General features: G+C 49.5%; 48 protein-coding genes and 4 pseudogenes (2 of these 52 cut by a window edge). 24 read left to right on the top strand and 28 right to left on the bottom strand.

Annotated features, from left to right (window positions below):
- The 4 genes from BM200_RS25080 to BM200_RS25065 form a co-directional block, all read left to right on the top strand.
- Positions 1-795, top strand: the 3' portion of a protein-coding gene (locus BM200_RS25080; RefSeq protein WP_091189425.1) for a UDP-glucose dehydrogenase family protein. The gene continues 501 nt to the left of window position 1, outside the view; only the last 795 of its 1,296 coding nucleotides appear in the window; the start codon falls outside the window, past its left edge; the stop codon is at positions 793-795.
- Between the two features lie 212 nt (positions 796-1,007).
- Positions 1,008-2,528: an MDR family MFS transporter gene (locus tag BM200_RS25075; protein WP_091189423.1), complete on the top strand. Its 1,521-nt coding sequence runs from the start codon at positions 1,008-1,010 to the stop codon at positions 2,526-2,528.
- Between the two features lie 46 nt (positions 2,529-2,574).
- Positions 2,575-3,537, top strand: coding sequence for a helix-turn-helix transcriptional regulator (locus BM200_RS25070; protein ID WP_091189422.1), 963 nt, complete (start codon positions 2,575-2,577; stop codon positions 3,535-3,537).
- A gap of 22 nt (positions 3,538-3,559) precedes the next feature.
- Positions 3,560-4,312, top strand: coding sequence for an SDR family NAD(P)-dependent oxidoreductase (locus BM200_RS25065; RefSeq protein WP_091189420.1), 753 nt, complete (start codon positions 3,560-3,562; stop codon positions 4,310-4,312).
- An 83-nt stretch (positions 4,313-4,395) separates the two neighbouring features.
- Here the strand turns inward: BM200_RS25065 and BM200_RS25060 are convergent, their stop codons facing one another.
- From BM200_RS25060 to BM200_RS25035, 6 genes and pseudogenes are all read right to left on the bottom strand, one after another.
- On the bottom strand, positions 4,396-4,833 hold the full coding sequence (locus tag BM200_RS25060) for a hotdog fold thioesterase (protein ID WP_245773147.1): 438 nt from the start codon (positions 4,831-4,833) through the stop codon (positions 4,396-4,398).
- A gap of 31 nt (positions 4,834-4,864) precedes the next feature.
- Positions 4,865-5,581 (bottom strand): annotated as a pseudogene (locus BM200_RS25055) (AraC family transcriptional regulator); the annotation flags it as partial.
- 96 nt (positions 5,582-5,677) lie between these two features.
- Positions 5,678-6,139 carry a phage tail protein gene (locus BM200_RS25050; RefSeq protein WP_091189417.1) on the bottom strand — a complete coding sequence of 154 codons (462 nt, stop codon included), beginning with the start codon at positions 6,137-6,139 and terminating at the stop codon, positions 5,678-5,680.
- Between the two features lie 163 nt (positions 6,140-6,302).
- Complete coding sequence (araA, locus tag BM200_RS25045; protein ID WP_091189415.1) at positions 6,303-7,727, bottom strand: L-arabinose isomerase; 1,425 nt, start codon at positions 7,725-7,727, stop codon at positions 6,303-6,305.
- A 26-nt stretch (positions 7,728-7,753) separates the two neighbouring features.
- Positions 7,754-8,449 carry an L-ribulose-5-phosphate 4-epimerase gene (locus tag BM200_RS25040; protein WP_091189414.1) on the bottom strand — a complete coding sequence of 232 codons (696 nt, stop codon included), beginning with the start codon at positions 8,447-8,449 and terminating at the stop codon, positions 7,754-7,756.
- A gap of 2 nt (positions 8,450-8,451) precedes the next feature.
- The gene (locus BM200_RS25035) at positions 8,452-10,068 is read right to left on the bottom strand and encodes a xylulokinase (RefSeq protein WP_091190087.1); all 1,617 of its coding nucleotides are present in this window, start codon (positions 10,066-10,068) and stop codon (positions 8,452-8,454) included.
- 292 nt (positions 10,069-10,360) lie between these two features.
- On the opposite strand from BM200_RS25035, the gene BM200_RS25030 reads away from it, so the two are divergent.
- The gene (locus BM200_RS25030; protein ID WP_091190085.1) at positions 10,361-11,452 is read left to right on the top strand and encodes a GntR family transcriptional regulator; all 1,092 of its coding nucleotides are present in this window, start codon (positions 10,361-10,363) and stop codon (positions 11,450-11,452) included.
- Positions 11,453-11,555: 103 nt separating this feature from the next.
- Here BM200_RS25030 and BM200_RS25025 read toward each other — a convergent pair whose 3' ends face one another.
- Positions 11,556-12,980: an MDR family MFS transporter gene (locus BM200_RS25025; protein ID WP_091189412.1), complete on the bottom strand. Its 1,425-nt coding sequence runs from the start codon at positions 12,978-12,980 to the stop codon at positions 11,556-11,558.
- A gap of 137 nt (positions 12,981-13,117) precedes the next feature.
- Between BM200_RS25025 and BM200_RS25020 the strand changes: the two genes are divergently transcribed.
- Positions 13,118-13,759 carry a TetR/AcrR family transcriptional regulator gene (locus BM200_RS25020; protein ID WP_091189411.1) on the top strand — a complete coding sequence of 214 codons (642 nt, stop codon included), beginning with the start codon at positions 13,118-13,120 and terminating at the stop codon, positions 13,757-13,759.
- Between the two features lie 91 nt (positions 13,760-13,850).
- Here the strand turns inward: BM200_RS25020 and BM200_RS25015 are convergent, their stop codons facing one another.
- From BM200_RS25015 to BM200_RS25005, 3 genes are all read right to left on the bottom strand, one after another.
- Positions 13,851-15,104, bottom strand: a complete 1,254-nt coding sequence (locus BM200_RS25015) for an ATP-binding protein (RefSeq protein WP_245773146.1) — start codon at positions 15,102-15,104, stop codon at positions 13,851-13,853.
- A 179-nt stretch (positions 15,105-15,283) separates the two neighbouring features.
- The gene (locus tag BM200_RS25010) at positions 15,284-15,886 is read right to left on the bottom strand and encodes a class I SAM-dependent methyltransferase (protein ID WP_091189409.1); all 603 of its coding nucleotides are present in this window, start codon (positions 15,884-15,886) and stop codon (positions 15,284-15,286) included.
- A 94-nt stretch (positions 15,887-15,980) separates the two neighbouring features.
- On the bottom strand, positions 15,981-16,562 hold the full coding sequence (locus BM200_RS25005) for a TetR/AcrR family transcriptional regulator (RefSeq protein WP_091189407.1): 582 nt from the start codon (positions 16,560-16,562) through the stop codon (positions 15,981-15,983).
- A 206-nt stretch (positions 16,563-16,768) separates the two neighbouring features.
- Here BM200_RS25005 and BM200_RS25000 point away from each other — a divergent pair, with 206 nt between their 5' ends.
- From BM200_RS25000 to BM200_RS24980, 5 genes are all read left to right on the top strand, one after another.
- A complete protein-coding gene (locus tag BM200_RS25000; RefSeq protein ID WP_425434620.1) occupies positions 16,769-17,989 on the top strand; it encodes an MFS transporter in 1,221 nt (406 codons plus the stop codon).
- A 124-nt stretch (positions 17,990-18,113) separates the two neighbouring features.
- Complete coding sequence (locus BM200_RS24995; protein ID WP_091189406.1) at positions 18,114-20,120, top strand: catalase; 2,007 nt, start codon at positions 18,114-18,116, stop codon at positions 20,118-20,120.
- Between the two features lie 297 nt (positions 20,121-20,417).
- Entirely contained in the window at positions 20,418-21,386 is a 969-nt protein-coding gene (locus BM200_RS24990) for an ABC transporter permease (protein WP_091189405.1), read from the top strand.
- 18 nt (positions 21,387-21,404) lie between these two features.
- Positions 21,405-22,313, top strand: coding sequence for a carbohydrate ABC transporter permease (locus BM200_RS24985; protein WP_091189404.1), 909 nt, complete (start codon positions 21,405-21,407; stop codon positions 22,311-22,313).
- 47 nt (positions 22,314-22,360) lie between these two features.
- Positions 22,361-23,983, top strand: a complete 1,623-nt coding sequence (locus BM200_RS24980) for a type 2 periplasmic-binding domain-containing protein (protein ID WP_091189402.1) — start codon at positions 22,361-22,363, stop codon at positions 23,981-23,983.
- A gap of 69 nt (positions 23,984-24,052) precedes the next feature.
- On the opposite strand, the gene BM200_RS24975 is transcribed toward BM200_RS24980, so the two are convergent.
- Positions 24,053-26,338, bottom strand: coding sequence for a helix-turn-helix domain-containing protein (locus BM200_RS24975; RefSeq protein ID WP_091189400.1), 2,286 nt, complete (start codon positions 26,336-26,338; stop codon positions 24,053-24,055).
- Positions 26,339-26,450: 112 nt separating this feature from the next.
- Here BM200_RS24975 and BM200_RS24970 point away from each other — a divergent pair, with 112 nt between their 5' ends.
- The 4 genes from BM200_RS24970 to BM200_RS24955 all read left to right on the top strand — a co-directional run bounded on the left by BM200_RS24970 (position 26,451) and on the right by BM200_RS24955 (position 32,089).
- Positions 26,451-27,476, top strand: coding sequence for a carbohydrate-binding family 9-like protein (locus BM200_RS24970; RefSeq protein ID WP_091189398.1), 1,026 nt, complete (start codon positions 26,451-26,453; stop codon positions 27,474-27,476).
- Positions 27,477-27,481: 5 nt separating this feature from the next.
- Complete coding sequence (locus BM200_RS24965) at positions 27,482-30,112, top strand: transglutaminase domain-containing protein (protein ID WP_091189396.1); 2,631 nt, start codon at positions 27,482-27,484, stop codon at positions 30,110-30,112.
- A gap of 23 nt (positions 30,113-30,135) precedes the next feature.
- Positions 30,136-31,170: a glycoside hydrolase family 18 protein gene (locus BM200_RS24960; RefSeq protein WP_091189394.1), complete on the top strand. Its 1,035-nt coding sequence runs from the start codon at positions 30,136-30,138 to the stop codon at positions 31,168-31,170.
- A 79-nt stretch (positions 31,171-31,249) separates the two neighbouring features.
- Positions 31,250-32,089: a DUF2935 domain-containing protein gene (locus BM200_RS24955; RefSeq protein WP_091189393.1), complete on the top strand. Its 840-nt coding sequence runs from the start codon at positions 31,250-31,252 to the stop codon at positions 32,087-32,089.
- Between the two features lie 15 nt (positions 32,090-32,104).
- Here the strand turns inward: BM200_RS24955 and BM200_RS24950 are convergent, their stop codons facing one another.
- The 8 genes from BM200_RS24950 to BM200_RS24915 form a co-directional block, all read right to left on the bottom strand.
- On the bottom strand, positions 32,105-33,208 hold the full coding sequence (locus BM200_RS24950) for a Ger(x)C family spore germination protein (protein ID WP_175533012.1): 1,104 nt from the start codon (positions 33,206-33,208) through the stop codon (positions 32,105-32,107).
- Positions 33,205-34,314, bottom strand: a complete 1,110-nt coding sequence (locus tag BM200_RS24945; RefSeq protein WP_091189390.1) for a GerAB/ArcD/ProY family transporter — start codon at positions 34,312-34,314, stop codon at positions 33,205-33,207. The genes BM200_RS24950 and BM200_RS24945 overlap by 4 nt, the downstream gene beginning before the upstream one ends.
- Positions 34,311-35,786: a spore germination protein gene (locus BM200_RS24940; protein WP_091189388.1), complete on the bottom strand. Its 1,476-nt coding sequence runs from the start codon at positions 35,784-35,786 to the stop codon at positions 34,311-34,313. The genes BM200_RS24945 and BM200_RS24940 overlap by 4 nt, the downstream gene beginning before the upstream one ends.
- Positions 35,787-35,966: 180 nt before the next feature.
- Positions 35,967-36,476 carry a hypothetical protein gene (locus BM200_RS24935; RefSeq protein ID WP_091189387.1) on the bottom strand — a complete coding sequence of 170 codons (510 nt, stop codon included), beginning with the start codon at positions 36,474-36,476 and terminating at the stop codon, positions 35,967-35,969.
- Positions 36,477-36,561: 85 nt separating this feature from the next.
- Positions 36,562-37,947, bottom strand: coding sequence for a sensor histidine kinase (locus tag BM200_RS24930; protein WP_091189385.1), 1,386 nt, complete (start codon positions 37,945-37,947; stop codon positions 36,562-36,564).
- A 2-nt stretch (positions 37,948-37,949) separates the two neighbouring features.
- The gene (locus BM200_RS24925) at positions 37,950-38,603 is read right to left on the bottom strand and encodes a response regulator transcription factor (protein WP_091189384.1); all 654 of its coding nucleotides are present in this window, start codon (positions 38,601-38,603) and stop codon (positions 37,950-37,952) included.
- A gap of 201 nt (positions 38,604-38,804) precedes the next feature.
- A complete protein-coding gene (locus tag BM200_RS24920; protein WP_091189382.1) occupies positions 38,805-40,196 on the bottom strand; it encodes an MATE family efflux transporter in 1,392 nt (463 codons plus the stop codon).
- Positions 40,197-40,332: 136 nt separating this feature from the next.
- The gene (locus BM200_RS24915) at positions 40,333-41,055 is read right to left on the bottom strand and encodes a YceI family protein (protein WP_342716550.1); all 723 of its coding nucleotides are present in this window, start codon (positions 41,053-41,055) and stop codon (positions 40,333-40,335) included.
- 189 nt (positions 41,056-41,244) lie between these two features.
- Here BM200_RS24915 and BM200_RS24910 point away from each other — a divergent pair, with 189 nt between their 5' ends.
- Both BM200_RS24910 and BM200_RS24905 read left to right on the top strand, forming a co-directional pair.
- Positions 41,245-41,928: a response regulator transcription factor gene (locus BM200_RS24910; protein ID WP_091189379.1), complete on the top strand. Its 684-nt coding sequence runs from the start codon at positions 41,245-41,247 to the stop codon at positions 41,926-41,928.
- On the top strand, positions 41,913-43,316 hold the full coding sequence (locus tag BM200_RS24905) for a HAMP domain-containing sensor histidine kinase (protein ID WP_091189378.1): 1,404 nt from the start codon (positions 41,913-41,915) through the stop codon (positions 43,314-43,316). Before BM200_RS24910 ends, BM200_RS24905 begins: the two co-directional genes overlap by 16 nt.
- Positions 43,317-43,537: 221 nt before the next feature.
- Here the strand turns inward: BM200_RS24905 and BM200_RS24900 are convergent, their stop codons facing one another.
- The 3 genes from BM200_RS24900 to BM200_RS24890 all read right to left on the bottom strand — a co-directional run bounded on the left by BM200_RS24900 (position 43,538) and on the right by BM200_RS24890 (position 46,066).
- Positions 43,538-43,885 (bottom strand): hypothetical protein, encoded by a 348-nt coding sequence (locus tag BM200_RS24900; RefSeq protein WP_091190080.1) that lies wholly within the window; start codon positions 43,883-43,885, stop codon positions 43,538-43,540.
- Between the two features lie 26 nt (positions 43,886-43,911).
- A complete protein-coding gene (locus BM200_RS24895) occupies positions 43,912-45,108 on the bottom strand; it encodes a ParM/StbA family protein (protein ID WP_091189376.1) in 1,197 nt (398 codons plus the stop codon).
- 355 nt (positions 45,109-45,463) lie between these two features.
- Entirely contained in the window at positions 45,464-46,066 is a 603-nt protein-coding gene (locus BM200_RS24890; RefSeq protein ID WP_175533011.1) for a TetR/AcrR family transcriptional regulator, read from the bottom strand.
- Positions 46,067-46,246: 180 nt separating this feature from the next.
- On the opposite strand from BM200_RS24890, the gene BM200_RS24885 reads away from it, so the two are divergent.
- Entirely contained in the window at positions 46,247-47,191 is a 945-nt protein-coding gene (locus BM200_RS24885; RefSeq protein WP_217649586.1) for an NADP-dependent oxidoreductase, read from the top strand.
- Positions 47,192-47,523: 332 nt separating this feature from the next.
- Here BM200_RS24885 and BM200_RS24880 read toward each other — a convergent pair whose 3' ends face one another.
- Positions 47,524-48,570, bottom strand: a complete 1,047-nt coding sequence (locus tag BM200_RS24880; protein WP_091189372.1) for an SDR family oxidoreductase — start codon at positions 48,568-48,570, stop codon at positions 47,524-47,526.
- 115 nt (positions 48,571-48,685) lie between these two features.
- Between BM200_RS24880 and BM200_RS24875 the strand changes: the two genes are divergently transcribed.
- Positions 48,686-49,219: a TetR/AcrR family transcriptional regulator gene (locus BM200_RS24875; protein ID WP_091189371.1), complete on the top strand. Its 534-nt coding sequence runs from the start codon at positions 48,686-48,688 to the stop codon at positions 49,217-49,219.
- A gap of 147 nt (positions 49,220-49,366) precedes the next feature.
- Here the strand turns inward: BM200_RS24875 and BM200_RS24870 are convergent.
- Positions 49,367-49,553: pseudogene (locus BM200_RS24870) on the bottom strand (BBE domain-containing protein); the annotation flags it as partial.
- A gap of 299 nt (positions 49,554-49,852) precedes the next feature.
- Positions 49,853-50,731 (bottom strand): annotated as a pseudogene (locus tag BM200_RS24865) (helix-turn-helix transcriptional regulator).
- A 203-nt stretch (positions 50,732-50,934) separates the two neighbouring features.
- On the opposite strand from BM200_RS24865, the pseudogene BM200_RS24855 reads away from it, so the two are divergent.
- Positions 50,935-51,045 (top strand): annotated as a pseudogene (locus BM200_RS24855) (SDR family oxidoreductase); the annotation flags it as partial.
- A 199-nt stretch (positions 51,046-51,244) separates the two neighbouring features.
- Here BM200_RS24855 and BM200_RS24850 read toward each other — a convergent pair.
- The gene (locus BM200_RS24850; protein WP_091189370.1) at positions 51,245-51,883 is read right to left on the bottom strand and encodes a TetR/AcrR family transcriptional regulator; all 639 of its coding nucleotides are present in this window, start codon (positions 51,881-51,883) and stop codon (positions 51,245-51,247) included.
- Positions 51,884-52,078: 195 nt separating this feature from the next.
- Here BM200_RS24850 and BM200_RS24845 point away from each other — a divergent pair, with 195 nt between their 5' ends.
- The 4 genes from BM200_RS24845 to BM200_RS24830 all read left to right on the top strand — a co-directional run bounded on the left by BM200_RS24845 (position 52,079) and on the right by BM200_RS24830 (position 55,219).
- Positions 52,079-52,837, top strand: coding sequence for an SDR family oxidoreductase (locus BM200_RS24845; protein ID WP_091189368.1), 759 nt, complete (start codon positions 52,079-52,081; stop codon positions 52,835-52,837).
- Positions 52,838-52,859: 22 nt separating this feature from the next.
- Positions 52,860-53,858 (top strand): NADP-dependent oxidoreductase, encoded by a 999-nt coding sequence (locus BM200_RS24840; protein WP_217649585.1) that lies wholly within the window; start codon positions 52,860-52,862, stop codon positions 53,856-53,858.
- 49 nt (positions 53,859-53,907) lie between these two features.
- Positions 53,908-54,774: an SDR family NAD(P)-dependent oxidoreductase gene (locus BM200_RS24835; protein ID WP_091189367.1), complete on the top strand. Its 867-nt coding sequence runs from the start codon at positions 53,908-53,910 to the stop codon at positions 54,772-54,774.
- 160 nt (positions 54,775-54,934) lie between these two features.
- Positions 54,935-55,219: a VOC family protein gene (locus BM200_RS24830; RefSeq protein ID WP_175533009.1), complete on the top strand. Its 285-nt coding sequence runs from the start codon at positions 54,935-54,937 to the stop codon at positions 55,217-55,219.
- Between the two features lie 191 nt (positions 55,220-55,410).
- On the opposite strand, the gene BM200_RS24825 is transcribed toward BM200_RS24830, so the two are convergent.
- Entirely contained in the window at positions 55,411-57,336 is a 1,926-nt protein-coding gene (locus tag BM200_RS24825; protein ID WP_091189365.1) for an ABC transporter permease, read from the bottom strand.
- A protein-coding gene (locus tag BM200_RS24820; protein ID WP_091189363.1) for an ABC transporter ATP-binding protein crosses the window boundary here: on the bottom strand, positions 57,323-57,671 show its final stretch. Its footprint extends 419 nt past the window's final position; only the last 349 of its 768 coding nucleotides appear in the window; its start codon lies beyond the right edge, outside the window; the stop codon is at positions 57,323-57,325. The genes BM200_RS24825 and BM200_RS24820 overlap by 14 nt, the downstream gene beginning before the upstream one ends.

Here is a 57,671-nt window from a genome sequence, read left to right as displayed (position 1 = left end):
ATCGTGATCGGCACCGATAGTCAGCGGGCAACCGAGCAGCTTCAAAGGCTATATAGCTCTTTTGTATGCCCTTGGATCATAACCAAGCCGAGGACCGCAGAGCTTATCAAGTATGCTTCCAATTCGTTTCTCGCAACGAAAATATCGTATATGAACGAGCTGGCAAAGCTCTGCGACGAGCTGGAGGTCAACGTAAAAGAGATTGCCGAAGGGATGGGCCTTGATCCCCGGATCGGGTCAAGCTTTCTACAAGCCGGCTTAGGGTATGGAGGTTCCTGTTTTCCTAAAGATGTCTCGGAATTGGTTATGACTTCAAGAAAGCATCATGTAAATCTTCGTATCCTGGAGGGAGTCATAGAGGTCAATCGCACGCAGTACACCTATTTGCTTGACAAGGCGCGGTTGCGGCTGGGGGGCTTTGCGGGCAAGAACATTACGGTACTGGGACTTGCATTCAAGCCGGATACGGACGATATTCGGGAAGCGCCGGCTATAAGGATTATCGATCAATTGCTGCTCGAACAGGCCAACGTTCAGTTGTTTGATCCGATTGCGGCTTTACCGGGGCACGCTTCCTACAGGGCGGTGAAGGTCTGTTCCTCAGCCGAAGAAGCATTGCGAGGCTCGGAGGCGATTATACTATGCACGGAATGGCCCGAGTTCGGCCAGTTGGATTGGAAGAAAGCGAAGAGGCTTCTCAGGCAACCCAACTTCTTTGACGGGCGTAATATGCTCGATGCTAAGCGGATGCGCGGAATCGGGTATTATTATCAAGGCATCGGCGGCGATCATTGATTGTCGGACAACAAGCATATGTATACTACTATTGAAGTCGCGTATACCGCGGCTTTTTTATTTTTTTATAAAGTGGACTTTTTAACATTTTTATGCGATTTGCCAACAGTAGTCTTTCTTCCCTGACAGACAGTTGTCAACAAGGGTAGCTTATGATGATCTCAGATGATTGTTAAGCCATCCATTCAGGTAGAAGAAAGGAATGAGTATTTATGAAAAACAAACTCGCGGCCATCGTTGGAGGATTATTGCTTGCCATTCTAATGGCGTCTATGGACAACACGGTTGTATCAACGGCAATCGGTACAATCGTGGGAGAGATGGGAGGGCTCGACAAATTCGTCTGGGTCACCACCGCGTATATGGTCGCGGAAATGGCCTGCATGCCGATCTTCGGCAAGCTGTCCGATATGTACGGCCGCAAGCGATTCTTCATCTTTGGGATTATTGTGTTTATGATTGGCTCCGCCTTGTGCGGAATGGCGCAATCCATCGTAGAGTTAAGCATTTACCGGGCCGTGCAAGGGGTTGGAGCCGGAGCGATGGTGTCCATTGCGTTTACGATTTTGTTCGATGTCGTGTCACCGAAGGATCGCGGAAAAATGATGGGCGCATTCGGAGCGGTATTTGGTCTGTCGAGCGTCGTTGGCCCGCTGCTTGGCGGGTACATTACCGATCATCTCAATTGGTCGTGGATCTTCTACATCAATCTGCCGCTCGGCTTCATTGCCCTGCTCATGATTGCCCTGTTCTATAAGGAATCGGCTGCGCATTCGCGGCAAAAGATCGACTGGGCGGGTTCTGTTCTTCTCGTAGGAGCTGTCGTCTGCTTTATATTCGGACTTGAGCTGGGCGGCAAAACGTATGCCTGGGATTCTCCGCAAATTATCGGACTGTTCGCCGGATTTGCCGTTCTTGCTTTCTTGCTTGTATGGGTCGAGAAAAACGCCGCGGAGCCGATCATCTCGTTCCGCTTGTTCCGCAGCAGACTGTACGCGACGAGCAATCTGGTCGCCATGCTCAGCGGCGCGGCATACATGACAGCGGCGATTTTTATACCGATCTACGTGCAAGGCGTCATTGGCGGCTCTGCCTCTAATTCCGGTCTGACCTTATTGCCCATGATGATGGGTTCGGTTGTCACCGCCACTCTGGGTGGATTTCTGATGACAAAGCTGCAATACCGGACCATTATGGTCGGGACGCTGGCGATCCTGCTGACGGGCCTTGCCCTTCTCTCGCAAATTACGGTAGAATCTTCTCGACTTTCCATTACGGGGATTATGATTCTGATCGGTCTTGGGATTGGCGCTTCCTTCTCGGTATTAAGCACCTCTGTGCTTCATACGTTCCCTGCGGCGCAGCGCGGTGCGGCAAGCTCGACGTTAAATTTCAACCGCTCGCTTGGTATGTCGCTTGGCATTACCATTTTCGGAATCGTTCAAAGCCATAGCCTGCTCTCGAAGCTTAGTCATTCGCTTGGCAACGGTAACGCAGCAGTCCCTTCCGACTTGAACTTAAGCGACCCTCATGCCCTGCTGAATCCCGCGTTTCGCCAAACGGTCGATCCTCAGCTTCTGGACACCATTACCGCAGGGCTGTCGAGCTCCATTGGAGCAACCTTTGCCTGGAGCCTGGTTCCTGCCGCATTGGCGCTGATCGCGGCATTCCTGATGACGAAGGATAAAATGGAACCCGTCGAAGAAGGCGAAGAACTAGCAACCGCACATTAATTTATAGATCGGCTAGCTGCAGCATGCCGGCTTAGGAGAGATGATCATGAAGCTTGAACGATTAATGACCATTACGATATTGCTGCTTAATCGAAAGCGGGTGCAAGCGCAAGAGCTGGCAGAACAGCTTGAAGTGTCTCTGCGCACCATTTATCGCGATCTCGATTCGCTCGGTCAGGCCGGCATTCCCATCGTCTCCTATACCGGCATGGAGGGCGGTTATGAGATTATGGACAGCTTCAGGCTGGATCGGCAGCTGCTGTCCTTCGATGAGCTGACCGCCCTCTCCACTGCGCTTCGCGGTCTCGAGTCTACAAAGGCTTATGACCGCTCGAATATGGATCTCCTTCTCAACAAAGTTGGCGCGATGGTCGCGCAGGCTGAGCAGGGCCGGACCGGAGAAGGAGACCGCATTCATGTGGACTTCACCCCTTGGAAAAACAGCGAGGAAGACCAAAGCCGGTATGACTCGCTTCGCCAGGCGGTAAATGACCGGAAGCTCATCCGATTCACGTACACAAGCAGAGCCGGCGGCGAACAAGAGCGCGAGGTGGAGCCGATGGCCCTTGTGCTCAAGAACTATGCTTGGTACCTTCACGGCTATTGCCGCCTTCGCGACGATTATCGCATTTTTAAGCTGACGCGTATTCGGGAACTCGGCATCCAAGCCGGCACCTTCATTCGCCGCGAGGAGTCGCTTGCGCAGCTGAATGACAGATGGAAGGCACCCGCGAGGAACGAGGCGAACGAAGGAATTTCTGCCGTCCTTCGGTTTAAAGCATCGGCTGCCGTGTCCGTGATGGACCATTTTGATGAAAAGAATATCGAACGAATGCCGGACGGTCAGCTCATTGTGCGCATGACGTACTCTAGCGAACATTGGCTGATCCGTTCCGTACTCCACTATATGACTGATGTTATTGTACTTGAGCCCGCTTCCATAGCTGCAAAAGTGAGACAACTGGCACTCGACATTGCAAGTCAGTATGAGGGGCTGAATAAGGAATAAGTTCAGAGAGGGAGGTTTGATCATGATGTCCTTACATGGAACAGTAGCGATTGTAATCGGGGGCACCAGCGGGATTGGGAAGGCAACATGCTTGCAGCTCGCGAAACAGGGAGCAAAGGTTATTGTAGGCTGCTTTGGAAATGAGTTGTCCGCTGAAGCCATCGTATCCGAGATTGTGGCGCATGGCGGCGAGGCTGTGTCGATTCCGGCGGATCCGCGCAGCAGCGAGCAAATGGAGCGATTGGCGGACGCTGTGATGCATGCCTTCGGACGTATCGATGTTCTCGTATGCAATGCGAGTCATAGCGCGGAGGCTGCCTCTTTTGCGGAGCTCTCCTGGGATTCATTCGAACAACAGCTGACCGGGGAATTGAAAGCGGCGTTTGAGCCAACGAAGGCCGTCATCCCGGTGATGACGGCGCAGCAATTCGGCAGGATTATCTATCTGTCCAGCACGGAAGGCAAGGATCCTTCCCCTCCGTATATCGCATTTGGCACGGCAAAGGGCGGACTTGATGCGTTTGCCCGATATATCGCGCAAGAATTTGGACCCGACGGGATCACTGCCAATGTCGTCGCCTCCGGCTTCGTTAGAACCGATGGGCCTTTTACCATCTCCGAGGATGAGGGCCGCGTCATAGGGAGCCTCACGCCGCTCCGCCGAATCGCAGAACCGGAAGATGTGGCAGGTATGATCTCTTTTCTCGCCGGAGACGGCGCCCGATTCCTGACAGGAACCTATACGCCCGTAACCGGCGGTCTTGTTATGGAATAAGTCACTTAATGAACGTAATATGAAAAAGGATGGCGATGAGCCATCCTTTTTCCGGCTTGCCATGTCCTGTATGTAAAATGGACTTACCTGCTCTCCCGGACTTTCGGAATAATTCCTACCGTACAGCGCGAAACGCAGATCAGCCGGTCTTCCTCGTCGGTAATCTTAATATCCCAAACCATTGTTGTGCGTCCTTTGTGCAAAGGCGTCGCAACCGCGGTAACCATCCCATCCTGCTTGGAGCGAATATGGTTCGCGTTAATCTCCATGCCTACAGCCAGCTGGGTCTCCTTGTCAATCAAATTGTACGTGCCCACGCTCGCCACCGTCTCGGCAAGAGCTACCGATGCGCCTCCGTGCAGGACGCCAAAATATTGCCAGGTAGCCGGACCAACCGGCATCGTAGCAACAACGCGTTCTCCCGTACATTCGGTGACACGCATGCCCAGTGCACCAAACATCGTTTTTTCGTAGGATACGTCCTCGCTTAACATGAAGTGGTTGTCATTGTTGTTGTTCATTTCGGAATCTCCCTCTCCTGCTGTCAATCTCTTACTTTGAATTGTTTTGATTTTCAATCAGCTCTATATATTGTGTATCCCCATAGCCTACGTTTGGGAAAACCTCAAATAACCGCTCCAGCAATTCGGACACAGGTAAATGTTTATGGTTTGAAATATATTTTGTGACGGCATTATCGGCTGTCTGCATCTCCAAAAACAACTCTATGGCCTGATCCATCACTGGAGGCAGCTCATGTGCTGGCTTCCTATGATTGACCAATACGTCTACATAGACGGAATAATAACGGCCTAAAGTTAGCTCCGTTTGACTTACCTTGAACTCATTCTCTCTAAACCTATTATAAAACACCTTCCCTTTATATCGAGACTGTTCCAAATAGGCAAGGATCGTTAGAAGATTCATCTGACAAAACATATCTTCCCCAAACCATAAAACGATATTATTATAGCTTTTGTTAAACAGATTATATAAGGGCTTTATGACTTTATCGCTGTAATTTTCTACAGATTCGTGATGTCCCGATGCTCTCGTTTGAATAAACGCATGATCGAAGATAGAGACCGTAGTCGCGTTTACACACATCGCCTCATTGAACGGGGCATAATCCGAATCTCCCATAAGTCTTTTATTACTGAACTCATCATACATCGCTTGACCGTTCAGCAGGTTCAATACATCCTGTTCAAACAGCCCTCTGTTCCTGTTTTTTAACTGTATAACCTCAGCTTCTCTTGTTTTATTCATTCCGCACTCCCCAACCATATTTTCACTTAAGCATACAAGTCATTCTCCTATAGAAAAGCCTGTCCAAACCTTTTTAGTTTTGGACAGGCTGCTCGATTAATATTCCCCTTTAATGACAAAAAACGAGCCCCGAATGGTTCCGGCCAGTTTCGACTTCTGTCTGGCAAACTTAAATTTTCCTTCTAACTCCTGCGGTACCTCCATCCCCTCCGAAAGCTTAAAGCCAACCGCCCGCTTCTTGGGGTCATCAACCGTATACATCACATTAAGCGCAAGCCCATCCTCATAAAAGACGTATGTAAATTTAATGTTCTCCACTTGAAACTGCGATGTTTCCAGAGGTTTGGCGGCAAACTCAATATTACGTTCCTTCAAAATCCGGTTCACATAATCAAGGGCTTCCTGACTTTCGCTAGCCGGTACGACCGTAAACTCATGCTTGTATTTGGTCATGAAGTAACGGGCTTCATTTGCTCGCAAACCGGCAAGCGTTTCTACTACAGGCGAAGACTCTAAACCAACGGTAGACACATTCTTAAAACCAACAATATACGACATTATTATCCTCCTTTTTTGCACATACACAAACTTCTAATTAGTTCTCTTATCTACCAGATATTATAACTCACCATTATCATTTGTGCTAACGACAAAAAAACCGTTTCTTGGTAAATAGAATTGGAAGCATCTATCTACAAAGAAACGGTTTTATCATTATTCCTTATTTAATAACGACGTATTCCAAGTTAACCAGCTTCGCGTACGTCACGATTTGGTCTGTTGTCAGGTTCAAGGAAACAACGGTATGGTGGCCGCCGCCATTCTCGATCCAAGCTCTCACTCCGTCCTGGAAGTTTGGCTTCACGTTCCAGAGTACGCGTGCCACAGGAAGCTTAGGAGCCGGAACCGTAGGTTCGAATGCGGAAACCTCGTTAATCAGCAATTTATAATGAGTGCCAAAGTCCGCCATCGATACAACAACGCCTTCGCCTGCTTTGCCGTCGAATACGAGGCGCGCCGGATCTTCACGATCGCCGATTCCGAGCGGGGAAACAATGATTTTTGGCTGATTGCTTGCCAGGGTTGGATCTACCTCAAGCATATGGGATTGCAGAATCGATTCCTGACCTGCCGCCATCTCGTACGTGTAATCCTCCATAAAGCCCGTGTTTTGATTGCGGCTCATCACTTTCATCAAGCGATCGAGTGCGGCTGTCTTCCAGTCGCCCTCACCGGCAAAGCCGTAGCCCTGTGCCATCAGGCGTTGGACAGCAAGGCCCGGGAGCTGCTTCATGCCATGCAAATCTTCGAAGTTTGTCGTGAAGGCATTATACCCTCTTTCGTCCAGGAAACGTTTGATGGCAATTTCATAGCCCGCCTGGATTCTTACGCTCGCTTCCCAAGCTTCTTTGCTGTTTGTGCCATAATCGAATTCGTAGAGCTCCGCATACTGGCCCATCAGATCATCGATCTCTTGCTCGGTAACGGCATTTACGTATTGCACGAGGTCGCCGATACCATAGTAGTCTACGGTCCATCCGAATTGAATTTGAGCTTCAACCTTGTCCCCTTCGGTTACGCCTACGTTACGCATGTTGTCGCCGAAACGGGCAACCTTGATGTTGAAGCTTTCGTTATAAGCAACCGCTACGTCCATCCAGTCCGCAATCTGCTGCTGCACTGCCGGACGTTCCCAATAGCCTACGACGATTTTATTTTGTTTCTTCAGACGGGCATTAATAAAGCCGTATTCGCGGTCGCCGTGAGCGGCTTGGTTCAGGTTCATGAAGTCCATGTCAATCGTTGCCCAAGGAATGCTTTCATTGAACTGGGTTGCGAGGTGAAGCAGAGGCTTCTGCAGCAATTTCGTGCCGCGAATCCACATTTTTGCAGGCGAGAACGTATGCATCCATGTAATAACACCCGCTACTTCATCGCGATAGTTGACCTCTTTCATAATGCTTGTAATTTTATCCGCGGTGACAGCCAGATCCTGCAAGACAAGCGGATAAGGGAGCACACCGCTTTTATTCAGGGCGTCGGTCATTGTTTGCGCGTGAGCTTTTACTTCAGCCAGTGCTACTTCTCCGTACAGATGCTGCGAACCTACAACGAACCAAAATTGTTTTTCTGCCATCTTAATCATCCTCTTTTCTATAATCTGTTTAGGGCTTACTTCTGCCCGTAGTAGGCGTCTTTCCCGTGTTTCCGAAGATAGTGCTTATCCAGAATGCCTTGCGGCAGCTCTTTGGCAAAATGATTCAATTGCCGCGCGTACAAATTCATCTTGCAGACTTCCTCCAGCACGACACTGTTCACGACAGCAGATTTCGCGTCTTTCCCCCAAGTGAAAGGCGCATGTCCTTGAAGCAGGACAGCCGGAACAGCCATAATATCCAATCCGCGCTGCTCGAACGTTTCGATAATGACACGGCCTGTCTCCGCTTCGTAGCCCCGGTCGATCTCCGCTTGGTTCAAGAAACGGGCGCAAGGCACGGCGCCGTAGAAGGTGTCCGCATGCGTTGTTCCCATAACCGGCACATCCAGCCCCGCTTGCGCCCAGATGGTTGCCCAGGTGGAATGCGTATGCACGATGCCGCCGATTTGCGGGTAATGTTTGTACAACACGGCGTGAGTCGCGGTATCTGAGGACGGTCTCATCTCTCCCTCGACCACATTACCGTCAAGATCAACAACGACCATGTCGCTTGGTTTCATCTTTTCATAGCTGACTCCGCTTGGTTTGATGACGAACAGCCCGCTATCCCGGTCGATGGCGCTCGCATTGCCCCATGTAAATTTCACAAGTCCGTGCTTCGGCAAATCCAGATTTGCTTCATATACTTCTTCTTTCAGTTGTTCTAACAACGTTAGTCCCTCCCGTTCTCCAGCAGATGGTCTACAGCAGCTTGTTCGATGGCAAGCCCTGCCTGGTATCGTTTAATGAAGGCTTCAAACCCTTTTACATCCTTGGCATCCGGAGCAATCTCCAGTCCCTCGACATCTTTAAAGACCTTCTGCGCAAGGAAGTTGTCCAGACTCTCTTCCTGATCCTTGTTGACCAGGTAAGAAGCCAGAAGCGCCATGCCCCATGCCCCGCCTTCGCCAGCCGTGGACATAACCGAGATCGGTACGTTCAGAGCGCCGGCCAGTATTTTTTGTCCCACGACAGGGGTTTTGAATAAACCGCCATGAGCCAAAATGCTGTCGATAGCGACATCCTCGTTCTCCGTCAAAATATCCATGCCAAGCTTTAATGCACCAAAAGCAGTGAATAAGTGCGTCCGCATGAAATTGGCCAAATTAAAGTTGCTTTCAGGCGAGCGGACGAAGAGCGGACGACCTTTGTCGATGCCGGTAATATTCTCGCCCGAAAGATAACCGTAGCTAAGCAAACCGCCGCCATCCGGGTCGGCTTCCAAGGCTTTATTCAGCAGCACGCTGAACAACTTGCCGGAATCTGCGCCTAAGCCCATGGCTTCGGAGAATTCGCGGAACAATCCCATCCAGGCGTTAAGATCGCTGGAACAGTTGTTGGCATGCACCATGCCGACCGGACTGCCGTCCGGCGTCGTAACCATATCGATCTCCGGATAAACCTTGGATATTTCCTTCTCGAGTACAATCATCGCAAATACGGAAGTGCCGACAGAAATGTTGCCTGTACGCTTCCTGACGCTATTCGTCGCAACCATGCCTGTGCCGGCATCGCCCTCTGGAGGACATAGCGGAATACCAGACTGCAAATCCCCTGCCGGGTCCAGAAGGCGGGCCCCAGCCTCCGTTAGATCACCGGCTTGCTCGCCGGAGAGATATACTTTAGGAAGAAGATCCTCAAGCTTCCACGGATAGCCTTTGGATGCGATTCGTTCATCAAATTGCTTAACCATCGATGGATGGTAATTATGAATGGATTCATCAATCGGGAACATGCCGGATGCATCGCCAATGCCAATCGCTTTATTGCCGGTCAGCATCCAGTGGATGTATCCCGACAGCGTCGTTACGTAGTGAATGCGGGGCACATGGTCCTCTTGGTTTAATATCGCTTGGTACAAATGGGCGATACTCCAACGCTCTGGGATATTAAATTGGAATAATTCCGTTAGCTCCCTCGCTGCGGCATCTGTAGTTGCATTGCGCCAAGTCCGGAACGGCACCAGCAGCTCGCCTGCGCTGTCGAATGCCATATAGCCATGCATCATAGCGGAAAACCCGATCGAACCCACGGTCTTGAGGGTGACCCCGTAGTTCTGTTCCACATCCTGCTTCAGCTCACGATAAGCGGTTTGAAGGCCTGTAATAATATCCTCCTGGTTGTACGTCCAATATCCGTCTTTCAGCAGATTCTCCCACTCATAGCTTCCCGATGCGATGGTCTCGAAACGACGGTCAATCAGCACCGCTTTGATCCGCGTAGATCCGAGTTCGATGCCTAGCGAGGTTTCCCCCTTAATGATCGCTTCTTTCAGGTCTGCATGATTCATCATCACGGATGTCCCCTTTCTATTCCTAATTTACACGGATACGATTTGTATAGTCTGATTCCGATCGAACCTGTTGCTCGATGGAAAGAAGGCGCTTTCTCTAATTAACAGCCTTAGTATATTTTCTGTACGTACATTTGTCAATATAGTCTAATAGTTATACCTACATGAGTCGAAATGACTTCCCTATTCGATCTCTTTTCGACAAATAGGACTGCATTTGCATTCCATGCAATCTATGCTAGAATGTGTACGTACAACTTTATGAAGGATGATGAAAGTAGTGAATGACATGAAGCCAAAGTACCAAATAATCATAGATGATATTAAAAGCAATATTCTATCGGGAACTTACAAAGCAGGCGAGAAAATCCCTTCGGAGCTTGCTTTGCAGGAAGATTACAACGTTAGCCGGCAGACGGTTAGAAAGGCGATTCTGGAGCTGTCGAACGAGGGGTTCCTGCGAAGCGAGAAAGGATCCGGCACCTACGTCAGCGCCCAATACCGTTCCAGAACGGGTGGGAAAACGACAAATAAAACGATTGGCGTCATCACCACCTATATCTCGGACTACATCTTCCCCTCCATTATCCGCGGCATTGAAAGCCGTTTAAACGAAGATAACTATTCCTTGCTGTTAGCCAGCACGAATAACGATATCTCCCAGGAAAAAAAGGCGCTTGAAATGATGCTGTCCTACGGCGTGGACGGACTGATTATAGAACCTACCCGAAGCAATGTTTACAACCCGAATATCGCTTACTACCTGTCTTTTAAGGAGCAGGAGGTACCGCTCACGATGATTAATGCCTATTATGAAGAGCTAGAGGTTCCGTTCTTCTGTCTGGACGACGTACAGTCCAGCTATCTCGCAACCCGGGAGCTGATAGCCAAAGGCCATACCCAGATCGGCATTATTGCGAAGATGGATGATTTGCAAGGGAAGTTTAGAATGAAGGGGTTCATTAAAGCTCTTGGGGAAGCCAAGCTGCGGTTCCAGCAAGAGCATGTGCTTTCTTTCGATACGGCGACCAAGCCGGACCTGTCCGCTAACCTGGAAGCGTATTTGAACGACAACCGGGATGACTTGACTGCCCTTGTATGTTACAACGACGAAGTTGGCCTGGAAGTCGTACATGTCTGCCGGAAGCTGGGGATCTCCATTCCAGACGAGTTGTCCATCATTGGCCAGGACAATTCCTATATCGCCAAAAACGCGAATATCAAGCTAACGACGCTGACCCACCCTCAAGAACAGATGGGCCGCGACGCTGCGGACTGGGTGATTAAGAACCTGCAAGGCAAAAAAGACCTGCCTGCCAGCACCTACTACCAGCCCGTATTTATCGAGGGCGAGACTGTTAAAGCCATTGAAGTGGAATAGACATGAACCGGGGCATGGCGGATTAATCTGCCATGCCCCTTGTCTGCTTCCTTCTCTGAACATAAGCTAAGAGACCAGGTTTCAAGTCGGTGCTCTGTTCCGGTTATTTTTTGCGATTAGACAAGAACATCACTGGAAGCATGGAGACCACCGCAAACCCGACCGACCACCAGAATGCAACTTGATACGCATCGGCGAGCGAAGCAAGATTCGCTTCCGTACCGCTTGTCGTTTGATGACTGATGACTGTCGCCAAGACGGCCGAGCCGAATGCGCCCCCAATCGTCTGGAAGATCCGCGTTGAAATACTTGCATGCGGAATTTGTTCCTTCCGCAATCCCTCATACGCGGATACCATAATCGGAATGAAGATTCCGTTCATGGCCGCCCCGCGTACAAGCTGCGCCGCGCCTAGCAGGATATGGCTCGTGTCCGTTCCGGCAAAGGCGAACGGAACGGAGGCCGCCAGTGTTACTGCTAGGCTTACGAGCACGATGCTTCGGGAACCGACCCGGTCCGTCATCCCCCCGATCCAGCTCCTCGTGAGCAGCATCCCAATCCCCTGTGGAATCAAGAGAAGCCCCGTCGTCAGCACGCTCTCGCCGCGGACCTGCTCATAATACAGCGGGAGCAGCAGAAGCGCCCCATTCATGACCATGCTCGAGAAGAACAAGATAACGTTCGACGACAAGAAATGCCTGGAACGGAATAGATGCAAATCGACCAGCGGAGCCTGCTTCGAACGCAAGGCGTACGTGATGTATACAGCCATCAATACGATTCCGGCCGCCAGAGGAACAAGCGCCCCTGCCGACGACAGCCCCCCTGCGGAGCTGATCTCCGAGATGCCATAGATAAGTGCAGCAAACGCCGGGGACAATAGCAGAAGCCCGATTACATCCAGTCTCGGCTTACTTATGGCAGCTTCGCCTTTCGGAATGTGCCGCCATGATAACCAGAGCGCAACCAGCATAATCGGGATGTTCACGTAGAAGATCCAGCGCCAGCTCATGTTGTCCATTATCAGTCCACCAATAACCGGACCGAGGATCGGGCCGATCAGCGTAGGAATGCTGATAATCGCGATCAGCCTTCCAAGATTGCTCCCACCCGCCGATTGTACGAGCACGTTCTGTATCGTAGGGATAAGCAACCCCGCTCCTGCTCCTTGCAATAACCGGAAGCCGATCAGGCTGCCGGTGTTCCATGCCAGGGAGCACAATATCGAAGAGACGAGAAACACCCATAATGAGAACAGATACACGTTCTTCCCCCCGAAGCGTTGAATCGCCCATCCCGACATCGGAACCGCAAGCCCCATCGTGAGCACGTAACCCGTGATCACCCATTGTGTCGCTGACACCGAGCTGTGCAAGTCTAGCGTAAGCGTATTGATCGCTACGTTAATCATCGTCGAGTCCAGAAGAGGAACAATCGCGCCGAGAACAAGAATAAGGGCGACTTTCAAAATACCTGGATCGATTTTTTCTTTGGGAGGCTTGACTGCCACCGCTTGGCTCTGGGCCATTGTCGCTCACCTCTTTGTTATTTAGAGTACGGTACGTACCGTACCTTATTGAAATACAATATTATAATTCTAGCGAAAATGCAATATACTATTTAGATAAGTCTAAGATCTAATACATCTTGGGAGAGGAACCCGATATGCCGGAATCACCGCAAGATCGCAATAGGAATAAGGAGAAACAACAAGCAGGAGGATCGCGGAGACGCGGAGATGTTCTGGAGAACGCCATTTTGTCTGCTGCGTGGGACGAGCTGCAGGAAACCGGCTATCCCAAGCTGACGATGGAAGCCGTCGCCATTCGGGCACAGACTAATAAGACTGCCGTCTACCGCAGGTGGCCCAGCAAAGCGAAGCTGATCATCTCCTCGATAATCAAGCATATGCCTAAGCCTTCCCTCGACGCTCCCGATACGGGCAGCCTTAGAGAAGACGTACTGGAATTGCTGGAGCGAATCATCAAGCCGATGCAGCTCATTGGAGCCGAGACGATTCACGGCCTGATGGTCGATCTCCACGGGGACGAGGCTCATGCCAAGCTGACATTGTCGCCAAGAGCGGAGGATCCGCTCTCCATCGCCATGATGAACATTTTGCGGAGCGCCGAGCAGAGAGGCGAGGTCGAGCTCGGGCAACTGCCGGAGCGCGTCGTTACCCTTCCCATTGACCTGGTGCGGCTCGAGATACTCACGACTCACACGCCGCTGACCGATGAGGCCGTCATCGAGATTGTAGATCACATTTTCCTGCCTCTCGTGCGAAAGCCTAACAAAGAAGGCTGAACCGTTTGCCTCGGTTCAGCCTTCTTTTCTTTTGATATGGACGTATTTCAAAATATTTCCTTTATGATTATCACACAGTGCAAGCCCAAGGCTACCGCGCTGTTAAATGATCCTCCAGCGCTTGCTGAAGCGTTCCTTTCGTTATTGCTTTTTGCTCGAAGGACAGTCCCGACCGAATCATCATCTTCACGACCTCCGGCCTGAGCCCGGTAACGATTGGTTGGCAGCCCATCATATTGATCCCGTCAAATACGCTGATAAACTGCTTAACGACATCTTCATTCATTTCCATTACGCCCGACAAATCAATGATTAACGTTTCAATCCGGTTATTGCCGATTTGTGAAATGACTTTGTCTTCGATGGTATTGGCCCGGAACCCGTCAATCGCGCCGATCAGAGGCAAAATGGAAGTCGCCCGCGTCAATGGAATAATCGGGACGGAAAGATCCTCCACCATTTCCCGCTGCGCCCGAATGAGATCGTCTTTGAATTGGGAATAGCTGATAAAGAACTGGTTGAGGAATTGGTCCATTAACTGGTTAATGCTCTTCTCCATGCTATAATAATGTTCCTTGCTGTCGTTGTGATTGTTCAGACGGTCATAATTGTACAGGAAATCCCACAAGACGCGCCTTACCGCTTGAACCCATTCCAGCTTGAATGCGAGGGTGAGCGAATGTTTCGCCCAAGTGATTCCTTCACGTTTGGCAAAGGCGATTGCCTCATGCTCTTTTCCGTCAATGATGAAGAGCACCAGCTTATGCGCGTTATCCAGCAAGTTGATATTGCCGATGGCAAGAATTTCGTCAATTTTATCTCGGACGTTGACTGCTTCCAGCAACAACCGTTGTTCGAAATTACTCCGATTCACAACAAAGAAATCTTTGAGACTCATTGTCGCCTCTAACTCCAGATAAATCACCTCTTTTACTCCAATCTTGTTGGTCTCCTTGGGGAACGTAATCGTGAACTGGGTACCGCCGTCTTCCGAGCTTTGCACTTCGATCGAGCCATTATGCTGATAAATGACGGAGAAAACGAGGGTCAATCCCATGCCGGTGCCATTCTCTTTTGTCGTGTAAAAAGGCGTGCCCAGCAATCCGAGCTTTTCCTGCGGAATACCGACTCCGGTGTCCCGGATAGAAATAATCACTTCGTTCTCGGTTGACATGTGCGCAATATAGATAGATCCGTTTTCGGGAATGGCCTCAAAGGCATTCTTCAGCAGGTTGAAAAATACTTTCTTTAATTGATTCTTTTTCCCGAAGATATAGGAGCCCGGATTTTGCAAGGTTTTATGAACGGAAACCCGATACATCTGATCCTGAAACAGCCGAGTCAATGAATCCAGCTTGAATTATACTGGCATATTTTGTGCGAATATTACAGACATGCTCTTAGTATACAAGCAGTTTTACTATACTGAAAAGACTGAACATTTTTTGCTTTAAGCAACATTTAAAGGCCGCCCTTTTGCGGGCGGCCCTCTTTTGATCTCGCGATATATGTCCGTTTTAAACCTTATTTTTGAGCATCGAGAATAAACATCGAGGCATCTTGTGCCATGAATATTTTATTTCCTTGATAAAAAGTTTTGGATTGAATATTGTTGTACCCTATTCGAGTCATCACATCAGCTAGTTCAGCTTGATCAAATCCGTTATGAACCATATCCGAAACGACATTTTCATTTTTGTCAAAATCGACGATCATTAAATGTCCTCCCTCATTAAGAACATCAAATAATCGTGATAACACGAATTCCACATCAGGAATATGGAGAAGAACCTGCGCCATGAAGATATAATCAGCACGTAATTCCGACAGACCCTCCTGTTCAAAATCAAAGCATAATGTATTTGCATTCTTAATATTCAGATCAGAAATTTTTTGCTCTATTTGATTAATCATGTTTGGTGATGTATCAAGAAAAAGCACCGAGTTAAACTCGTCTAACAAGTTCAATCCAACAAGACCCGTTCCACAACCAAAATCGATAGCGCTCTTGCTGCTAGCGTCACCTAATAATTCACGAATGGCATCCGATGATACCTTAGCCATTTGAATTCTCCCAGGACTGTCATAGGTATGAGCAATCATTTCAAACTTATCTGTATTTGCCATTATGTCATCTCCAGTCCAGCTTTAAATAAAAATTGTTTCATGTGGAACAAATAGGTCTAGAAGGATGGCCTGTTGTATAGTCCAATCGCGCGTTCTATCTTAGCAATGTAAGGATTTCTTTTACAAAATTATCGACAAATACTCGTTCAGGACGAGATTTCATGAACACAGTAAGTCCAATTAATGAGATGACTAGTGTCTGCGCTAAACCCTTTGCGTTAATAGCGGCATCAAGCTCACCTGAGCGCATCCCTCGTTCAATCGTTTCTTGGAATATGACCGAGAGATACATCTGATGCTCTCTTGTGAGAATTTCAAATTTCTCATCATGTGGCGCAAGTTCCACCATCGAATTAATGCAAAAACAGCCCCAGTTCGGACTCTTCTCATATTCCTTTGCCACCATATTTTCAAAAAAGGCACGAAATGCCTCTTTAACAGAAGAATTGTTTTGTAGATTGGTGCGAATATAGGCTGCATGGGAACTCGTATATTTTCGCAACGCAGCTTCAAATAATCCTTTCTTGTCTCCGAAGGTGGAGTATATGCTTGGACGCTGAATGCCCATTCTTGATGTCAAGTCGCTTAAAGACGTAGCTTCGAACCCTTTTTCCCAAAATAGCTGCATAGCTGCATCTAATGCCTTTTCCTCATTAAATTCGCGTTGTCGGGCCATAATAACCCCTCTTTTCATATCGTTCGGTATACTATAATTTTATAGTATGAGGTTTGTTGTGTCAATAATATTAGGCTGCATTCCGTCCTATACAGGAATCTGTTGACAGCTAACTTTCCCTAAAGTTATATTTAACAGGAAATATTACATACCGATCAGTATTCTATTGTTCGAATGGTAAACGTAATTTTAAGGAGGTGTTATCTTTGGGGAAGTTTGAACCCGCTCAAAAAGCGCTTATAGCATCAGAATCAGTGCCCACATCTTTGTTATCTCGTAATGTTGCACTTTTATTTGCAATTGCCTGCGGAATGGCAGTCGCCAACATCTATTACGCGCAGCCCTTGCTGGATGCCATTTCAAACGAGTTCGGTATTACTCATTCTTCCGTCGGTATTGTTATTACAATCACTCAAATTTGTTATGCACTTGGCCTGCTGCTGCTAGTACCCCTAGGAGATTTATTAAATCGGCGTTGGCTGATCGCTGGACAGATGCTAATATCCGTTTTGGCCTTGATTGTGGTTGGCACCGCGCCCGTCAGCATGGTGTTATTCATAGGCATAGCTGTAGTTGGATTGCTTGCCGTAGTAACACAGACGCTTGTTGCGTTTGCTGCAACTTTGGCTGCACCGGCCGAACGAGGGCGTGCCGTAGGTGTTGTGACAAGTGGAATTGTAATTGGTATTCTACTGGCGCGAACTTTCGCTGGCGTATTAACGGATTTGGCCGGCTGGCGCTCTGTTTACCTTGTCTCTGCGGGATTAACGCTAATCATGGCATGTGTATTGTTTCGGGTGCTGCCGCATGATGACCATAAAAGAGAATCATTATCCTACCTCCAGTTGCTTCGTTCGCTGCTCACATTGTTCGCACAAGAACGAATCCTGCTAATCCGTGGTGCACTGGCTCTAATGATTTTTGCCGCTTTCAGTATACTATGGACTTCCCTGGTGCTGCCTCTCAGCACTCCGCCGATTTCTCTTTCACATACTGCGATTGGAGCGTTTGGTCTCGCTGGAGTTGCTGGGGCGTTAGCAGCAGCCCGAGCAGGTCGTCTTGCCGATCGAGGTTTAGGACAGAAGACCACAGGCCTAGCACTAATTCTGCTGCTTATTTCATGGTTACCAATAAGTTATACTCATCATTCACTTCTCGCATTAATCGTCGGCATTGTCCTTCTTGATCTGGCGGTGCAAGCCGTACATGTCACCAATCAGAGCATGATCCTTACTTTGCGCCCTGAGGCACGCAGTAGGCTTACGGCTGGTTACATGATTTTCTATTCCATTGGCAGCGCCACCGGGTCAATTGCATCTACCAGTATCTATGTTTACTCAGGCTGGAACGGTGTCTGCTTGTTAGGTGCAATTGTCAGTGCCTTGGCGCTTCTATTCTGGGCATTGACCCATCGTGCAGGGACATAAGACATTTCAACCTGCAACTCAGGTCCAGTTTTTTGGACGATGCGATTAAATCCTAGCAAATCGGGTATTTGAACGTAAGGTGCATTTTACGTGAATAAATACCTGATTTGCTAGGAGGATTCAAATGGACAATAAGAAGACGGAGCAATTAAAGAATTATACCGTGAATAATGAAGAACAGCACGGTTTGACGACAAACCAGGGGTTAAAAATAGCCGAGGACGAGTTTTCATTAAAGGCGGGACAACGCGGTCCTACTCTTATGGAGGATTTCCACTTTCGCGAGAAGATGACTCACTTCGATCATGAGCGCATCCCCGAACGAATCGTTCATGCACGCGGAGTAGGGGCTCACGGAATCTTTCAACTTTATGAATCCTTGGAAGACATCACCAAGGCGGATTTCCTCACGAATCCGTCCAAAGTCACGCCCGTATTCGTACGCTTCTCGACGGTACAAGGATCAAGAGGATCGAATGATACCGTTCGGGACGTGCGCGGGTTTGCGACTAAGTTTTACACGGATGAGGGCAACTATGATCTGGTGGGCAACAATATGCCTGTTTTCTTTATTCAGGATGCCATCAAGTTCCCCGATTTCGTCCATGCCGTTAAACCCGAACCGCATACTGAAATCCCGCAAGGGGCCAGCGCGCATGATACGTTCTGGGACTTTATCGGGCAGAATCCGGAGACGGCCCACATGGTCATGTGGGTCATGAGCGATCGCGCCATTCCGCGCAGCCTGCGCATGATGGAAGGCTTTGGCGTGCATACCTTCCGTTTGGTGAACGCGGCAGGACGATCGCATTTCGTCAAATTTCATTGGAAGCCCGTCTTGGGGATGCATTCCTTCGTTTGGGATGAGGCTCAGCAAATCGCGGGCAAAAATCCAGACTTCCATAGAGAAGATTTATACGAAGCGATCGAGAAGGGTCAATATCCGGAGTGGGAGCTTGGCTTGCAGCTTATTCCGGAAGAGGATGAGCATAAGTTCGACTTTGACATTTTAGATCCAACCAAACTGTGGCCGGAAGAGGAAGTTCCCGTGAAATTGGTCGGTAAAATGACCTTAAACCAAAATGTCAGCAATTTCTTTGCGGAGACGGAGCAGGTGGCTTTCCATCCCGGTCATGTCGTGCCCGGTATCGATTTCTCGAACGATCCCCTTCTGCAAGGACGGTTATTCTCCTATACCGACACTCAGTTATCCCGACTGGGCGGCCCTAACTTTCACCAAATTCCGATCAATCGGCCCGTGTGCCCGTTCCATAACAATCAACGAGACGGCATGCATCAGATGACCATTCATCAGGGGCAAACCAGCTACCATCGCAACGGTTTGAATGCCAACCAGCCGGCGCCGGTTCCCGCTGAACAAGGCGGCTACGAGCATTATCAAGAGCGGATTGACGGGCGCAAAATCAGAGGACGCAGCGAAAGCTTCCTTGACTTCTATTCGCAAGCGAAACTTTTCTATAACAGTCTGGCTCCTTACGAACAAGCGCATGTGAAGAAGGCTTTCAGCTTTGAGCTGGGCAAATGCAAATCGAGTCACGTCAAAGCAAACGCGGTCGCCCTATTGAACCATGTCGATCGCAGCTTGGCTCAAGAGGTAGCCGACCAAATCGGAGTTTCTCTTCCCGAGGAAAACATGGAAGTGATATCCGACAAAAGCTCTCCCGCCCTCAGCATGGCTAATACCATCCTCGCGCCGGATACGAAGAAAGTCGCTATTGTCCGGGTTGGCGATCCCGATGTGGAGCAGTTTGCCGAATGGACGACGGCTCTAACGGAACATAAAGTAAATTATACGATTGTCGGTGAAAAGCTTCACGACTTGCCAAACCCGCTGAGAGTAACGGCCACTTATGAAACGACGGACCCTACCCTCTTTGATGCCGTATTATTGGTTAGCAGCGAAGCCTCGATTCCGACTCCTGCCTTGGCATTCATTGAAACGACATTCAAGCATTATAAACCATTGGCACTGGCTCTCAGCAATCAGCAGGCATTGGCGACAGCAAGGGTAAAATTGGACGAGGCCGGAGTGTACGATTTAACCAATTCCACCATTCAAGCGTTTATTAATGGAATCGCGCAAGGCCGTTTCTGGGAACGACCGTTATAAACCGTTCCTATATACGCAAGATACATGGGGCCGTTCCCAAAGTCATCGCCAGATGATTTTGGGAACGGCCTCTCTTTGCATGAAAAACGCCAGTTGGCCAAATTTGATGTCTGTCAGAACCATGCCATTTCGGTCAAAAACAACACATTGTCCGCTTGTCACCGCCACTTGTCAAATACCCGCCGGGCTTGTGGTTACGCGCTTTAGAGGCACGCCTAAAACGACATATTTACGCGAAATTAATATCTCCGCTATCGTAAAGGTGTAAGCGTTACCACTCGTGAAAGGAGCGGCCCTATGCAGGATACAAAAACGGCTATTGCCGGTAGCTCGGCGTTGACGACGAAACAGACAACAAAAGGCGCCAAGACGTGGAAAGGAATCGTCCGGAACTGGGAGCTGTACCTCTTTATCACCCCGGCACTGCTCTACTTCCTTATTTTTTGTTACGGACCGATGTACGGCATTCAGATCGCGTTTAAAAACTTCATACCGACAAAAGGGATTACGGGAAGCCCGTGGATCGGCTTCGACCATTTTGTGCGCTTCTTTCATTCCTATTACTTCTGGGACCTATTATGGAACACGCTCAGCATCAGTTTATACTCCTTAGCCGTCGGTTTTCCGATTCCGATCATACTGGCCCTCGCCTTTAATGAAATCCGGAACGGCTACTTCAAGAAATTGGCCCAAACGGTCACTTACGCGCCGCACTTTATATCGATGGTCGTAATGGCCGGCATGATTATTACCTTCCTTTCCCCTTCAACCGGCATTGTCACGAACATTATAGAAGGACTCGGCTTCCAATCGCCCGATTTCCTTACCGATCCGCGATGGTTTAAAACCATGTACGTCTTCTCGGATGTGTGGCAGAGCGCGGGCTGGGGCACCATTATTTATTTGGCCGCACTGTCGGGCGTCGATCCCGGGCTTCATGAGGCTGCCGTCATTGATGGCGCCACGCGGTTCCAACGCGTTCGCCATATTAACATTCCAACGCTAATGCCAACCATGACGATCCTGCTCATCCTGAGCATGGGTAACTTGCTTGGCGTCGGCTTCGAGAAAATTTTGCTGCTGCAAAATCCGCTCAACATGACGGCGTCGGATGTCATATCGACCTTTGTTTACCGCTCGGGACTTGTGAGCGCTCAGTACAGCTTCTCGACGGCTATCGGTTTGTTCAACTCCGTTATTAATTTGGTGCTGCTCATCGTGGTCAATCAGGTCGTTCGCCGTATGAGCAATAACAGCTTGTGGTAGAGAGGGGAGCATTTCAGCATGATATCAGGCGTGAAAGAAAGCCGCAGGGATAAGATATTTCTTGTACTTAACTACATGTTTGTATTTCTAGCGTTTCTTGTCGTGTTTTATCCGCTCATTTATATCGTCAGTGCTTCCATCAGCAATCCGAAGCTTGTCGGCTCGGGCGAAATGTGGCTTTGGCCGAAGGGAATTACGTTCGACGGCTACGCAAGGGTGTTTCAGAATTCGAACATCTGGACCGGATACGGCAATACGATTCTTTATACCGTCGTCGGCACGGCGATTAACCTGGCGGTGACGCTGCCCGCGGCGTATGCGCTGAGCCGAAAGGATTTTACCGGCCGCCATTTCTTCATGGGACTGTTCATGGTCACGATGTTCTTTGGCGGCGGGCTCGTTCCCACCTATTTGCTGGTTAAAGAACTTCACTTGATCAACACGATCTGGGCGATCGTTCTTCCGTCGGCCGCTTCCATCTGGAATATTATTGTCGCCCGCACCTTCTTCCAGAGTTCTCTTCCGAGGGAGCTTCAGGAGGCGGCACAGATTGACGGCTGCACCAATCTTCGGCTGTTTATGAAGATCATTCTACCGTTATCGATGCCGATCATTGCGGTCATGGCCCTCTTCTACGGGGTCGGCAACTGGAACAGCTACTTCTCGGCACTTATTTATTTGAACGAAGCGGCGAAATATCCGCTGCAGCTGGTGCTGCGTCAAATTCTCGTTCTGCAGGAGACAGCGGCCCAAGGTAGTGGGGCCATGGACTCTTCCACGGCCTCCGCGCTGAACAGCAAGGCGGAGATCGCCGCTCTCGTCAAATACGCCGTCATCATCGTGGCGACGGTTCCCGTAATCGCCATTTATCCGTTTCTGCAGCGTTATTTTGTTCAGGGTGTTATGATCGGTTCAGTTAAAGGCTGATTCGGTCTGGCCATATGCAAACCATTATGATAAAGGGAGTTGTTGTCATGACAAAGTTTCGCAAGGCATCATTGATCCTCCTAAGCCTCACAACATCCGCAACACTGCTTCAGGCCTGCGGCTCGGGCTCAAACGACGGTAACAACGGTGCGACAAACGCCGGCTCTGGCTCGAACGCCAATGCTGGCGATGGGAGCATCAAGAAGGACGGCTTTCCAATCGTCGACAAAACACTGACGCTCAAGATGATGTCGCAGGACGTAGGCGTTGCCGATTGGAATAAGATGCCGGTCTTGCAAGAAATGGAGAAATTGACGGGCATCCATATGGAATACCAGAACTCGCCGGTAGACAGCTTCGCAACGAAGAAAAACCTCGTATTCGCAAGCGGCGATTTGCCGGATATTTTTTACGCAGCGGAACTGACGTCCGCCGAGCAAGTCACGTATGGAACGCAAGGCGTACTCGTGCCGCTGGAGAAATACATCGATGAAGGCTACGCGCCAAACCTCAAGAAAATATTCGACGAGCATCCGGATATCCGCAAGTCATACACGACGCCGGACGGCCACATCTATTCCTTGCCGAACATCGATCTGTCCGCGGTATGGTATCGCGGCCCGATGTGGTACAACGGCAAATTCCTGAAAGCTTTGAATGCGGCGGAGCCGAAGACGACCGAAGAGCTGTATGCTTATTTGAAACGCGTCAAAGAAGAAGATCCAAACGGCAACGGCAAGAAGGACGAAATTCCGCTCACTTCCGTTAAACTCGACGATCTGCGCATGTACTTCCTTGGTTTCTGGGGCATCTACAACGAGGTGTATTATGCCGACAAGGACGGCAAAGTACACTATACGCCGCAAGAAGAAGGCTACAAAGGCTACTTGACCTTCTTGAACCGTCTGTGGAAAGAAGAGCTGCTGGACCATGAGACGTTCTCGCAAACAGGCGATCAGAAGAAAGCAAAAGGCACGAACAACCAAGTCGCTTTGTTCAACGATTGGTTCCCGTACTTCACGCTGGGCGGCGAACCTAGCGGCGATAATCCTCTCATGACGCCGGTGAAAAGCGAAGTGGAAGGATCGCCGGTATACGGCAAGCATCCGGGGCTTTCCACAAACGGCACCTTTGCCATTACGAGCTCGAATCCTTCTCCGGAGGCGTCGATTCGCTGGGTCGACTACCTGTACGGTTACGATGGCGCAACGTTGTTCTCGCAAGGTCCGGAGAACCTCCTGTGGAAATACAAGAACAAAGAGACCCGCGAGAAGGAATGGCTTCCGGTGGAGGGCGGCAAAGACCGCGAAGAGGTTCGAGGCACGCTAACGCCGAACTATGGCATTCCTGCCCCGGGAATGAGCTCCTCCGAGCTGACCAAAGGCTTGAAGAGCGAATTCGACATCTGGCTTGATGAGCAGAACACGGAGAAGCTGGTACCCATCGCCAAAGCACCGTTCCCGTACGTCTACTTGACGAACGAGCAGCAGACGGAAGCAACGGCGCTGCTGGCCGATCTGGGCACGTACGTGACGCAGATGGAAGCGAAGTTCGTAACCGGGCAAGAGCCGCTTTCCAATTGGGACAAGTACGTAGCACAACTGAAGAAAATGGGCAGCGACAGAATTGTCGAGCTTTACCAAGCCGCCTACGACAGCTGGAACAAATAAAACCATTCATGCCGTAACAAGCAAATAGCCAACCGATACCGGCCATCTGGCCGGGGGTTGGCTATTGCATTATTCATCCTCGAATTCGGACATTCGGCGCGCTTGTTCGTTCTCCGAGAACAGCTTGCGGTATTGTCCCGGCGTATAGCCGGTTTCCTTCTTGAACTTGCGGGTGAAGTTAGGCGTATCCTGGTAGCCGACGCGGAGAATGATGTCCTTCAGCGGATCGCTGGTCGTCTTGAGCTGCTGAATCACCACATTAAGCCGCTTCTGCCAGATATACTGGATGAAATTCGTCCCGATTTTTTCTTTGAAGGAACGGCTGACATGAGATGGCGAAACATTGAATGCAAAAGCGACCGATTCGAGGCTTATCGAATAATCCGTATATCTCTCGTCAATATAAGCGGCGATGCGATCCATCAAGGAATGCTCTTCCTTCCGGTTGTTCTGCTCCACTTGATTGCAGATGCGCGAAGCCAAATTCAGGAGGGTGCGTTCAATCTCGTCCAGTGAATTGCCGTAAATCGCGGCTGGGGCCATATCCAGAGCAACGCTGTGGATGCCCAGCTCGGACGCGGTCTTGAGCATCGTATTCAACAGGTCAAAGCATATGCAGCGCGTAAGCAAGGCGGAGGCCTGCGTCGTCTGCAGGTTCTGGAACGCCAAACCGATAATAGGCACCGCGACGTCGTAACTGCCTTGCTTCAAGCTTTGGGCAAGCTTCATCAACGTGTTATTCGGTATCCAATCCGCGTGCTGCGGAGCATCGGAAAGCTTCTCGAAATAAGTGATGGCCCCAGGTTCGGCCGAAGACCGCAGCTCATAAGCCGAGCAGGCCTCGATGAAGGATTGGTTCAGCTGGTCCGGGCTTTCGTAGCTGGTACCGACCCCAATCATCGGGATATCGTCCGTGACGGCGAGGAGCCCGCTTCGCATGGCTTCGACGATCTCGCGAACGCGGTTGAACACATCCGCTTCGTCCCCGTCCAGATCGAAGCTGAAGATAATCCCTAATTGGTCCAGCTGGGGCAGTTCAACTCCGTACCCAACCGCTTGCAGCTCCGGAAACGCGATCTGGTTAAGCATTTTGACTCGTTCTTGCCTCTCGGTTGGAGACCCTCCGTTGTCGCCCGATCCGATGACCGCGACAAAATGGTTGGAACGGTCGAAACGGAGACCAAATGCTTGCTGCAGTTCGGGATGGACATTGCCGTATTTCAGCAGCATCGATAATAAGTGATTGCGGGCAAAAGGTTCTTGAAGATCAATGCGCGAGCTGTATTCCTGCAGCGCGGACCGGATCCGGTCCAGCTCGTTGCCGCGGTCGGCGACATCGCTTCTCGGGCGGTTCTCTTTTCTCTTGGAGGCGGCGAACTCGACCAGCGTCGAGATTGGCTGGTACTGCATTCTGGCAAGTACAAGCGCGATGGCCGCCCCGACAAGGACGACGATGCAGAACAGCAGGATGATGAAGCTGCGCACATGCAGCACGCTGCTGAAGAATTGTGCGCTTGGCATCGCCGTGACGTACGTCCAACCGTTTTTTTGCGATTTGACGGAGACGACGGAGTGCGCTTTGCCGTTGATGGTCTGCTCGTGAATGCCCGGTTCCAGATTAATCAGCGATTTTGCCGCCGTACTGGTCATGGCCTCGCCTTGACGGTTGTCGACCAGAATATGTCCTTCATTATCGAGAATATAGGTGAGGCCTTGATAGTTTCCGAGGATGGAATCGATCAGGCTGGTGAGCTCGGACTCCCGGATCAGATACATGACCGTGCCATGCGGCGTAGGACTGTTCGGCGTGATGGGAATGAGATAAGCCAGCATGCTGTCGGCGATGTTCGATGATTTAATAACCGTGTCGGCCGGCCGCATCGTCGGATATTTGACCGCATTCAGATCCTGGTACAGCTTGTCCGCCGGCCAGCTTTCAAAGCTGAAGGAAGTGGCGAACACGTCGAAGTCGTAGAGACCTTTGCTGGAGTAAATTTTCTCGTCTTTATGGAAATAGAGCAGCAGCTCGCCAATGATCGAGCTGGTCGATTTATATTGGTCAAGGCCTTGAATGGCCTCGCCGCTATAGATCGGGTCGTGGACGCGATATGGCGTAAGCCGGGTGTCGTAGGAAATGCGGGATGCGATCTCGTTCAATTCCTTGATCCGGCCGTCGACGATGACCATGGCCTGCGTCAACTGATTTAACCGGGATTGTTCAATCTCGGAACGAAGGCTGCTGACTGCATTCTCGTAAATAAAAATCGTCAGGAGTACCAAAGGAATTAACAAGATAAACAAATAGGACCAGATGTATTTCAGGAATAGCTTTGATTTAAAGTAATTTTTCTTCAAACTTCATGCCTCCTGTGCATCCTGCATTCATATTTTTTTAACAATCATAACAACATTTTATTTTTTTGCCCATAGCGCGAATGAACGTAAAACTTAAAACGGAGGGTGAAATATGAATAGAAACGGAGTGCCGGAGCCGAATATTACTTACGCGCCAGAACACTACATATGCCGACGTGCGCTGATACCGCTTGATCTGGATGGCCGCGTCGACAAGCCGTTTTGGCAGGCTGCCGAGTGGACCGGGGATTTCGTCGATATCGAGGGCGATCTCCGTCCCGCACCGGCAAAGCGGACGCGGGTCAAAATGCTGTGGGACGACTTGTATTTTTACTTCGCAGCAGAGCTGATGGAGGACCAGATTTGGGCGACGCTGACGGAGCGCGATTCGGTCATTTTTCACGACAATGATTTCGAAATATTCATCGATCCCGACGGCGACAGCCATCATTATTACGAATTCGAAATCAATGCGCTGAATACGGTTTGGGATCTGCTTCTGGTAAAGCCCTACCGCGACGGCGGACCGCCGGTAAACGGCTGGGATATTGCGGGATTAAAAACCGCCGTGCACATCGACGGCAAGCTTAATCAACCAGATGCGGACAACCGCAAGTGGAGCATTGAAGTTGCGATGCCCTGGACCAGCCTGCGCGAGTGCGCGACAGGCGGGCGGCCGCCGGCCGCCGGAGAGTTCTGGCGCGTCAACTTCTCGCGCGTGGAGTGGCAAGCCGAGGTGCACGATGGCAGGTACCGCAAAACGGTCAATCCGGAGTCGGGCAGGCCGTATCCCGAAGATAACTGGGTGTGGTCGCCGATGGGCATTATCAATATGCATTATCCGGAGCTGTGGGGATATGTCGTATTCGCGGATGGGAACGGCGAACCTTCGGCGTTTGAGCTTCCGGCGGACGAGCAGATCAAATGGGAGCTTCGCAGGCTCTATTACCGGCAGCGCAACTACTTTGAAGTGCATGGTGTATTCGCAAGTGACGCGAAACAACTAATGGGCGGAGATTCATGGAGCATTAAGCCCATTATCGAAACGACAAGCAGTCTGTTTCAGATTAAAGCGCCTTCCGCGGACCGGCATTCCATGCTGTGCATTCGCGAAGACGGGAAGTTATGGAAGGAGTAATCAGGATGACAATGCCGAAGACGATATTTTCCCTTAATCAAGAGGTTATGGAGCAAATAGAGCACAAATTTCGTTTGAAACAGCAGCTTGCAGGGGCTCGGCAGCAAGAGCTGTTTGGCATTTTCCAAGAGGCGCTGACGGAAGAAGAGGCATGGGCTTTAAAGTATCTGTTTGCGTACATGCCGGTTAACGACATGGCGGATTACGACGGCTCCTTATTCTTAAGCCATGTGCGCCAGACGCTGGACATTCGCAGCAAGGTGCCATGGGGAGCTCGCGTTCCGGACGATCTCTTCCTGCATTTCGTGCTGCCTTACCGGGTCAATACGGAAAATATCGAAGATTCGCGTGGCATTCTATACCACGAATTGGCGGAGCGTACGGCGCATCTATCGATGGCTGAGGCTATATTGGAGACCAATTACTGGTGTCAGGAGAAAGCGACCTACATCGGCAGCGATTTGCGCACGCTGTCGCCGCTCTCCATGATTCGGAACGCGCGTGGACGCTGCGGCGAAGAGTCGACGCTTGCCGTAGCCGCGCTGCGCAGCATTGGCATTCCCGCCCGCCAGGTGTATACGCCTCGCTGGGCCCACTGCGACGATAACCATGCATGGGTGGAAGCATGGGCCGACGGGCAGTGGCACTATATCGGGGCATGCGAACCGGAAGCCCGACTCGACCAAGGGTGGTTCACGCCGCCCGCGCGCCGGGCCATGCTGGTCAATACGCGGATTTTCGCCAATTATCTAGGCCCGGAAGACATTACCCTTGCCCACGAATGGTTCACGGAGATCAACCTGCTCGATAACTATGCACCAACCCAGACGATTCATGTTGTGGTGAAGAATGAGCAATGCGCCCCCGTTGCAGGAGCGGAGGTCCGATTCGATCTGTACAACATGGCCGAATTGTTTCCGATTGCCATCGTGCCGACAAATGCCGAGGGCAAGGTTTCCTTTAAAACGGGTCTCGGGGATCTGGTCATTCGAGCGGTGAAAGACGGAGAGTGGGCTGAAACAAAAATTTCGGTTTCAGACCTTGATTTGAATAGGGTGGAACTCATCTTGAACGCGTCGGAGCAGCCTGCAGGCCGTGTCGATTTCAATATGGTTCCGCCTCCGGAACGAGAAGGGAAGCCTATGGAGGCACTGACGGAAGCAAAGATGGAATGGCATAACAACCGACTGGAGGAAGGGACGCGATGTCGGACCTCCTATGAGGACACTTTCCTCCTCGAGGAGGATGCGATCTCGCTTGCCGAAGAGACGGGACTGCCTTCCGATCGCGTATGGGATGTCATTCGGAAAGCGCGGGGCAACAGCCGGGAGATCGCAGCCTTTTTACGCGAGCAGTCGGGTGCTTATGGCGAATGGCCGCTGCGATTGCTGGAAACGCTGCGAGACAAGGATTTGACCGATACGTTCCGCCCCGTGCTCGAGGATCATTTAATCGGTGCGCTGGCGGGCCGCGATGCTCTGGCCGAGGACGATTTTGTTCGTTATGTGCTCTGTCCGCGGGTGCAGCACGAGATGCTTGTTCCTTACAGGAAGCTGTTCCAGGCTGCATTTACGGCGGAGGAAATCGCTTCTTTTCAAGCCGATCCTTCGCTGCTTGCCCGAAGCTTGCAGGATAGCTTCGGCGTTTGGACGGATCTCCCGAATCTGACGGGACGGGGAAACCCGGCAGGAACCTACAAACTGAAGCTCGGAGATCCTCTGTCTCTGGATATTTTATTCGTTGCGATTTGCCGCAGCCTGGGTATCCCGGCGCGCCTGCATCCGAGCGAGCAGAGGGCGCAATATAGGCAGCGTGGCGGCTGGTTTGACGCCATGATCGCACCGGAAGCATCCTCCGGCAGCAAGCGAGAGCCCCAAGACCGGGGATTGTTGCGGTTTACCAAAGACGATGCCGCGGAGCAGTCACCTGTTGCCTCCTATGCGGAGAACTTCACCTTTGCCCGTCTGGAGAATGGCGTCTACCAAACGTTAGCGTATCCTCACGGCAAGAAGGACGTCTATGACGAGCCGTTCGAGGTGCGGTCAGGACAATACCGGTTGACGTCGGGCATTCGTCTGAAGGACGGCATGGTGCGCGTACGACTCTCGTATTTCGTCGTGCGGGCTTCCGAAACGACGGAAGTGCCCCTGACATTTCGGGAGACTATGATTGAAATACCCGTACTCGGCCCATTCGACCGCGACAGGGCAATTACGCTGCCAGACGGCGCGCCGGCCTTGCTGGATGAGCTCCTTGGAAAGGAAGCCGCTATTGTCGCTTGGATTGAGCCGGAACGGGAGCCAACCAAGCATTTGTTCCGCGAGCTGATGGAACTAGCTGAGCCGCTCAATCATTTCGGGGCGCCGATTATCCTGCTTATTGGCGAAACGGAGCTGACCGCATCCTTCGACCCGGCCGACTATCCGAAGCTGCCTTCGCGTACCGTATTTGTTCGAGAATTAAGCGGTGCTGCCTTGCCGGGCACATTCGCCCAATCGGCGGCAAAAGAAGCCGGGTTCCCGCATCTGTTCGTCGTGGACCGCCAAGACCGGATTCGTTACGCGGCCTCCGGATACAAAATCGGCAATGTCAAAGAAGCCTTGCAAGCAATGACCAGCCTCATGTCTAACGAATAAACACAGAACGGAGCTAACAAACAATGGAGAAGCAATATTTCAAAGTAGGTTATGTAAGCGATTCTGCGCTTGCCGGCATGACTCGCGAGGACTTGCAGAAGCTGACGCATATCAACGTGGCGTTTGGTCATGTCCGGCAGGATGAGATTGTCACGGACCATCTGAAGCAAGTCCATGCCCTTCATACAATTAAACGGGAGCATCCGGAGCTGAAAATACTCCTGTCCGTCGGCGGCTGGAGCGCCGGCGGTTTCTCCGAAGCGGCTTCGACCGAAACGGGCAGACAAAAGATGGCCGCCTCGGCGGTCCGGGTCATTCGCACGCATCCTTTCGACGGAATCGATCTGGATTGGGAGTATCCTTGTTACGGCGAAGCGGACATTGCCTCGAGTCCGGCGGATAAGCAGAATTTCACGCTGCTGCTACGCGCGATCCGGGAAGCGCTTGATGTCCAAGGGGCGGAAGACGGCCGCCATTATATGCTCACGATCGCAGCTGGAGCGGATCAGTACTATGTCGATGGTACGGAGATGGATAAGGTGCAGCAGTATTTGGACTACGTGCAGTTAATGACGTACGATATGCGCGGCGGCTTTCAGGTACTCACCGGCCATCATACCAATCTGTATACGCCGACCGGGGATCTGTTCCGTATCAGCACGGATGCTTCCGTTCGGATGTTCATTAACGCAGGAGTTCCCCAGAATAAGATCGTGATCGGCGCCGCCTTCTACTCCCGCAAGTGGAGCGGCGTGCCTGACCGCAATAACGGCCTTCACCAGATGGCTGGCAGCACGGGGGGATACGGTCCTTCTTTCACCGAATTAGACGCTGATTACATTAACAAGCAAGGCTATATCCGCTATTGGGACAATGAAGCCTGCGCGCCGTATTTGTTCGACGGGTCGACCTTCATCTCCTACGAAGACGAGCAATCGATTCGCTGCAAATGCGAGTATGTGATGAGCCAAGGACTTGCGGGCATCATGTTTTGGGAGTATAGCTGCGATAAAACGCATCGTCTGCTGGACGCGATCCATCAGGGGTTTTTGAAGTAGAACCGGACATTTACCTCTTCCTTCCAACATAAGATGTACGGATTGTTAAAATCGGCAGCTTACCCGGGAGGAATGAACAATGAATCAAGCATGCGAGCCTATCACCCCTTGGGAGGAACACCGTTTTTGGCTGGAAATTCTGGACGATCACGCGATTTTTGTCCGTGACTTTCTGTCTCCTACGGAATCTCACTGGGTCGCATTGGCGCAACAGTACAGCGAACGATTCCGTTATTTGCTCGGGCAGCTGATGAAGATGCCAAGCCGTAACCTCCCGATCGATGATCCGGCGATGATCGAGTTCGCCCGTATGGTCTATCCCGTAGCGGAAGGATACTATCGCCTGGAAGGCACGCTGCAGAACTTGCGGTTAACAAACAGAGTCAATATAAATGCCTCTCCTACTTATTTCAACGGGACGCTGAACGAGAATCAAGAGTATTTGCGTTTCTTGTCTTATGCGCAGAAGGGGCAGCCGTTTGAGGAGTTGTCGCTTGTCGCTCTGCTTCATCTATGGATCGAGGATCAATTGGGTCACGCTATTCTGCTAAACAATGTCCTGGACCCCGTCGAAATCCCGCTGGCGACAAAAGCGCTGGGGTTTGCGCAATCCTTCCGCAATCATATGGCCAAAAACCAATCCATTGCAGGCTACTTGCGGTTTTCTCCTCCCGGCTTGCCCTTTCAACAACGGTTTGCCCGGGAAGTTTCGCAGACCGTTGCCGAGTTCTACTGGTTTGTCGTGCAGATTATCGAGCAATTCGCCAATACTGAGCTCATAAGCCGGGCAACGCTGCGCTTCCTGGAACACCATCTGCCTGAGACCTGTTATTTTCTGCGCAAATTGAGCTGTTTTAATCCTGAAATCGTCATGATCCCATACTGTTCGCTCACGAAGCCGACCTTATATACAACTTGAATCGATTCCCGAAACTCATTTTACCGCGCCTGTGCTTGTCAGCTTGACACGGGTTGTGATCTCGATGTCCGCTTGGGCAAACGCATCTCCCCAGTTGTCTTCGACCTCCTTCCATCGGGAGAGTTGGTAAGCTTTCGCATAATAGCCGAATCCAATCGGATCGACGCGGTAACGCTGAATTTTGCCGATAAGCTTATCGCACTCCTGTTGAAGCTGCTTTGCGATTTCCTGTTCCAGAACGGGAACAGGAATGTTTTCTTTCCAATTCGTCGCTTGTTCCGTTAATTCGGCCTCCGCATGGACTGCAACGCGGAACTGGAACCGTTCTTTGCCATAGGCCGAATGCATGTTGTAATTGGCGTTTTTAATATTTATAGTAACGATGCCCTTGGACGGCAAGTCCAGCATGAGTTGGATCGGCCGGCCGATATCCCGCTGCAGCAATAACAGCAAGGAGCTTTCCTTGTTGTTAAGAGAACCGGCATATTTTCCATCGTCGGACAACAGTGCCGTTCCGGTTACCTTTATTTCCCCCGGGAGTGCCTTGATTTCCGTCACATAAGGCGTAATTCGGGGATTGAGAAGTTGATCTTCTAATTGATAAGCACGTGTGAGAACGCATATCCGGTCTTCGTAAGAAGTCTCGATTTCTTCAAACAGCACGACCTCCAATCTCCCCTTATCGTCCATTTCCGATTCCATGATTTCAGACACATTCCCATCAACCATCGCGATGCTTGCATTGATCTCGCTGCTCGGGTCCCTGAAAAGAACATCCATGTAAGGATAAATGGATTTCTCAGTTAGCAGCTTTTTGCCGACCAGAACGGTTGCGAGCTTCCGTCCCGTTAAGGCCCCAATGCTCATGGAGTCGAGCTGGAGCCGGGACTGTCTGGTTGATAAGGCTGTCGTCTTTGTTATATTGTACTTTTTGTTTGCCTCCCGACTAAATATGGGAGAGGAAGAATAGGCTTGTAATCGCCCCTCCTCATTGAGGTCTATTCCGTAAACCCCCATAATTTGGAGCATTTCCAGAGCGGTAGATTTACCGCACGCGCACGTTGCCATCAGCATAATCAAGGCGAACAGTGATAGATATCGTTTAGGTATTCTCTTCATGGATGCCGTTCCTTTCTTATGAACCGATAGCCAATACCCCACAGCCACAGAAAGACTGGAAACAAGAAAGCCAGCAAGAACCCGGCTTTGCCGTATTGCCTTCCCATCCATTGAAGTTGCCAAAAGGAAGGCCGGAACAACACCGAGAGCACAACGCAGCCTGCCAGAAACGCAATTGTATAGTAGCGATGGTTCTTCGTGCGCAGCAGCCGGTTCGCCCCCATGGCCGCCATATACAGATAAGGGACAATCGTCGCGAACAGGATGACCAGATACAAGGCTACGAAAATGATCTCGAATCGCTCGACGAAAGGCAAGCGAATCAGCTTTAACAGGACAAGCGAAGGCCATACATATTCTTTGAGCGTCTCTTCGCTAAATTGAAGAAAGCTGATAACCGTAGCAATAGAATAAGTGATCAGCGCAAGCGTGTTCGCGAAAACCACACCCTGAATGGCGCGTTTCTTTTCCGTCAGGTACGGATACAGAATGAATGCCAGCTCAAATCCCAGGAAAGACAGCAGTGTGGTTTTGACTGCCAGGATAATGTTCACCCATCCATTGTGGCCTATCGGAAGAAAGTTCAGCCAGTGGGCATCTTTAAGTCCCCAGAATAACGACAGAGGCATCCAGAACGAAATCAAGTAGACAAATTCGCCAAACCTTCCGACCAGCTTAAGTCCATGAAAGGTATATAGACAGATCGGGAGCACGAAGAGGAACATGAGAGTTGGACTTGAAATAGCAGGCAATACCCACACTTGGGTCAAGTGTATCGACCATAAGAGCATAACGAGCGAGCCTCCGGCTGCGTAACCGATCCAGAGGAGAGAGAGCCCCCCGCCGATCCACGCTCCGAACAAGCGCGGGAGAAGCTCATATAGCGTATCGTTAGGGTATTTAGACATGGCGGCAATGATCAGGATGCTGACCGTCACAGCTATCGCATAGCCAATAAGCAAGGATATCCATCCGTCGGTACCGGTTGTTTCCACGAGATCCCGAGGCAGCGTAAGGATTCCGATACCGATTTGAGTCTTGTATATGGTGAAAACAAACTGAGTAAAACTGATCTTATGATCTTCCGGGCTAAGCGGCCTTCTCAAGCTCCATTCCCTCCCTGTCCGCCTTTCCGGTTCCTTCCTTGCCGACGAAGCTGTGTCGCGTTTGTGGAACGTGGACGCTGCTTAAGCATAAAGAGAGGGAAGCGAACAAATATATCCTTCCAATCACGCATATCAAGCGGAGCAACGGGAATGCCGTAGGGAATGCCGAGCGTTCGCATAGACATGATGAACCCGACCAGAAGGAGCATGCTGATCACAATGCCAATCAACCCGAATAATGAGGCGGCGATCATAAACGGAAAGCGAATGAGCCTCAAGGAAGACGCCATGTCAAAGTCGGGAATGATAAAGGAGGAGATCGCTGTCAGGGCAACGATGATAACCATGATGTTGCTGACGATGCCCGCTTGCACGGCCGCTTGACCGATCACGATCCCGCCGACGACACCGATCGTCTGACCGACCGGGCCAGGCAGCCGAAGACCGGCCTCTCGCAGCATTTCGATCGATATCTCCATCAAGAAGGCTTCAATAATGGGAGGAAACGGAACGCGCGCGCGCGACTCCCCGATCGAGAGCAGCAATTTGAAGGGCAGAACCTCGAAATGAAACGCAATGAGCGAGATATAGGAAGCCGGTAGGAATATGGTTATCAACAAAGCAACAAAACGGAGCGCCCGGAGAAATGAGGCTACCAACCAGCGGTGGCTGTAATCGTCTACCGTTTGGAAAAATGACACGAAAGTGACCGGACCGACAAGAACCGTTGGAGAGTGATCGACAACAAGCGCGATGCGTCCTTGCAGAAGATGCGCTACCGCAGCATCCGGGCGTTCCGTCGTTTGGAATTGAGGCAATAAGTTAAACGGGTGATCATCAAGGTAATCCGTCAGTTCGCCGGTACTCAGAATCGCATCGACGTCGATGCTTTGAAGTCGCTTCTCCATCTCTTTGACCAAGTCCGGCTTAACGATATCAGACAAATAAAGAAGCGTCATTGTCGAGCGGACTCGCTTGCCGATAATATATTGGTTGAGCTTGAGCTCATGGTTTGGCAAATAACGCCGAATAAGAGCAATATTTTGCTCTCCCGTCTCTACGAATCCCTGATGAGCCCCTTTTATCGTAGACTCGGTCTGCGGTTCGCTAATCGCGCGCTGCGGCCAGCCTTGCGTGAACATGATCAGGGCTTCCGCAATACCGTCTACGAATAGCACGCATTTACCGGTAAACAGCGATATTTCGACTTGTGTCCAATCCGAGACCGTTTGCACTCTGCCTACAGTAACGGGAGCATTTGAAAGTTCTTTTATTGCTTCGGCTTCAGAGATGAGAGGCCGCAATATATCATGCGTGATAGATACCTTGTCAACAAGTCCTTCGAAATAGAGCAGCAATGCCCGTTGTTCCGATTTTAATTGAAAAGGCCTGATCACCAGATCCGGACTCTGACAGAATAAGTGCTGCGCGGTTTCCAAATTGTCGGCAAGCGATGTTGAAAGATGGTTCATTTTTCATTTCCTCCGCAAGGTCCAACAAGCTGGATTTATTTTCTACCGTGTATGTTGTGCATTTGGAAAAATTTTATTCGCACTATTCGCATGGCCGTCCAATTACCAATCCCTCACATAATAAAAAAAACCGGGTCGTATATTCTTATACGACCCGAGGTTTTATGTCCCAAAACGGATTTAATTAGCGCCTTCAGGTGCCGCCCAATTTTTCTCGACAGAATCGATTTCCCCGGTTTCGGCGTTTACGAATGCGGTGTAAATATCGTTCTGCTCGATGCCGATATCTTTACCGTCCTTTAAATCACGCTTCGCTTTGAGGAGTTCCTCGTCAGAATACTCGTAGGTTTGTTCTACAAAGGTTACAAAATAGAACGTTCCTTCCTTGTCTACTCGGTTGCCCAAATCATAGGAAATTTTAAAACCGCTTAATGACACCTTGAATTTTTCTTGAATCGCTTTCTCGGCACTCACAACCGCTATCTTTTCGTTCACCGGCAAATCTTTATTTATAATCCCCGGCTCTGAGCCTGGGCCAGCAATATCTGGCTGCTGATGTTTACCGATAATCTCTACCTCTTGAGCATCGCTATTGGAAGAAGCATATACCGACATCACGCCGTTTCCTGCAATCAAAGCGGTTGCTACTCCTAAAGTAGCCAGTACTCTTGCTGCCATCTTTTTTCTCATCCTTCATGACCTCCAACATTTATTGGTGTTTCGTAGCTACAAACCCATTATGATGGAGCCGCGTTATGAACTAATCTTCAAGTTGTTACGGAGTTGTAAAAAAAACGGAGACCCTTGTATATTTATTTTCTTCTGAATCGATTTTTAAGTTTGCGTGATGGAGCCGGGCAATCTGATTGCAGATGGACAAGCCAAGCCCAATCCCGCCCAGCTCTTTGGAGCGGGAACGATCCACCACATAAAACGCTTCCGTAATTTTTGTAATATCCTTCTTCGGTATGCCTCTTCCATGATCCAATACCTCCAGCACGACGCCTTCGCCCGAATCGTAACTTCTCAGCTCTATCTCCCCTCCAAGCGAGGAGGCTTTTATGCTGTTTTCCACTAAATTAATGAACATCGATTGCAATAATTCTTGATCTCCATAAACGACGTCAGCCAAGCATTCCATTCTGATCGTCATTTGCTTCGCTTCTAGATGATGCCGTTCCATGTTTGCCACATATGCAAACAGATTCTTGATAGAGATGGGCTCTAAGGTAACCTCTCCACTCTTCAAATATAACAATTGCATCATTTTCCCCGAGAGGACGTCCAGTCGCGTTATATGCTCATGAATGTAGCGGACCGCCATTTTCCTTTCTTCTTCATTATGATTGGCATGATTTAAAAACTCGCTGTATCCCTTGATAGCCGTAATGGGCGTTTTTAGTTCATGAGTGAGGTTATTGATGAACATTTCCTTGTCTTCATTCGCCTTTTTGATCGTTTCGACATGTTTGGAAACAGCATCCGCCATCTTGTTAAAATCTTGTGCTAATTCCCCAAATTCGTCGTTCCCTCTCACATTTACTTTTCGATCATACGCTCCCGATGCAATCGCCTTTACGCCTTTGTTTAACCTGCGGATGGGTGCGGTTAATTGAAATAATAGAAAAATAAGCGCTGCCGATAAAATCAAAGAAATGACAACACTGAGCGTAATGAAATACTGCCGCAAAGTATTCTGATATTCCTGTAAATAATCCGAATTTCTTGACATAACAAGTCTTAAATCCTGGAATTCCATTTTTCCGCCGATAAACAGCCAAAGCTCGCCATTCATCTTTCTATATACGGATTGGTACGGATGAACCCCATGCAGTTCTACCCGATCCCCCGCAAATTGATAGGCATTGGAAAAGACCAATTGATCCGCTTGATACACCTCTAAAAGGATACCGTCTTTATCATAATTTTCCGCGAAGCTGGCAATGATCGATTCATAGCGGGTACTTCCCGTACGTTCAGCATATACGCGAAGGATATAGCTTAATGAATTCTCGATGCTCCCGTATACGCTCGCGCCTCTTGAGATATCCAACTGTTCGTTCAGCTCGTAGCTCTTTTTTAGAAGCCCATAAGCACCAAGATCGAAGGCGATCAGAAATACAATCAATACGCTCAGATACGTTTTCTGCCAGAATTTCACCTCTACACCTCTAGCCTGTACCCGTATTTATATATCGTTTTGATCCGGTTCTCCCAATTTAGTTTCTTTCTCAGCTTTTGAATATGCACGTCGACGGTTCTTGTTTCGCCATAAAAATCGAATCCCCACGTCTGCTCAATAATTTTTTCGCGGGATAGCGCGATATTTTTATTTTGCACGAGAAGATCCAATAATTGATATTCCCTATTGGTTATTTCGATTTCTTGTCCATGAACGGTCACGATATGCTTGTCCAAATCCACAATCGTGTCATCCAGCCTGAATTCATTTGCGGATTTTTGGTTTCTTCTTAGAACGACATGGATGCGGGCGATAAGCTCCACGGCTTCAAAAGGCTTGACGATATAATCCTCCGCTCCGATCTCAAGGCCATGCACTTTATCGGAAACCGAATTTTTAGCGGTTAAGAAGATCACCGGTACGCCCCGCTTCACGATATCCTGCACGATTTCAAAGCCGTCTCTGCCCGGCAGCATCACGTCCAGGATAACCAAGTCGATGCTCGTCTCCTTTAATATCTTCAACACTTGATCTCCGCTATACAATTGGACATACTCATGCCCAACCATCTTTAAATTGACGGCAATCAAATCGTTAATCGCCTTCTCATCGTCTACAATTAATATTTTCGCCATAAGACACCTCTACGTCATGATAGCAATTCTGTAATCGAAAGTTATCATAGAGTTGTAAAATTATTTATCCTACAGTCTTACCCCGCGGAAATTTATCCATTCAAGGGGTCATGTGCCTATCCTCGCCATTTATTTGCTGCAAAAAAAAGAAGCCGCTCCTCTGAGAAGCGGCTTCTTGCCGAACTTTTTGGCTGCATCCTGCTAACCTTGCGCTCCCACGCCGGTATCCGAAACGGAAGCAGGCTTTACTAGCGCTTTCTTCTCCCATACTCTGCTTCTCCAGCGAAGCAGCATCATGACCCCCCGCAGCCATTCGTCTACCGTAAAGGCAATCCATATGCCAAGCAATCCGATTCCGAAATGAACGCCCAGCAGATAGGCAAGCGGCACCGAGACTCCCCACATGGAGATGATGCCAAGCAAGACGGGAAACCGTGCATCTCCTGCAGCACGCAGCGAATTGATGATAACCAAATTGAAAGTTCGACCGGGTTCAAGCACGATGGAAAGCAAAAATATGCTTGCACCGGCAGCAATGATCTTAGGGTCCTCTGTAAACAAACCGACCAGTTCATTCCGGAATATCGCCGCCACGCCAACGACGGCTATGGTAATCAAGAAGCTGATCCTTACGCTTTTCATCAGCCTCTGGTAAGCCGCTTTCATATCCCCCGCACCGACCATTTGTCCGACGATGATCTCCGTCCCCATCCCGATCGCCATCGCCAGCGCCATAAAATAGTTCGATACATTCATGACATAAACATGCGTATTTAACGCGGTGATGCCTATCATATTGACGAAGCTAATAATCATCAAGTACTGCGACTGCCAAGAGAGATGCTCTCCCGCGGCAGGCAAGCCGATGCTCATGATCTGCTTGGCGTAGGAACCGTTCCAGGTCACGTAATCCTTCCTTTGGATCGGCGCAGGAGTCCGGCGATACAAAAGGATAAAAAGAACAATAATACCTAGCAAACGGCTGACGACCGTTGAGATGGCCGCTCCCGTAACCCCCCATTCCGGGAAGCCCAGGTTGCCGAAAATAAGTAAATAATTTCCGCCGATATGGAGGATGTTGACGCCTAGCGTCACATACATCACGCTCTTCGTGTTTCCGCTCGAACGGATAACCGACGACACCGCGTAAGAAAGCGCCTCGACCCAAATAAATCCGCCGATGATCTTTAAGTAGCGACTCGCAATTTCGATTTGTTCGGGATTTAAGTGCAGCAGCCGCAGAAGGGATTCTCCAAAAGATACGAGAACGATGCTGACAAGGATTCCGAATACTAGGTTCATCGAGATGGCCAAGGCCGAAATACGGCTCGATTCTTTCGCCCGTCCCGCGCCAATATACTGTGAGACCGCGACGCTGGTGCCTATGCCAACGAAGCCGAACATCAGAATACAAAAATAAATAATTTCGTTCGCTAAGCCTACTGCCCCCGTCGCCTTGTCGGAAATGCGGCTTAACATAAATACATCAACTGTGCCAAGCAGCATGCGCAGCACGGAGTCTATGAAAATGGGCCATGTCACGGCATAAAGACTAAGTTTTTTCCATGATGGAGTATGATCTGATAAGGTCACGTTTACAAGCTCCTACTATGTTTATTCTCTGTCGCCTTCCCTAGTGTAGCGCTCGCGGGTTGATACGTCTATGAGGGAATTTATGTTGAAAAAAAGTAAAAGCGCCCAATAGGGCGCCAGAGAAAAATGAGTTTATTTATCCCTTATTCAACACAAGCTCCAGTTGCACGGTAAAATTGTTCTCGGTCTCCAGAACGACCGTGTGCGGATTGGCCATGCCGAAATCGGCGAATGTCACGTTGGTCTTGCCGGAAAGAAGCAACTGCTCGTTTTTATACATCGCGCTCGAATCGAACGTCACTTCCTTGTCTACCCCTTTGATCGTCAGTGTGCCCGAAATCGTAAGCGGCACGGCAGCTCCTTCATTCCACTCCGCCGGCACCGACGAGATGGACTTCGTCTTGAATGTCGCCTGCGGATACTTGGTAACCGTAAGCAAATCGTCGCGCTCCTTCACGTGGCTGTCCCGCATGCTGTTGCCCGAGTCGAGCGCCGTCAGATCGACAACTCCTTCGCCCGCCATGGATGCGGCATCGTTCAGATCGACTTTCCATGAACCCGTCACCGCTTCATCGACAAAATTGACCGTTTCCTTCGACGTCGTAACCGACCAGTATACTTTGGAACCGCTCGCTATGCTCCACGTGCCATTCAGCTTGTCCGATGATACCGCTTCGCCGGTTGAAGCCGAGGCTTCTCCAGCCCCCTCGCTCGTCGCGGTCTCTTCCCCCTGAGCCATGACCGACTCGATCTCTACATTGTTGCCGAGATAACGATTGAACCCTGAATATGCACCAATCCCAATCAGTACCACCACAATAACTGCCGTCAACCAAATGACCTGCTTCTTCTTCATCATTATCCCTCCTATCTCTATTTGACGATCTCTTATCCGCGATCATTGTAACAGCCCAATATGTCGAGCAGATGTCGAGATGTAAAATATGGTCTTTATTACCATGACCAAAGTTGCCATCCTCTCCTTAATTGTCTGGTACCCTGACGGTTGTTATAATGATGGCAGCTAGATTGGAAAGGAGCTGTCTGCTTGAAGACGATTTTGGTTGTCGAAGACGAACCCGCGATCGCCCGCGTACTAGTCGTCTATTTGCGCAAAGCGGGCTTCGACGTTATGCTTGCGTCCGATGGGCGGAAGGCGCTGGAGTTATATGTGCAAAAGCCTCCATCGCTCATTCTTCTCGACGTGATGCTTCCTCATATGGACGGTTGGGAAGTGCTTCACCAAATACGCGAAACCAGCAGCTGTCCGATCATCATGCTGACCGCTCGCGACGGAATCGATGACAGGCTGTCCGGTCTGAACGGCGGCGCCGACGACTACATGTCCAAGCCGTTCATACCGGAGGAAGTCGTCGCTCGGGTTCATGCGGTGCTGCGCCGGCCATCGCAATGGACCGATGAGGGCAGACAAAGCCGCTTCGGCCGCTTAAGTATCGATTTCCTTAGTCAGCGCGTTACGCTCAGCGGTGCAGAAGTCACCTTAATGCCCCGCGATATGGCCGTGCTGCTCTACTTGGCAGAACACCCGAACCGGACGTTTACCCGGGACCAGCTTATTGAGAATGTATGGGGAACGGACTATGAAGGAAGCGACCGTGCGGTCGATTTGTCGATCAAGCGGATAAGGCAGGCTCTGTCCCACTGGCCCGCAGAGGAAGGCGAAATTCGGACTTTAAGGGGAACGGGGTATCAATTTTGGATCGAAAACTGAAGCCAACCTCGATATTGTCGTATTGGACCCTGCGTTACTTCACCATTCTCTTTATTGTGCTGCTGGCCCTTACCGCCGCCGTCGTCTGGTGGACCAATCGCGAAACGATGGACAGCCGCCAGCAGGCCGCAGAGTTGCTGGCACAGGAAATCACTGACCATCTTGACTCTACGAATGGAATTATCGCTATCCCTCCGAACATGAACGCAATCATTGAGAAGCGGTCGAAATTTTTCAAAGGAGGAGCCAAATTATGCGTCATCGTGACGGATAAGGACGGTAAGCTTCTTTACTCTAACGAACCGATCACGCAAGAGGATCTGCCCAAGTGGCTGAATGACCGCCTCGATAAATCCCGTCTGCCCGGATTACATGCGGTTCCGGCGCCGATTATCTATAACGGGAATACACTCGGACAAGTCACCTTGTTATATCCAACCGAATCCATGTTCCGACGGCCCGAAGTCCAATTGGCGCTCGGCTTGCTGCTCGTCAGCTTGACCGCGCTCGGCTGGCTGATGATTTATTTATTGTCCAGGAAGCTGGCGCGACCGATACGCCATGTGGCGTCGGCCGCCCGCGAGATCAGCCACGGGAACTACGACATCGAGCTCAACGCGAATGCGAAGGAGCGTGAATTGGGCGAGTTAATCGTCTCGTTCAAGGAGATGGCGGGCAAGCTGCAACAACTGGAGCATTCCCGTTCCTTTATGCTGGCTGGCTTGACGCATGAGTTAAAAACACCCGTTACTTCCGCGAAAGGCCTCATCCATGCAGTCAAAGAAAAAGTTGTACAAGACGAAGAAGCGGATGAATTTCTTGATATCGCTCTTCAAGAGACTGGCAGGCTGGAGAGGATGATCGCGGATTTGCTCGATTACAACGCGTTAGCCGCCGGACTCGTCCAGGCAAGCGTCAGGCGTTTGGATGTTGCCGAGCTTCTGTCCGAAATCACCTATCAATGGACGCTGCATCAGGACGGGGACATCCGCGAACCTGAGCTATCTCTGCACGGGCATCCGATTGAAGTGGAAGGCGACCCGCTTCGCATTCAGCAAATTATCGTGAATCTGCTCAATAACAGTGCCCAGTCCAAACATCCGGACCGCCCGCTCCAAATCCTTATCACCCTAAGTAAACAAAGCGACGGGTACGCAGAGATACTTGTTGCCGACAACGGCTCCGGTATCCCTCTTTCCGAGCAAAGCCTCGTATTCGAGCGTTTCTTTCGCGGGGAGCATAAGAAACAGAATGTACGCGGGCTTGGTCTGGGCTTAGCGTTCAGCAAACTGCTCGCCCAAACGCAAAAAGGCAATCTCGCATTGAGCGAAAGCTCGGAAGAAGGAACCGCGTTCACGCTGACACTGCCGCTTGTTTCTAAAGAATAAGGGCATCCAATGGATGCCCTTTATTTTCGTATTAGATTCCTATAAGAAGATCATTCGCCATCGTAACAATAAAAGGAGCAATCAGGTGGAATGCTCCTTTGCCTTGCGGGACCTCGCATGGCCTCGTGCGCCATTGTACTCCTGCGTGTTACTCGGTATTACCGAGTGTTGCCTGGTATTACTTCGTATGGCCTTGTCACACAAAGCAATACCGCGTCCTGCTAGCTCCACGCTTCGATATCCTCATCGTCAATTTCCTCTTGGCGAGTGGAGTGTTCCTTTTCGTAGATGACGGCTCTTGCTTCTTCTACTGGATGCTCGGCTTTTACCTCAGCCGCAGCAGCCGCTTGTTGAGAAACCAACAAGTCTTGTCTGTGAATACCTGTCCGCTCCATCGGGATAAACATCTGCAAATTCCGGACGCCATACTGCATAATTTCGTTCTCCACGAGATAACGAAGGGAATCCATTAGGTTCGTCTGCATGTTCAACCATGCCATGACAAGCGGATCCTCGTTCTTCCTTGTCTTCAGGCTAATGTTATCGCCCGCCAGCTTGGTCTTTTTCATCACCATCACCTGCTTGCTCCGTTAGATTACGCGGGCTGCTCCGCTTTATTTTTCAGCGCCTCGTAGATTTTGCCGCGTACAAAAGCATCCAATCCTGTCGCATTCAGCTCCACGGCAAATTCCGCCGGAATATAGAACAGCTTAATTTCCCTCACGTCGCAGAGCTCTTTCAAGTAGGGGTACAATATCGCCTGCATGAGAATGCTGCCGCCGCCATAAACGCAGATCAAGTCAATCTCGTTACGCGCTTTGGTCAACTGCTTCTTTACGTGCTGGACGATTTGTTTAACCTGACTCTCCAGCGGTCTCCGAAGTGTCTTAAGCGCCCTTGCATGGTACTTATGCTTCGGGTTCTTGAGCACATCGCTGAAGAACTGCCTCGGACTGTCCGGAAGATGGATCAGACGGTTGAACTCCTGCAGCGCTTCTTCAATCGCATAGCCCGCTCCATGATGGCTGCCATGCACGAATTGCCGCAAGAACCGGTTGCCCTCCGTGATGGGATACTCCGTTGATCCGTCACCAATATCGACATGGAGAATCCTTTTATCTTTGAAGAAACTCCCGTTGAATTTCTTGTCTATTCCGTATGAAGCAGCAAATTCGGCAAAAATCTCGCCTTCCCGCCAATTGCCCGCAGCGTCCTTTTGCAAAGTAAAAATAACCGGCGTCGCTTCCGGAACAACCTTCACGAAAGGAAATACGATGTTAACCGATACCCGGAGAATGCCGAGGTGAACCGTCACATGATGCCTCCACGAAGTGAACTGCTTCTCGAACTTCGCGGAGGACTCGTCCGTATGCTGCGTAACCGGCAGCGCTGTCGCCATGTCGACCTCGATGTCGAGCTGGGCCGGAATATGCTTCTCCTCTTCATAGGCTTTTTGTACCGCGACCGCGGCGATTTGCGCCAGTGTGTTCACGACCGGCAAATCCATCTCGCTCTTAGAGTCGATGCCGATCTGAATATTATCGAGAATTTCACCGCTCTCCAGAGCAAACTTCCCAATGTAGTACATGCCCGGCTGCGCAGACGGTGAGTCGATGGTAACAACCAACTGGTCCTGAAGGTTCTTTATGAAGCCCTCCGGCGCTTGCTCCTCCCGCCAGGGAAGCTCGTCCACTCTACAATTCACATTGGGCTGCTTAATTAATCGACCGTCAATCATCAAATCATGCTCGCTATTCCCATTATCGTTACCTACAAAGAAGTGATAGTTCATTGCTACTTCCTCCTATCAATAGGTTTGCATGCCTTGGTATTACTTTGCCATACCAAGTGTTAGCGGGCATCCTGCCATAGTCCTACGATAGATTAGGTTTCTCTCATTGAAAATTGTCGAACGGAAGGGCGCTTCAACCTGTCCTTCTCAGACTTTAATGGTAAATTTATGGCCATCCTCCGTGGTAGGATGGCCATAAATGTTCAAGGCTCAAAATATAACTTGCCGTTATTTGTGGTACGGTTCTGTAACGGCAAGTTTTAAGGTCATCCGCATGGATGACACAAATCGCAATTCGGTAGATTGTTACCTGCAGAAAACCTCTAAATACTGGCCATATTCCACATCTGTATACTCATCGAATCTGGTCGGCAGAAGGGTCCCTCCCAAATCGGGCAGCGCCCTCTGTCAGCACGGATAGTACGCGGTCGGTCATTTCATTTACACTTATTTCCTCATAACCTTTGCTCCACGCTACCGCAGCCCCAAAGATCGACCAACTCGTCATGAGCGCCATCGTGTCGACAGAGACTTGCCAGTCAGGCCGATCTGCGCGAAGTTGCCCGAGCCATCGCCGTAGGAGATTTGCGAGCTCGTCGCGAACCGAATGCTCGAACAGCGGATTGACGGTATCGTTTGGACTGCATCGACCATATAGCGTTCGAACATGCTCAAGCACTGTTCGAACGAGCACACGTATATGTTTCGGGTGCCAGCCGGAATCGGGCGGGAGCTCCCGCTCCAACAGATGGCGGAATTTGTCGCGGATGGACTGCTCCAGCAGTGCGAATTTGTCCGGAAAATGCGCATAAAACGTCCCCCTGTTCACATCCGCCCGATCGGCAATATCTTGGACCGTCATCGCGGTAAATCCCTTCTCATGCATGAGTTCGACGAATGACTGCTTCAATAACCGCTGTGAACGGCTATGCCGTCTATCCTTGCCATTCTTTTGCATCGCTCTCACCCGCTCCTTGTTATCATTGGAAGCCGTCGCCTCGGCCATCCGACAAATAAGCCTTATTGTCGTATATCCAACGCGGAGGCTACATTGTCTGTTGCCCCCAAAAACTGGCTTCCTTATTATTCTAGTGAACGGTGGGCGTTCATTGCAACAGAAACAAAGGAGGTAAACATAATGATGGAATTGCCACATACGATGAAAGCGATTCGCTACCACATTCATGGAGGGCCGGAGGTTCTTCGTTTAGAAGAGTTGCCTGTACCGAAAACCGGCGAAAGAGAGGTGCTCGTACGCGTTCATGCTGTCGGCGTAAATCCGGGGGACTGGCAGATCCGATCGGGCTTTGCAGGGGACCGCTTCCAACTTCCTTATATTCCCGGTTGGGATGTGTCGGGAGTTGTCGTCAACGTGGGTGACAGCGTAACCAGCTTGCGCCCTGGCGACGAAGTCTTTGGAATGACTGCCAACAGCGGAGGCTGCGCGGAATATGTTGCCGTTCCTTCCGATCAATTGGCACTGAAGCCTCGATCGATCGATTTCGTAGAGGCGACGGTTTTACCTCAGTCTGGAGTCACGGCTTGGCATTCGCTGTTCGTACAAGGCAAACTAGAGGCGGGCCAGACCATATTGATAAACGGCGCGGCCGGAGGTGTCGGTCATATAGCAGTGCAGTTGGCCAGATGGAAAGGGGCCAGAGTCATTGGAACGGCTTCCACCCGAAAGGGGCCGTTCCTGCACGATCTGGGAGTCGACGAGTTCGTGGACTACACGACCGACTTGCCAACCAGAATTGCACGGAGCGTAGATATTGTGCTCGATACGGTCGGCGGCGTTCAGGGGGACTGGCTGCTGGACACGCTAAAGCCTGGGGGGCGCCTCATACCGATCGCATGGGGACAATACTCCTCTGAAAAGGCAACCCAAGCATCGATAACGGTTCAGGAGATTCAGTATCCGCCAGTTGCTGCCGCTTACTTAGTAAAATTGGCCCAGCTGGTTAACAACGGTAAAATTAAAGTTGCAATTGATTCCGTCTTTCCCTTGGAGCAAACAGCCCAGGCCCATGAGAGAAGCGAAAGCCGCCGTGCGCGCGGCAAAATCGTCATCCAAGTGAGATAATTTTTAAACGACTGACTGTCTACCTCGCGAATTTCTAAAACAAATGGAACCTACACATAAGGCAGGGAGCATTCGACCCTATCAAGTCGTTTCGGCAAAAATAGACCAAAAAACTTGCCGTTACTTATGATACGGTTCCACATATCATCTTGAGGGCGAAATCGAAGGGCACCCCATTGTGATCATTGGGTGCCCTTCTGTTAAATACCTCATTCGTTTCGCCCTACTTAATAATAAAAAAGGCACCCGGTCGGGCGCCTTTTGGCGACTCATAAACGCCTCTTAAATGATCACTGCTTCATAAGTTTCGAGAAGCTTTATTCATTATATTTTTACGACTTCTTCTGCTCTTTAATGATTTTTATCATGCTCTTACCCGTTGCGGCTATGGCTTCTTCCGCCGAACGCGGTGTCCATCCAAGTAGTCGTTTGGCCTTTTGGTTGCTAGTTGACATATCTTGTCCCAGGAGCGTTGCAATCATTCTTAATTGTGGTTTGAAGATCGCGATCGCACGAACCAAAATATTGGGAAGTTCACTTTTTGGCACGTTTTTAGCGTCTTCGCCCAAATGTTTTCTTAAAATATTCGCAATATCCAACATCGACAACGTCTCTGCGCTAGAGGCGATAAAACGCTCTCCATTTGCTTCGGGACGCAACATGGCCAATAGATGCAAATCGGCAACATCACGGACATCTACATAATCGGAATAAATTTTAGGGACATACTTTTGATTGCTTTCCAGCATCTGTCGAACGCTGCTGTTTGAATGAGAATAATCATTGCCTAAGATCGGCCCCATCACGCCAACGGGATTTACCGTTGCCAGTTCTAAACCGTTTCCTTCTTGGCGAATAAATTCCCAGGCCGCTTTTTCGGCAATGGTTTTGGATTTTTGATAGGGATGAATGCTCGCGTCCGTATTCGACCAATCTTTTTCGGTGTAAGGTCCTTTATGATTCTTGTGCCCCACGCCGATCGCTCCGAAAGCAGAGGTTAAAACAACTCGTTTGACTCCCGCGTCACGTGCGGCTCTCAGCACGCGCAAAACGCCATCGCGTGCGGGTTGAATCATTTCATTTTCGTCTTTATACACTTTATTGGGCGTCGGGGAAGCAACATGAATGACATATTCCGCTCCTTTAACAGCCTCGTCCCAATTATGATCATTAGATAAATCGGCTTGAATAAACAACAGGCCTTCAAAACGGGTAACTCCGCCTGATCTTAGCATATCTCTTACTTCATCTTGTCTACTCATGGTACGAAGCGATGTCCGAACCCTGTAACCTTGCTCGAGTAACTTCAACATAATATGAACCGCGATAAATCCTGAACCGCCGGTCACAAGCACTAAGGGCTTGTTACTCTCCGCCATCGTGAATGCTCCTCTCATTGACGTTACACTTGTAACAGATGTACACTATTTTATAGCTGAATATTCTCTAAAACAAGTGGAAGACAAACATCTGTGACAAAATGGAGGAAGTGTAATGGCAGCGACGGAACACGCCAAAAACATAAAAAAAGACACAAAAGAATGGATTGCTTTTGCGTTGCTGGAGCTTTTAAAGACCAATCGACTGTCAAAACTAACCGTTTCAGAAGTCGTCAAAAAAGCCGGCGTCAGTCGAATGGGATTCTATAGAAATTATGAAAACCTTGAACAAGTATTGAAGGAATACTACGAACCTAAATTTGCGGATATATTTAATAAAATCGCCTTTAAAAAAAGTCATGAACAGAAAATAGCCGATCTAACGAGCTTTTTTCTTGACCTATCCAAGGATTTTCACATGGCGATCGAAGGCGATTATATCGGGCTGTTTTATCAAATTTTCAAATCCCACGTTGCTCAGCTTTATGATGAGATTATTCCCTTTCCGGACTGGATGGGAGCGAAACGAAACTATTGGATCGACTTTATGAGTGCGGGCGTTTTTGAAATTTGGGTGATGTGGATTAAAAATGGTCAAAAAGAATCCATTGAAGAAATCTCGACGCTTATTCGGTTATTTCATAAATAAAAATTAGGATAAACCCATCATGATCGAAACCGATCACAACTCCTTCAAATCGCTCTTGCCTGACATTTTGTCAGGAGAATTACACTATCGATCAAAAAACTACTTGCAGCAATCTTAGTCGCAACTAAGGCCTCCCCCCTGGTCATTTTGCAATCTGCCAAGGTTCTCGCCATAATACGCCTTGGGCCAGTTTTTAATCTGCAGATCGGAAATTCACATAATCCCCTTTAACAAAGGGACGCAACGCTCTACGGAACCTTTTCACCCACTGAATATTCTACTCCTGCTCCCTGTTGTTTCTCCACTGGGCTGACAGCTCGTAGATTGTCTCAGCCTACTGTAACGGCCTATCCTCATCGGAATTTTGTGTAAGCTGGGGTATATTCGGATCAGCCCTTCAATGGTCTCGCGATCCTGAGGCATGTGACATGGAATCAACCGTTAAAGATGTCATGGTTGTAGTAGCAGCAAGCTTAGCGCCTGTTCTCTGTTAGGTCATAATTCCGAAGGTAGTCCTTAGATTTAGCTCTACTTATGGTACGGCTCCCCGTTTCACTTATAGAGCGAAATTAAAAGGCATCCGCTCGGATGCCTTGATTCATGCCCAATAAGAGTTCTGATTGCCTCCCTATACTAAACTCTTGGAGAAGATTCAAGCGACTCTGCATGCTGACTCCGATAATCGATTAACAGCCGCTGCATTTTTTCCACCGTACCGTCTTGTTGGGGAACATGGATGGAAACGGTCATATTGAAATCGTTCAAATACTGAAACGATACAAGATCAAAGTTCAATTTCCCGAGATTCGGACAATGCAGCGTCTTAGGAGCATCAATGGCATCGAGAACCTCGTGGGAATCCCAAAATTCTCGAAACTCCCTGCTAGCCTGTGACAGCGCCTCGAACTGCTCGGACCACCAAGGATCGTCGACGTGACGCGCATACCCGGCATGGAATTTAGCGACAATTCGCCGCGCATGCAGTTCCCATTGGTCTCACTTTACATAACGGAAACGGGGAGAAGTAAACGTCATCCAGACCAAATTCCGCTCCCTATCCGACATAATCGTGAGATTCCCATTCAAAGCGCAGTAGGCTTCATTCCAGGCAATGATGTTCATGCGCGCATCCATGACATTCGTAGGGGAAAGGTTCTGGCTATCCAAAAAACGTTGAAGTTCCGACGTTACCTTAGAGGGTTGCTTCGTACCGGTCAAGGGAAATTGCTTACGGGCAAGATGGTACAGATGCCTGCGTTCCGATTCATCTAACCGAAGCACTTTCGCTATTCGATCAAGAACCTCAGCGGATACGTTGATATGACGCCCTTGTTCCAAGTAGGTGTACCAATCCAATCCCACGTCTGCCAGCAAAGCTACCTCGTTGCGGCGAAGTCCGGGTGTACGTCTGCGTCTGGAATCCGGCAAGCCTGCTTGCTCTGGGGTTATTCGTTCACGGCGTGAACGCAAAAAACGGGACAATTCCTCATAACGGTCCAATCTGTTTGCCATGATCTCCATGCCTCCTACCCATTTATGAACGTAGGATTCCCAATCCTACGCTTGCCGGGATTATATTCAGCATCCCTTGCATCAAAGCTTATTGCAATCCATTAGTCCATTTGTCGAAGGAATCGTCGTGATGGATTACCCGTTTGCTTAACGTTCCCCTTTTAAACATATTTGAAAGGAGAGATTGCTGAAATGGATTATTCGGCCGTCTCGGGGAGACCGAAGACATTGCAGGCGTGATCCTCTTCCTTGCGAGTGAAGAATCGCAGTGGGTTACGGGTCAAACAATCCGTGTTAATGGCGGTTTTATTTAACTTACTGGAAGAACTTCATTAGCCCCTTTAGCGGTTAAACCGCTATAGGGGCTATTTGTTTCTCAACAATAATAGTTCTAGCCTGTTCTACGTTTACACCGTCGCTAACTGTGCTTAAAGAGTCCTACCCAAACAATTATAGCTCGATACATGTTGTACGTTTAGGTCGGCTTCGGCGTGACATGCGCAGGCAATTCACTTATGAGATTGTTTGCAAAATATGAACGATTTTCCCCTCAATATTGGAGTCATCTATCATCTTCAGATATTCAGGCTTTAGCAATTGATACTGCTTCATGTGGTAGAAGTCCATAATTGCCTGCTTCAAAGTGATATCATACTGAATCGTAAATGACGGCTCTATAAAACGCCGCAGCACAGCGTCATCTTGGACCATATACAACACGGCATTCAATCTGTTGAAAATCTGTTGCTCCATTCCGGATTCAAAAAAAGTTTGTAAGCTTTTATTCCGGTTTTGCAGGGCAACTGACAGATTCTCAAAATGGTGCGGATAAAATTCCTTCAGATCTTGCAAGAACAAATCGGAGATATACATGGCACACATCAAAGATTGTAAAAACGTGATTTGAAACCTTTCCAAAAAAGAGACGGAATCATCTTTGGCCGTGGCGTCATCTTTCTTCGAGTAATCAATGTAATAATTTACAACTTGTTCGATAATGTCATCTTTGGAGGCAAAATACTTATATAGTGTCACTTTGCTGATATCCATATATTTTGCGAGATCGTCGACTTTCAGCTGGCTAAATTTTGTCCTTCTTATAACGGGTTTTATTTTTTCTATATATGTCTCCACACTCACAGCTTTTCTCACGAATAAGTGCCCCTCTCTGGTGATGCGTATCAAATGCATTATAGCAAATTTGCTGGCTTTTTATTTACATCAATAATTAAATGAATTAAGTTAACTAATTTTATTAATTTAGTTTATTTAGTTAATAGTTTGTTGTATAATCGTTCCTGTACCTAATCATCCGATTGCGGATTATACAAAGGGAGGACGATTCAAATGGAACCATCCAGTAATGGCAAATTCTCCGGCAAGAAAGTCGTGATTACGGGAGGCAGCAGTGGAATCGGTCTAGCGACAGCGAAGTTGCTAGTGGATGACGGAGCACACGTTCTGATTACCGGACGTAACCAGGCGACGCTTGACGCGGCTCGTGAACAACTCGGCAACAACGCAATGGCGTTCTTGAGCGATGCCGCCTCATTGAAGGATATCGCCGCGTTGGCCGATCGAGTGAAAGTTGAATTCGGAACAATAGATGCCCTGTTCGTTAACGCAGGTGTCACCGGCTTTGTCCCTTTCGAGTCAACAACCGAAGAAACGTACGACGAGATACTTACAATCAACGCCAAAGGGCCGTACTTCACCGTACAAAAACTCGTTCCGCTCCTGAGCACAGGCAGCGGGGTAGTGCTTACCACTTCAATCGTGAACGTAGTGGGTCTCCCAATGCTCAGTGCGTACGCAGCTAGCAAAGCGGCGCTACGCTCCATGACTCGAAGTCTGGCACGCGAGTTATTATCTCGAAATATTCGTGTCAACGCAGTCAGTCCCGGCGTCATTGACACAGGTATCTTAGAGAAATCAATGCCGAAAGAAGCTGCCGAACAGACAAAGGCACAGATGACACAGCAGATCCCGATGTTGCGTTTGGGCGATCCAGTCGAGGTCGCCAAAGTCGTAGCATTCCTAGCATTTGACGCCACCTATACTACCGGGGCTGAGTTCCCTGTCGACGGAGGCGGCTCCCAGATCTGAGTAAAATGGAGGGAAAATCAATATGGACAATTGGGATACATCGAGCAAAGATTTTAAGAATCAAGCATCTAACCCTGTTACCATGCGGACGATCCGGTTCCGCGACTACGGCGAACCGGCCGATGTCTTGCGCTTGGAGGAGGTGACGATCCCCGAACCAGGCCCGGGACGCATTCGCGTGAGCGTACGCGCTTGTGGGTTAAATCCGGTTGACTGGGGGATGTGCCGAGGACACTTTGCCGGTCAACTGCCGTTGCCTCGCGGTATTGGACTGGACGTGTCGGGGATTGTAGACGCGGTTGGAGAGGGCGTAACCGATGTCGCTATTGGTGATGCGGTTCTTGGTGCCGCCGATTTTATGGACGGATCGAGCGCCGGTGCGTCGGACCGAGCGATTATGTACTACTGGTTCCGCATGCCGGCCGGACTCGACTTTATACAGGCTGCAGCACTGCCAATGGCGGTCGAAACCGCCTACCGGGGGATTGATACTCTCGGGGTGAGGTCGGGCCAGACCGTACTCGTGCACGGAGCCGGCACAACCGTTGGCTTCGCCGCCGTCCAGATCGTCCTTATGCGCGGCGCTCGTGTGGTCGCAACCGCTGGTGCCACCTACGCCGACCAACTCCGCGCCATGGGGGCGACGGTGACCTCGTACGGTGATGGAATGGTCGATCGAGTGTTAGCACTGGCGAAGCAGCCGGTTGACCTCGTACTGGATGCCGCACCGATCAGCGGAGCAATGAAAGATCTGATTCGTATCGCCAATGGGATTCCCCAGCGCGTCCTAACCGTAAGCGATTTCGCTTCAGCCGCCGAACTTGGCGTTCGCGCCAGCTACGGAGAAGAACATTCCTTGCGTTATGACGTTGTTGGCGACTTCGCCCAGTACACCGCAGACGGCAAGTTCACCATCCCAGTCGCCCAGACTTTCTCACTCGACGACTGGCGAACAGCCCTCGAAATCAGTCAGAGTGGGCATGCCCACGGCAAACTGATTCTCCTGCCCGCCGCCGACTGATGTGCGCAAATAAGAGGAGAGTATTTTGAAATAGGAGGGAGGACATCCGTTGAATACGAACCAACGAGAACATATCGCACTGATTACAGGCGCAAGCCAGGGGATCGGGTTGGCATTAGCCCGGAAATTTCTGTCTCAGAGCTGGCAGGTCGTTACTTTGAACCGTTCCGATTTTCCGGCGGACGATATGCTCATTCAAAACGCCCTCAAGAACGGAAGGCTTCGAGCCTATAAAGTGACGGATCTAGCCGATTATGGCAGCTTGAGACGCTCTTTGGAGGAAATCAAAAGCAAGGAACAGCAGATCGATATTTTGTTCAACAACGCCGGAGGTGGCTTAAGCGAACTGAGCTATTCGAAACAAGGCCGCGAAAAGCATTATGAATTGTTGACGGTCGTTCCTTATATCATTCTGATGGAATTGAAGGAACTGTTGAAAAACGGCCGATTAAAAACAGTGATTAACACTTCATCACAGGTCCTTAGATTCACGAAGGAATTTACAATCGAAAACCTGGAGCATCCCAAAACCTTCCGCAAAATGGTTGGTCCTTATGCGGCCTCAAAGTTGGCGCTATCGTTGTGGACTCAAGCCGTGGCGCCGCAACTTGCCAAGGAAGGCATCAAGATCCGCAGCGTTGACCCGGGACTTAACAACACTCTAAAAAAAGGAAAAGATTCGGGAATGCCGGCATGGTTCGAACTGCTTTTTAAGGTTCTTTCCTCTCCGCCTACCCATGGCGCCGACCAATTATATGAGGGAGCCCTCGGCAACCACCGCGATAAGTCCGGCGTATTTTTGTTGAAAGGCCGGGTTTCGGAATTGAAATTTGCAGAACATGCGCCGCGCGTACTGGACAGAATTTCCGACATATATAGCCGTGAGTTTCTTGACGGGAGTGTTCTTCATGGCTGAGTTCCAGAAGAACTTTGCCTGGGAGACTATCTTCTGAACTTCGTTCGCAATGCGGCTTAGGGGTCGCCCTTCGCAGGTCCGGCCGACTGTCTCGGCGCTATCGGTTGGGCGAGGTGTTCGGATTATCAGCCGCATCAGGCTATAGAACGCCCGCAGGTGCTTGTCTGACGCCATCAAGGACAAAATCGTTCACATGAGCCTTGTGGCGGGCGGAGTTAATCTCTTCATGTCTGACTCCTTCGAACCGATTCATTACGGGAACAATATCAACTTGTCACTCGAATTCGCAACGGAAGATGAAGCCCGTGAAGCTTTCGCGAAGCTCGCGGAAGGCGGCAATGTGAAGTACCCTCTAGAACTTGCTTTCTGGGGCGCCCTGCACGGACAGCTCGAGGACAAATTCGGCGTGCTGTGGATGATTACCAACGAGGTTAAAGCGAACTAGACGGATAGAGTGTTCACTCCCCTATTACACAGGTTGGCCATTGGGCTGACCTTTTTATATTTTGCAGACCATAAACTCTACTTCCGTTGCCAGGATTGATTCTTTAGATTATATTTCGCCGTCACTTATGATACGGTTCACCGTAACCCCTCAAACGGCGAATTTGAGGGGCACTCCGTAATCTATAACTTTTACCGGCATACAATCCTATAATAGGTCGTTACCGTTAATACATAATAACCTGCGTAAATCCCAATGAATGCCACCATGGCAATCAGCATAGGAACGACCATATTAACGCCGATTAGGTTGGACATGAAATTACTTATAAAATATAAAACCACAGTACTATGCAAGATACCAACGAGAAGCGGCAACCCAAACACAAATCGTGTTTGTTTATGCAGCATCGATCGAATCACTTTGTTATCGACGCCAATCTTGCGTAAGATTTCATAATTAGGCTTAGCTTCCCCCGCTTCGGTTAACTGTTTAAAATAAATGACACTGCCTGTCGCCGCGAGAAACACCAGCCCTAAGAAACCAAAAACAAAAAGATTCATTGCACTTCCTTCCTTACCTTCCTTATAGACTGTATAAAAGGATGAATGCACTTGGAAATCTCCATCAATGAGCGTCGCCAGCTTACTGGAGACAGCTTCTGTTGTCTTTTCGTCCTCCACTTCATACGCCTTGTAGGTCAACGTTGTCGTCTGTTTCGCCAGCTGTTTAAACCATTCATCGCTCACAATAACGAAAAAATCGGGATAATCAAAAGGCAAGACACTGCCCTCGACTAGTTGTACAAGCTGTAGCTTAGAGTTTTTCTTAGATTCCGACAAAGTCAAATGTTGGCCTTCAAAGCTGGCTTGCCTGAAATCGGTTAACCTCGGCTTAACCACAGCGGCTTGTTGACCAGATAGGTGTACGGTGACATCCCGATCTAAAGCCCTAGATGCTTGATTAAATGTGCTTGCTGCGATTATTTTGATCGGACTTGTTAAATAATCCAGTTCGAATGAAAGCTGACCTTCCATCACTAATACAGGGATATCTAGCTGTGCTTGAACTGGATGCGCTGTATCTTCATTGATTAACTTCTCTATTTCAGAATCGAAGGATTGCCCTCCTGATAAGTGTGTATAAGTGAAGGGGACATCCTCCTTTGCAGAAATTTCATTCCCATAATACCCGCTGTAAGTGGCTCCGAAGAAACTAATCGTTACTGCGCTGAGTAAGGCAATCAACGAGAAAGTGCGTGCATTTCCCCGAATACGATAAAGTAACTGAGAGGTTCCTATAAAGTTGGTCCCTCGATAGTATCGAGATTTATTTTTCTGCGACAGCATTAATAAAAAGACCGTTGCCGAACGGAAAAAGAGATGAGTCCCCACACTGAGCGCAATAAGGGCCATCCCATAATTCCCCACCACGTAGTTACCCGTGAGTTCTTCCGGAAAAGGCCTCACGATTAACCAATAACTAAAAGCCAAAAGGCTTACACCAATGAAGGTAATTATGGGAGAAACCAGAGGTGCTTGTTCCCCTTTCTTTTCTGCATGGAACAATTCAATTAATTTGAACCGATAAATTAATCGTGCCCCTTGAAATGAAGTAAATAAAATAATCAACATAAAGACAATCACAGTTTGGACTATGGCTTCGATGGAAGGTACAAAATCAACCTTTGCCGACGTGCCCATGAGTTTGATTAGGATCATAGAAAAAAACTTCGAAATCAATGCTCCAAATACGATTCCAATGACTAAAGCCAGCACACCCATCAGCAGATTTTCATAAAACATCATGCGTGCGATCGATTTCTTACGCAATCCGAGCATCGAGTACAATCCGATTTCCCTCTTCCTACTCCGTGTGAAGAAGGAGTTGGAGTATAAAAGAAAAATGGCAACAAACAATAGTAAGACTGCGGAAGCTGCCATAAACATAAAGCTCATAAATTCCGACAGCATAATACTCCCCTGAATCTGCTCACTATACTGCAAGGAGACAAAAGTGTAATAAACAATCATGCTGAATACCATCGAAACAAAGTAAATCAGATAATTACTGAAACTTCCCTTCATATTTTTCCAAGCTAAACTAAATAACGTCACTGGCTCCACCCCCCAGCACAGACAACACATCTAATATCTTGTTAAAAAACTCTTTCCGAGGCAGTTTGCCTTTCACTAGCTCGGTAAAAAGTTTACCGTCTTTAATAAAGACCACCTTCTGACAATAACTAGCAGCGAATGCATCATGTGTAACCATAAGAATCGTCGCCCGGTTATGTTCACTTAAGCCTTTCAGACTTTCCAATAAATCGGTCGCTGATTTAGAATCTAAAGCGCCCGTAGGTTCATCCGCCAGGATTAAGCTCGGCTTCGCGACCAGCGCTCTTGAAGTCGCAGTACGCTGTTTTTGCCCTCCCGAAATTTGATACGGATAT

The organism is Paenibacillus catalpae (genome assembly GCF_900112695.1).
GTDB lineage: Bacteria > Bacillota > Bacilli > Paenibacillales > Paenibacillaceae > Pristimantibacillus > Pristimantibacillus catalpae.
The sequence above is the reverse complement of the archived record's forward strand: the minus strand, read 5'-3'. Positions and strand labels throughout refer to the sequence as shown.

Coding starts and splice junctions, on each gene's coding strand:
- BM200_RS24995 (WP_091189406.1), top strand. CDS start 18,114: ATGGACAATAAGAAGACGGAGCAATTAAAGAATTATACCGTGAATAAT.
- BM200_RS24985 (WP_091189404.1), top strand. CDS start 21,405: ATGATATCAGGCGTGAAAGAAAGCCGCAGGGATAAGATATTTCTTGTA.
- BM200_RS24940 (WP_091189388.1), bottom strand. CDS start 35,786: ATGAACCATCTTTCAACATCGCTTGCCGACAATTTGGAAACCGCGCAG.
- BM200_RS24880 (WP_091189372.1), bottom strand. CDS start 48,570: ATGGCGGAGAGTAACAAGCCCTTAGTGCTTGTGACCGGCGGTTCAGGA.
- BM200_RS25030 (WP_091190085.1), top strand. CDS start 10,361: ATGAAGCCAAAGTACCAAATAATCATAGATGATATTAAAAGCAATATT.
- BM200_RS24955 (WP_091189393.1), top strand. CDS start 31,250: ATGAATCAAGCATGCGAGCCTATCACCCCTTGGGAGGAACACCGTTTT.
- BM200_RS24925 (WP_091189384.1), bottom strand. CDS start 38,603: ATGGCGAAAATATTAATTGTAGACGATGAGAAGGCGATTAACGATTTG.
- BM200_RS24950 (WP_175533012.1), bottom strand. CDS start 33,208: ATGAAGAGAATACCTAAACGATATCTATCACTGTTCGCCTTGATTATG.
- BM200_RS24935 (WP_091189387.1), bottom strand. CDS start 36,476: ATGAGAAAAAAGATGGCAGCAAGAGTACTGGCTACTTTAGGAGTAGCA.
- BM200_RS24965 (WP_091189396.1), top strand. CDS start 27,482: ATGACAATGCCGAAGACGATATTTTCCCTTAATCAAGAGGTTATGGAG.
- BM200_RS25070 (WP_091189422.1), top strand. CDS start 2,575: ATGAAGCTTGAACGATTAATGACCATTACGATATTGCTGCTTAATCGA.
- BM200_RS25005 (WP_091189407.1), bottom strand. CDS start 16,562: ATGGCCCGACAACGCGAATTTAATGAGGAAAAGGCATTAGATGCAGCT.
- BM200_RS24840 (WP_217649585.1), top strand. CDS start 52,860: ATGGACAATTGGGATACATCGAGCAAAGATTTTAAGAATCAAGCATCT.
- BM200_RS25035 (WP_091190087.1), bottom strand. CDS start 10,068: ATGAATCATGCAGACCTGAAAGAAGCGATCATTAAGGGGGAAACCTCG.
- BM200_RS24915 (WP_342716550.1), bottom strand. CDS start 41,055: ATGATGAAGAAGAAGCAGGTCATTTGGTTGACGGCAGTTATTGTGGTG.
- BM200_RS25020 (WP_091189411.1), top strand. CDS start 13,118: ATGCCGGAATCACCGCAAGATCGCAATAGGAATAAGGAGAAACAACAA.
- araA (WP_091189415.1), bottom strand. CDS start 7,727: ATGATTAAGATGGCAGAAAAACAATTTTGGTTCGTTGTAGGTTCGCAG.
- BM200_RS24845 (WP_091189368.1), top strand. CDS start 52,079: ATGGAACCATCCAGTAATGGCAAATTCTCCGGCAAGAAAGTCGTGATT.
- BM200_RS24875 (WP_091189371.1), top strand. CDS start 48,686: ATGGCAGCGACGGAACACGCCAAAAACATAAAAAAAGACACAAAAGAA.
- BM200_RS24970 (WP_091189398.1), top strand. CDS start 26,451: ATGAATAGAAACGGAGTGCCGGAGCCGAATATTACTTACGCGCCAGAA.
- BM200_RS24960 (WP_091189394.1), top strand. CDS start 30,136: ATGGAGAAGCAATATTTCAAAGTAGGTTATGTAAGCGATTCTGCGCTT.
- BM200_RS24990 (WP_091189405.1), top strand. CDS start 20,418: ATGCAGGATACAAAAACGGCTATTGCCGGTAGCTCGGCGTTGACGACG.
- BM200_RS25010 (WP_091189409.1), bottom strand. CDS start 15,886: ATGGCAAATACAGATAAGTTTGAAATGATTGCTCATACCTATGACAGT.
- BM200_RS24980 (WP_091189402.1), top strand. CDS start 22,361: ATGACAAAGTTTCGCAAGGCATCATTGATCCTCCTAAGCCTCACAACA.
- BM200_RS25075 (WP_091189423.1), top strand. CDS start 1,008: ATGAAAAACAAACTCGCGGCCATCGTTGGAGGATTATTGCTTGCCATT.
- BM200_RS25060 (WP_245773147.1), bottom strand. CDS start 4,833: ATGAACAACAACAATGACAACCACTTCATGTTAAGCGAGGACGTATCC.
- BM200_RS24885 (WP_217649586.1), top strand. CDS start 46,247: ATGATGGAATTGCCACATACGATGAAAGCGATTCGCTACCACATTCAT.
- BM200_RS25025 (WP_091189412.1), bottom strand. CDS start 12,980: ATGGCCCAGAGCCAAGCGGTGGCAGTCAAGCCTCCCAAAGAAAAAATC.
- BM200_RS24890 (WP_175533011.1), bottom strand. CDS start 46,066: ATGCAAAAGAATGGCAAGGATAGACGGCATAGCCGTTCACAGCGGTTA.
- BM200_RS24895 (WP_091189376.1), bottom strand. CDS start 45,108: ATGAACTATCACTTCTTTGTAGGTAACGATAATGGGAATAGCGAGCAT.
- BM200_RS25065 (WP_091189420.1), top strand. CDS start 3,560: ATGATGTCCTTACATGGAACAGTAGCGATTGTAATCGGGGGCACCAGC.
- BM200_RS25050 (WP_091189417.1), bottom strand. CDS start 6,139: ATGTCGTATATTGTTGGTTTTAAGAATGTGTCTACCGTTGGTTTAGAG.
- BM200_RS24900 (WP_091190080.1), bottom strand. CDS start 43,885: ATGAAAAAGACCAAGCTGGCGGGCGATAACATTAGCCTGAAGACAAGG.